The organism is Brevundimonas sp. GN22 (assembly GCF_054824005.1).
This window is the reverse complement of the sequence record NZ_JSYD01000012.1, coordinates 1-50,549: the sequence shown is the minus strand read 5'-3', so window position 1 is coordinate 50,549 and position 50,549 is coordinate 1. Positions and strand designations below refer to the sequence as shown.

At 61.4% G+C, this 50,549-nt stretch carries 54 protein-coding genes; 30 read left to right on the top strand and 24 right to left on the bottom strand.

Features of this window, described 5'->3' with window-relative positions:
* The 3 genes from OB03_RS02150 to OB03_RS02140 form a co-directional block, all read right to left on the bottom strand.
* Positions 1–255, bottom strand: a 255-nt coding sequence (locus OB03_RS02150; protein ID WP_461343084.1) for a hypothetical protein, incomplete at its 3' end; no start/stop codon positions are given.
* A gap of 148 nt (positions 256–403) precedes the next feature.
* Positions 404–1,036 (bottom strand): hypothetical protein, encoded by a 633-nt coding sequence (locus OB03_RS02145; protein ID WP_242913980.1) that lies wholly within the window; start codon positions 1,034–1,036, stop codon positions 404–406.
* A gap of 261 nt (positions 1,037–1,297) precedes the next feature.
* On the bottom strand, positions 1,298–3,451 hold the full coding sequence (locus tag OB03_RS02140; RefSeq protein ID WP_461343083.1) for a malate synthase G: 2,154 nt from the start codon (positions 3,449–3,451) through the stop codon (positions 1,298–1,300).
* A 107-nt stretch (positions 3,452–3,558) separates the two neighbouring features.
* Here OB03_RS02140 and OB03_RS02135 point away from each other — a divergent pair, with 107 nt between their 5' ends.
* Both OB03_RS02135 and OB03_RS02130 read left to right on the top strand, forming a co-directional pair.
* Positions 3,559–4,449: a LysR family transcriptional regulator gene (locus tag OB03_RS02135; protein WP_461343082.1), complete on the top strand. Its 891-nt coding sequence runs from the start codon at positions 3,559–3,561 to the stop codon at positions 4,447–4,449.
* Between the two features lie 72 nt (positions 4,450–4,521).
* Positions 4,522–4,815 (top strand): hypothetical protein, encoded by a 294-nt coding sequence (locus OB03_RS02130; protein ID WP_461343081.1) that lies wholly within the window; start codon positions 4,522–4,524, stop codon positions 4,813–4,815.
* A 38-nt stretch (positions 4,816–4,853) separates the two neighbouring features.
* On the opposite strand, the gene OB03_RS02125 is transcribed toward OB03_RS02130, so the two are convergent.
* A complete protein-coding gene (locus tag OB03_RS02125; RefSeq protein ID WP_461343080.1) occupies positions 4,854–7,289 on the bottom strand; it encodes a S9 family peptidase in 2,436 nt (811 codons plus the stop codon).
* A 174-nt stretch (positions 7,290–7,463) separates the two neighbouring features.
* Between OB03_RS02125 and OB03_RS02120 the strand changes: the two genes are divergently transcribed.
* Positions 7,464–8,165, top strand: coding sequence for a CoA transferase subunit A (locus OB03_RS02120; protein WP_461343079.1), 702 nt, complete (start codon positions 7,464–7,466; stop codon positions 8,163–8,165).
* A 5-nt stretch (positions 8,166–8,170) separates the two neighbouring features.
* Positions 8,171–8,821, top strand: a complete 651-nt coding sequence (locus OB03_RS02115; RefSeq protein WP_242913975.1) for a 3-oxoacid CoA-transferase subunit B — start codon at positions 8,171–8,173, stop codon at positions 8,819–8,821.
* 64 nt (positions 8,822–8,885) lie between these two features.
* On the opposite strand, the gene OB03_RS02110 is transcribed toward OB03_RS02115, so the two are convergent.
* The 6 genes from OB03_RS02110 to flgK all read right to left on the bottom strand — a co-directional run bounded on the left by OB03_RS02110 (position 8,886) and on the right by flgK (position 15,573).
* Positions 8,886–9,521 (bottom strand): ABC-type transport auxiliary lipoprotein family protein, encoded by a 636-nt coding sequence (locus OB03_RS02110; protein WP_461343078.1) that lies wholly within the window; start codon positions 9,519–9,521, stop codon positions 8,886–8,888.
* Positions 9,518–10,456, bottom strand: a complete 939-nt coding sequence (locus tag OB03_RS02105; protein WP_242913973.1) for an MlaD family protein — start codon at positions 10,454–10,456, stop codon at positions 9,518–9,520. The genes OB03_RS02110 and OB03_RS02105 overlap by 4 nt, the downstream gene beginning before the upstream one ends.
* A 17-nt stretch (positions 10,457–10,473) precedes the next feature.
* Complete coding sequence (locus tag OB03_RS02100; protein WP_461343077.1) at positions 10,474–11,277, bottom strand: ABC transporter ATP-binding protein; 804 nt, start codon at positions 11,275–11,277, stop codon at positions 10,474–10,476.
* A complete protein-coding gene (locus OB03_RS02095; RefSeq protein ID WP_461343076.1) occupies positions 11,274–12,395 on the bottom strand; it encodes an MlaE family ABC transporter permease in 1,122 nt (373 codons plus the stop codon). Before OB03_RS02095 ends, OB03_RS02100 begins: the two co-directional genes overlap by 4 nt.
* Positions 12,396–12,547: 152 nt before the next feature.
* Positions 12,548–13,465: a flagellin gene (locus OB03_RS02090; protein WP_242913970.1), complete on the bottom strand. Its 918-nt coding sequence runs from the start codon at positions 13,463–13,465 to the stop codon at positions 12,548–12,550.
* Positions 13,462–15,573, bottom strand: a complete 2,112-nt coding sequence (gene flgK, locus OB03_RS02085) for a flagellar hook-associated protein FlgK (protein WP_242913969.1) — start codon at positions 15,571–15,573, stop codon at positions 13,462–13,464. The genes OB03_RS02090 and flgK overlap by 4 nt, the downstream gene beginning before the upstream one ends.
* 423 nt (positions 15,574–15,996) lie before the next feature.
* Here flgK and OB03_RS02080 point away from each other — a divergent pair, with 423 nt between their 5' ends.
* The 5 genes from OB03_RS02080 to mnmA all read left to right on the top strand — a co-directional run bounded on the left by OB03_RS02080 (position 15,997) and on the right by mnmA (position 21,462).
* Entirely contained in the window at positions 15,997–17,466 is a 1,470-nt protein-coding gene (locus OB03_RS02080; protein ID WP_461343075.1) for a flagellar hook-length control protein FliK, read from the top strand.
* Positions 17,467–17,470: 4 nt separating this feature from the next.
* Positions 17,471–18,229 carry a flagellar hook assembly protein FlgD gene (locus OB03_RS02075; RefSeq protein WP_461343074.1) on the top strand — a complete coding sequence of 253 codons (759 nt, stop codon included), beginning with the start codon at positions 17,471–17,473 and terminating at the stop codon, positions 18,227–18,229.
* Between the two features lie 12 nt (positions 18,230–18,241).
* Positions 18,242–19,636 carry a flagellar hook protein FlgE gene (locus OB03_RS02070; protein WP_242913966.1) on the top strand — a complete coding sequence of 465 codons (1,395 nt, stop codon included), beginning with the start codon at positions 18,242–18,244 and terminating at the stop codon, positions 19,634–19,636.
* 191 nt (positions 19,637–19,827) lie between these two features.
* Positions 19,828–20,112: a CtrA inhibitor SciP gene (sciP, locus tag OB03_RS02065; protein WP_242913965.1), complete on the top strand. Its 285-nt coding sequence runs from the start codon at positions 19,828–19,830 to the stop codon at positions 20,110–20,112.
* Between the two features lie 111 nt (positions 20,113–20,223).
* Positions 20,224–21,462 (top strand): tRNA 2-thiouridine(34) synthase MnmA, encoded by a 1,239-nt coding sequence (gene mnmA, locus OB03_RS02060; protein WP_461343073.1) that lies wholly within the window; start codon positions 20,224–20,226, stop codon positions 21,460–21,462.
* A 52-nt stretch (positions 21,463–21,514) separates the two neighbouring features.
* Here the strand turns inward: mnmA and OB03_RS02055 are convergent, their stop codons facing one another.
* Positions 21,515–23,344 carry a diguanylate cyclase gene (locus OB03_RS02055; protein WP_461343072.1) on the bottom strand — a complete coding sequence of 610 codons (1,830 nt, stop codon included), beginning with the start codon at positions 23,342–23,344 and terminating at the stop codon, positions 21,515–21,517.
* Between the two features lie 151 nt (positions 23,345–23,495).
* On the opposite strand from OB03_RS02055, the gene OB03_RS02050 reads away from it, so the two are divergent.
* A complete protein-coding gene (locus OB03_RS02050) occupies positions 23,496–24,188 on the top strand; it encodes a hypothetical protein (RefSeq protein ID WP_461343071.1) in 693 nt (230 codons plus the stop codon).
* Positions 24,189–24,280: 92 nt separating this feature from the next.
* Positions 24,281–24,976, top strand: coding sequence for a DOPA 4,5-dioxygenase family protein (locus tag OB03_RS02045; RefSeq protein ID WP_461343070.1), 696 nt, complete (start codon positions 24,281–24,283; stop codon positions 24,974–24,976).
* Between the two features lie 28 nt (positions 24,977–25,004).
* Here OB03_RS02045 and OB03_RS02040 read toward each other — a convergent pair whose 3' ends face one another.
* A complete protein-coding gene (locus OB03_RS02040) occupies positions 25,005–25,496 on the bottom strand; it encodes a winged helix-turn-helix transcriptional regulator (protein WP_242913960.1) in 492 nt (163 codons plus the stop codon).
* 108 nt (positions 25,497–25,604) lie between these two features.
* Here OB03_RS02040 and OB03_RS02035 point away from each other — a divergent pair, with 108 nt between their 5' ends.
* The 3 genes from OB03_RS02035 to eco all read left to right on the top strand — a co-directional run bounded on the left by OB03_RS02035 (position 25,605) and on the right by eco (position 28,288).
* Positions 25,605–26,465: an acyl-CoA thioesterase gene (locus OB03_RS02035; RefSeq protein WP_461343069.1), complete on the top strand. Its 861-nt coding sequence runs from the start codon at positions 25,605–25,607 to the stop codon at positions 26,463–26,465.
* An 84-nt stretch (positions 26,466–26,549) separates the two neighbouring features.
* On the top strand, positions 26,550–27,737 hold the full coding sequence (locus OB03_RS02030; RefSeq protein ID WP_461343068.1) for a thiolase family protein: 1,188 nt from the start codon (positions 26,550–26,552) through the stop codon (positions 27,735–27,737).
* A 47-nt stretch (positions 27,738–27,784) separates the two neighbouring features.
* Positions 27,785–28,288, top strand: coding sequence for a serine protease inhibitor ecotin (gene eco / locus OB03_RS02025; protein ID WP_461343067.1), 504 nt, complete (start codon positions 27,785–27,787; stop codon positions 28,286–28,288).
* Between the two features lie 206 nt (positions 28,289–28,494).
* Here eco and OB03_RS02020 read toward each other — a convergent pair whose 3' ends face one another.
* The 3 genes from OB03_RS02020 to thiE all read right to left on the bottom strand — a co-directional run bounded on the left by OB03_RS02020 (position 28,495) and on the right by thiE (position 31,715).
* Entirely contained in the window at positions 28,495–29,199 is a 705-nt protein-coding gene (locus tag OB03_RS02020; RefSeq protein ID WP_461343066.1) for a hypothetical protein, read from the bottom strand.
* 44 nt (positions 29,200–29,243) lie between these two features.
* Positions 29,244–30,971: an ATP-binding protein gene (locus tag OB03_RS02015; protein WP_461343065.1), complete on the bottom strand. Its 1,728-nt coding sequence runs from the start codon at positions 30,969–30,971 to the stop codon at positions 29,244–29,246.
* 84 nt (positions 30,972–31,055) lie between these two features.
* The gene (gene thiE / locus OB03_RS02010; protein ID WP_242913954.1) at positions 31,056–31,715 is read right to left on the bottom strand and encodes a thiamine phosphate synthase; all 660 of its coding nucleotides are present in this window, start codon (positions 31,713–31,715) and stop codon (positions 31,056–31,058) included.
* A gap of 136 nt (positions 31,716–31,851) precedes the next feature.
* Between thiE and OB03_RS02005 the strand changes: the two genes are divergently transcribed.
* The 6 genes from OB03_RS02005 (at position 31,852) to OB03_RS01980 (ending at position 36,083) form a co-directional block, all read left to right on the top strand.
* Entirely contained in the window at positions 31,852–32,037 is a 186-nt protein-coding gene (locus OB03_RS02005) for a (2Fe-2S)-binding protein (protein WP_242913953.1), read from the top strand.
* A gap of 172 nt (positions 32,038–32,209) precedes the next feature.
* Positions 32,210–32,698 carry a bacterioferritin gene (gene bfr, locus OB03_RS02000; protein ID WP_242913952.1) on the top strand — a complete coding sequence of 163 codons (489 nt, stop codon included), beginning with the start codon at positions 32,210–32,212 and terminating at the stop codon, positions 32,696–32,698.
* A gap of 74 nt (positions 32,699–32,772) precedes the next feature.
* Complete coding sequence (locus OB03_RS01995; protein WP_461343064.1) at positions 32,773–33,267, top strand: tryptophan-rich sensory protein; 495 nt, start codon at positions 32,773–32,775, stop codon at positions 33,265–33,267.
* A gap of 132 nt (positions 33,268–33,399) precedes the next feature.
* Positions 33,400–33,966, top strand: coding sequence for an elongation factor P (efp, locus tag OB03_RS01990; protein ID WP_461343063.1), 567 nt, complete (start codon positions 33,400–33,402; stop codon positions 33,964–33,966).
* A gap of 134 nt (positions 33,967–34,100) precedes the next feature.
* Positions 34,101–34,907: an inositol monophosphatase family protein gene (locus OB03_RS01985; RefSeq protein WP_461343062.1), complete on the top strand. Its 807-nt coding sequence runs from the start codon at positions 34,101–34,103 to the stop codon at positions 34,905–34,907.
* Between the two features lie 186 nt (positions 34,908–35,093).
* Positions 35,094–36,083 (top strand): glycerophosphodiester phosphodiesterase family protein, encoded by a 990-nt coding sequence (locus OB03_RS01980; protein WP_461343085.1) that lies wholly within the window; start codon positions 35,094–35,096, stop codon positions 36,081–36,083.
* On the opposite strand, the gene OB03_RS01975 is transcribed toward OB03_RS01980, so the two are convergent.
* Positions 36,071–37,915: an ABC transporter transmembrane domain-containing protein gene (locus OB03_RS01975; RefSeq protein WP_461343061.1), complete on the bottom strand. Its 1,845-nt coding sequence runs from the start codon at positions 37,913–37,915 to the stop codon at positions 36,071–36,073. The genes OB03_RS01980 and OB03_RS01975 overlap by 13 nt on opposite strands.
* Positions 37,916–38,049: 134 nt before the next feature.
* On the opposite strand from OB03_RS01975, the gene rpmE reads away from it, so the two are divergent.
* Both rpmE and OB03_RS01965 read left to right on the top strand, forming a co-directional pair.
* The gene (gene rpmE, locus OB03_RS01970; RefSeq protein ID WP_242913947.1) at positions 38,050–38,274 is read left to right on the top strand and encodes a 50S ribosomal protein L31; all 225 of its coding nucleotides are present in this window, start codon (positions 38,050–38,052) and stop codon (positions 38,272–38,274) included.
* Between the two features lie 148 nt (positions 38,275–38,422).
* Positions 38,423–39,976: a L,D-transpeptidase family protein gene (locus OB03_RS01965; protein WP_242913946.1), complete on the top strand. Its 1,554-nt coding sequence runs from the start codon at positions 38,423–38,425 to the stop codon at positions 39,974–39,976.
* Positions 39,977–40,058: 82 nt separating this feature from the next.
* Here the strand turns inward: OB03_RS01965 and rcdA are convergent, their stop codons facing one another.
* Both rcdA and OB03_RS01955 read right to left on the bottom strand, forming a co-directional pair.
* Positions 40,059–40,562 carry a protease adaptor protein RcdA gene (gene rcdA / locus OB03_RS01960; RefSeq protein ID WP_248286936.1) on the bottom strand — a complete coding sequence of 168 codons (504 nt, stop codon included), beginning with the start codon at positions 40,560–40,562 and terminating at the stop codon, positions 40,059–40,061.
* Between the two features lie 118 nt (positions 40,563–40,680).
* A complete protein-coding gene (locus tag OB03_RS01955) occupies positions 40,681–40,881 on the bottom strand; it encodes a DUF1192 domain-containing protein (protein WP_242913945.1) in 201 nt (66 codons plus the stop codon).
* Positions 40,882–40,997: 116 nt separating this feature from the next.
* Between OB03_RS01955 and OB03_RS01950 the strand changes: the two genes are divergently transcribed.
* Entirely contained in the window at positions 40,998–41,969 is a 972-nt protein-coding gene (locus OB03_RS01950; protein ID WP_461343060.1) for an NAD(P)H-quinone oxidoreductase, read from the top strand.
* Between the two features lie 80 nt (positions 41,970–42,049).
* On the opposite strand, the gene OB03_RS01945 is transcribed toward OB03_RS01950, so the two are convergent.
* A complete protein-coding gene (locus tag OB03_RS01945; RefSeq protein WP_461343059.1) occupies positions 42,050–42,679 on the bottom strand; it encodes a beta/gamma crystallin-related protein in 630 nt (209 codons plus the stop codon).
* A 210-nt stretch (positions 42,680–42,889) separates the two neighbouring features.
* Here OB03_RS01945 and OB03_RS01940 point away from each other — a divergent pair, with 210 nt between their 5' ends.
* Positions 42,890–43,558, top strand: a complete 669-nt coding sequence (locus OB03_RS01940) for a DUF1013 domain-containing protein (protein WP_242913942.1) — start codon at positions 42,890–42,892, stop codon at positions 43,556–43,558.
* A gap of 70 nt (positions 43,559–43,628) precedes the next feature.
* Here OB03_RS01940 and OB03_RS01935 read toward each other — a convergent pair whose 3' ends face one another.
* Positions 43,629–43,802 (bottom strand): YdcH family protein, encoded by a 174-nt coding sequence (locus OB03_RS01935; RefSeq protein ID WP_242913941.1) that lies wholly within the window; start codon positions 43,800–43,802, stop codon positions 43,629–43,631.
* Positions 43,803–43,974: 172 nt separating this feature from the next.
* Here OB03_RS01935 and OB03_RS01930 point away from each other — a divergent pair, with 172 nt between their 5' ends.
* The 3 genes from OB03_RS01930 to OB03_RS01920 are packed head-to-tail and all read left to right on the top strand — an operon-like array spanning position 43,975 to position 45,281.
* Positions 43,975–44,556: a UbiX family flavin prenyltransferase gene (locus OB03_RS01930; RefSeq protein ID WP_242914074.1), complete on the top strand. Its 582-nt coding sequence runs from the start codon at positions 43,975–43,977 to the stop codon at positions 44,554–44,556.
* Positions 44,553–45,017 (top strand): TIGR02444 family protein, encoded by a 465-nt coding sequence (locus OB03_RS01925; RefSeq protein ID WP_461343058.1) that lies wholly within the window; start codon positions 44,553–44,555, stop codon positions 45,015–45,017. Before OB03_RS01930 ends, OB03_RS01925 begins: the two co-directional genes overlap by 4 nt.
* Before the next feature lie 39 nt (positions 45,018–45,056).
* Positions 45,057–45,281 (top strand): YdcH family protein, encoded by a 225-nt coding sequence (locus OB03_RS01920; protein WP_242913939.1) that lies wholly within the window; start codon positions 45,057–45,059, stop codon positions 45,279–45,281.
* Between the two features lie 6 nt (positions 45,282–45,287).
* On the opposite strand, the gene OB03_RS01915 is transcribed toward OB03_RS01920, so the two are convergent.
* Positions 45,288–45,761 (bottom strand): Lrp/AsnC ligand binding domain-containing protein, encoded by a 474-nt coding sequence (locus OB03_RS01915; RefSeq protein WP_461343057.1) that lies wholly within the window; start codon positions 45,759–45,761, stop codon positions 45,288–45,290.
* A 70-nt stretch (positions 45,762–45,831) separates the two neighbouring features.
* Positions 45,832–46,416: a GGDEF domain-containing protein gene (locus OB03_RS01910; protein ID WP_461343056.1), complete on the bottom strand. Its 585-nt coding sequence runs from the start codon at positions 46,414–46,416 to the stop codon at positions 45,832–45,834.
* Positions 46,417–46,543: 127 nt separating this feature from the next.
* On the opposite strand from OB03_RS01910, the gene purE reads away from it, so the two are divergent.
* Positions 46,544–47,035 (top strand): 5-(carboxyamino)imidazole ribonucleotide mutase, encoded by a 492-nt coding sequence (gene purE, locus OB03_RS01905; protein ID WP_461343055.1) that lies wholly within the window; start codon positions 46,544–46,546, stop codon positions 47,033–47,035.
* 5 nt (positions 47,036–47,040) lie between these two features.
* Positions 47,041–48,126, top strand: a complete 1,086-nt coding sequence (locus tag OB03_RS01900; RefSeq protein ID WP_461343054.1) for a 5-(carboxyamino)imidazole ribonucleotide synthase — start codon at positions 47,041–47,043, stop codon at positions 48,124–48,126.
* A 34-nt stretch (positions 48,127–48,160) separates the two neighbouring features.
* Here OB03_RS01900 and OB03_RS01895 read toward each other — a convergent pair whose 3' ends face one another.
* Positions 48,161–48,862 carry a COQ9 family protein gene (locus tag OB03_RS01895; protein ID WP_461343053.1) on the bottom strand — a complete coding sequence of 234 codons (702 nt, stop codon included), beginning with the start codon at positions 48,860–48,862 and terminating at the stop codon, positions 48,161–48,163.
* Between the two features lie 192 nt (positions 48,863–49,054).
* Between OB03_RS01895 and rpsU the strand changes: the two genes are divergently transcribed.
* On the top strand, positions 49,055–49,288 hold the full coding sequence (gene rpsU, locus OB03_RS01890) for a 30S ribosomal protein S21 (protein ID WP_087139870.1): 234 nt from the start codon (positions 49,055–49,057) through the stop codon (positions 49,286–49,288).
* A 156-nt stretch (positions 49,289–49,444) separates the two neighbouring features.
* On the opposite strand, the gene OB03_RS01885 is transcribed toward rpsU, so the two are convergent.
* Positions 49,445–50,549 (bottom strand): ABC transporter permease (locus OB03_RS01885; protein ID WP_461343052.1); only part of this gene is annotated, 1,105 nt, incomplete at its 5' end.

Here is a 50,549-nt window from a genome sequence, read left to right as displayed (position 1 = left end):
GTCCGAACCCGAAGCCGAACCGTTGTTGCCAGCCGAGGCACCGACAGCGTGCCAAGCCGAGAAGGTCTGGCTGATGCCGCCGAGACCGCCGCCGGCATTGCCGAGGTTCCCCAAGCCAAGCAGACCGCCGCCCACGTTAACGTGGTTGTTCGTGCCCGGGACCGAGAACTGACCTTGGTTGATGGTGCCAGCGTTTGCAGCCGAACCAACCAGAGCGATAGCGGCTGCACCAGCCAGGATATGCGAGATTTTCATTTTCAAGTTTCCTGTTGTTTTAAAGCAGATCAAGCAAAAATCTTGATCGGATCGGTAAAACTAAACTGTTTGATTCATACATTTACGAACCGGATACAAAAACCGAATTCACCTTTATTGATGAAACCGGAATGTATGCTCCCAAGATTTACATTCTTGGAGCAATAGTCAGGACGATCGTCTCTGAATACTGACCAGCCAAAAGGCCGTGACCTTCAGATACGCCCGTCTGAAACTTGAGGAGAGCACCACCCTTGGCGATTGCATTATCGCTGCTGAGGGTGACGCCGTTGCGCAGATCCAGAGATTGATAGCGGCCCGAAACAACACGCTCGGCCGGATCAAGAACCGGAACATCAATGCTGAGACCGTAGGACAGAGCACCCGAGAATCCGCCCTGCCCGTTCGGCAGGGTCGTGTGGCTGAGCGCGCCATTGCGGGCCTTGATCGCCAGATCGAACGGCACATTGCACTCAATACCAAGCAAAGCCGTGGCTTGTTTGGGAACGCTGAGATCACCGAAGTCGATTTCGCGACCTTCGCCCAGCTGGCAGCGCGACGAGATACGACCGACGACGCTAACGTCGAAGCCGGTGTTCGACACAACATCGCCCATCGGCATGGTCGGCAAGGTGGGGTCGGGACCGATAATGACCGGACCGCGGGAGTGGGCCGACGCCGAACCGAACGCACCACAGGCGACAGCGAACGCCATCAGACCAGCTAAGCCGGTGCGCCCTTTCTCGCGGCGCGTGTTTTTAAGCGTGACGCATTCGCTCATAAGAACGTCCCCCTCCGCGACTTCATGCGGCAGGACCGATCCCCCTCGGACCGGTCACAGGCTAACCTTCCAAAACCCGTGCCATCCCGTTTTGATACGAATAAGCCCTGATTTGGGCCGAAAATCGGGAGAACGTGGTTAAGCAAAGTTAACAAACAAGCCGTTTATGGCTCGTTTGCGACATTTGCAAGCGTTTGTATCAAAAAGAGACACCCCAAACTTATGGGGTGTCTCGAAATATAGTGTTCTAAAATGCGACGCTTAAGCTTGTTTTGCCTTACGACGGTAGGCCGTGAGCAAGTGTTCGGTGTAACCGTTGGGCTGCTCGCGTCCTTTGTAAATTAATGCAACCGATGCGTGCCAGGCATGGTCATCATAGGTTGGTGCCAAGGGGCGATAGTACGGATCGCCTGCGTTCTGGCGGTCCACCACCACCGCCATTCGTTTGAGCACGGCCATCACCTGTTCGTCATTGGTGAAGCCGTGGTGCAGCCAGTTGGCAATGTGCTGGCTGGAGATACGCAAGGTGGCACGATCTTCCATCAATCCCACGTCGTGAATGTCCGGCACCTTTGAACATCCGACGCCCTGATCGATCCATCGCACGACATAGCCCAGTATGCCCTGACAGTTGTTTTCCAGTTCGCGAACCACTTCGTCCGGTTCCGGCACCTCGGTCGCTAACGGCAGGGTCAACAGAGGCTCCAGCCCCGTCGAGGCGCGGTGGGCCAAGTCGCGCTGCACCGACCAGACATCCACCGCATGATAGTGCAGTGCGTGCAGGGTGGCAGCCGTCGGTGACGGGACCCATGCAGTCGATGCCCCTGCCTTGGGGTGTCCCGCCTTGGTGGAAAGCATATCGCCCATGCGGTCGGGAGCCGCCCACATGCCCTTACCGATCTGCCCACGGCCGGACAGTCCTGCCGTCAGCCCGATATCGACATTGCGGTCCTCATACGCCTTGATCCAAGCCGTGCCCTTCACGGCCTCCTTCCGAACGACGGGCCCCGCCTCCATCATGGAGTGGATTTCATCGCCCGTACGATCCAGGAAGCCGGTATTGATGAAGACCACACGATCGTGCGCCGCCGCGATACAGTTGCGCAGATTGACACTGGTGCGACGCTCTTCATCCATAATGCCCATTTTCAGGGTCAGTGGCGGCAGTCCCAATCCGCTCTCGACCGCGCCGAACAGGGCGCTGGCGAAGGCAACCTCTTCGGAGCCATGCATCTTGGGACGCACCACATAGACCGATCCCTCGCGGCTGTTACGCTGCGAGACAGTGCGCTCAAGGTCGTGCAGCGCGATCAGGCCAGTCACGGCAATGTCGAGGATATTCTCGGGAATCTCGCGCCCCTCGGCGTCCAGGACGGCATCCGTAGTCAGATGCAGGCCGACGTTGCGCTTCAACAGAACACTGCGCCCCTTAAGGGTGAACGACGTGCCGTCCGGTGCTGAATAGGTCCGGTCAGGGTTCATTGTCCGGTCCATGGACTGACCGTCCTTGCTGAACCGCGCTGACAGATCACCCCGCATCAGTCCCAGCCAGTTGGCGTAAACCAGCACCTTGTCCTCTGCATCCACCGCAGCGACGCTGTCTTCCGCATCGCAAATAGCCGTCAACGCCGCCTCGACGATAACATCCGCAACGCCCGCAGGGTCGCTGGCACCGATGCGATGATCACGATCTATGCTGATCTCGAAGTGTAGGCCGTTGTGGCGCAACAGGATCGCCGAAGGGGACGCGGCATCGCCGCCGAAACCCACGAAGGCGGTTTCGTCAGCCAGTTTCGTCACAGTGCCGTCAGCCAGAGCCACAACGAGTTTGCCATTTTCGACGCGATAGGCGGCGGCATCGGCGTGACTGCCCGCGCTCAGGGGCGCAGCCCTGTCCAGAAATTGGCGCGCTTTGGCGATGACCTTGCCACCACGCTCCTGATCATAGCCGCCCGCCTTGGGCAGATCGCCCAGCGCATCGGTGCCGTAAAATGCGTCGTACAGGCTGCCCCAGCGCGCGTTCGCGGCGTTGAGCAGATAGCGGGCATTGGTCAGCGGCACGACCAACTGTGGTCCCGCCATCGTCGCCAGTTCGGCATCAACACCGGTGGTCGTGACGACGCAATCGGCCACTTCAGGTTCGATATAACCAATCTCGCGCAGGAACGCCTGATACTCGCGCTGGTCCGGCTGACCCGGTCGCGCACGATGCCAACCATCCAGTCGCGACTGCAGCTGATCGCGCTTGGCCAATAGCTCGCGGTTCTCGCCCGCAAACTTGTCCACCAGACCCTGCATCACCGACCAGAAGGTCTCGGGAGCGACGCCCGTGCCCGGTGCCGCTTGTTCGCGAATGAAGGCCTCAAGCTGCGGAGCCACACTGAGCGTGCCATAGCGGATCATCGGTTGGGTCATCGGAAGGCTCCTGAATGCAATGCCCTACCCTAACCGTGCATATCTTCGCTATCCATGGCGAAGAATGACGCTTATCTTTGCATAAATTGCAAAGATGGAACGGACCCATGCTGGCTGAATATGAAATCTTCGTCCGTGCTATCGAGGAAGGCAGCCTTTCGGCGGCCGCGCGCAGGCTGGATTTGTCACCTGCGGTTGGCTCTCGACGGCTGGCGCGTCTGGAGGACCGGCTGGGAGTGCGCTTGATCGAGCGCACCTCGCGGCGCCTGGCTCCTACCGAAGCGGGCCGGCTTGTCTATGAGCGGGCGCTACAACTGCTGGACGGGGTCGAAGATCTGGAAGCGTCTGTGTCGCGACGGACCACCCAGGCGCGTGGACTGCTGCGCGTGACCGCCCCCACTTCGTTCGGGCGCAGGCGGCTGGCTCCCTATCTGCAGCCCTTTCTGGAAGACAACCCGCGCCTGACGCTGGAGCTGAACCTCACCGATGCCTTTGTGGACCTGATGGCAGAGGACGTGGATGTGGCGGTGCGTATCGGGGCCTATGACGACGCTAATCCCGCCATGCACAAGCTGGCACCCAACCGCCGCGTTCTGTGCGCCAGCCCCGACTATATTATGCGCCACGGCGCGCCGGACACGCTGGAAGCGCTGCGCGATCACGCTCAACTGGCTGCCGAGAACCAGTCGCTTTGGAGGCTGGAAGGCCCGGATGGGCCCACCACCTTCCGCGCCCGCAGCCGCGTGAGGACCAACTCGTCCGAAGTCGCTCGTGAAATGGTCCTGTCTGGTGCCGGTATCGCGCTGCGTTCGACATGGGATGTGGGCGAGGAGCTTAAAGACAGGCGGCTGCAGATCGTTTTGCCGCAATATAGTGGCGCATCCGATGTCGCGATCTTTGCCCTGACAGCGGGGCGAGCGCGGGCGGAAACGCGGGTGCAATCGTTTATCCGCTTCGTATCGGCGCTCTACGGAGAGGTTCCGGACTGGGATCGCTGATCGACAGTGGGGAACTGCGAATGAGTGCTGAGGGTTGGTTTCAGACTACAACTGAAGCCAAAGGAAGCCCCTATGCAGCCGGTAGAACCCGACCGTCACGACAAGGCCGCTGACGCCGTACACGAAGGACGTCCTGTTGATGCGGGCTATGTACGCGGTGGTGGCAAAGGCAAATCCATCGTCCCCATCCTCGTCATCTCGACGCTAGGGGCCGCGGCGGCGCTGTTCGCCTGTTTTATTCTCTATAGTGTCAACGGCGGCCATGTGGACCGTTCGGTGCCCGAAAAAGCCGCTGACAGCGCCGTATTCGAAGGCGATCAACCGACACAGGCCCTGCCCGCTCCTGCACCCACCCCGACGCGCTAAAGAAAAAGGCGGGAAGTTCATTCCCGCCTTTCCCGTTCTTACTGTTCAGCCTGAGGCTTCATCCAGCGATCAAGCCAGCTGGCCATCTCGTGCAGGGTGTGACCCACGCTTTCGCGGGCGCGGTAGCCATGGTCTTCCAGCGGCAGGACAACGTAACGCGCAGTCGCGCCATTGCCCTTAAGCGCCGCATAGAAGCGCTCCGACTGGATCGGGAAGGTGCCCGAGTTCGAGTCCGCCTCACCGTGGATCAACAGGATCGGCTCATTGATCTTGTTGGCATAGGTGAAGGGCGACATCGCATTATAGGTTTCGGTCGCTTCCCAATAGTTGCGCTGCTCGGCCTGGAAGCCGAACGGCGTCAGGGTGCGGTTATAGGCACCCGAACGCGCGATACCGGTCTTGAACAAATCGGTGTGCGCCAACAGGTTTGCCGTCATGAACGCGCCGTAGGAGTGACCGCCCACAGCGATACGCTCGCGGTCGGCAACGCCCAGTTCCACCACCGCATTCACCGCCGCTTCGGCGCTGTCCGACAGTTGTTGGATATAGGTGTCATTCGGCTCGGCACCGTCCACACCGATGATCGGCATGGTCGGGTTGTCGAGGATGGCATAACCCTGCGTTAGCAGGAACAGGTGGCTGCTGCCCGACGGGCGCACGAAGCGGTTGTCGCTGTCCACGACCTGACCAGCCACGGCCGCATCGGTGAACTCTGCCGGATAGGCCCACATCAGCAGCGGCAGCGGCCCGTCACGATCCTTGTCATAGCCAGCCGGCAGATACAGCGTGCCCGAAAGTTGGACACCGTCCTTGCGGGTATAGGTGATCAGGCGGCTGGTAACGTCGGCCAGTTGCGGAGCCGGATCGGGGAAGTTGGTCAGCGGCGTGACGTTTCCATCCAGATTGCGGATACGCAGGTTGGTCGGCTGGGTCTTGGTCTGGTGGCTGGTCAGAAGACGACGGCCGTCCTCGTCCAGAATACCGACGAGCGTTTCGTACTCGCCCTGCGCCGAACGCCACAGACGCGCGGTCGCGCCGCTGTTCAGGTCCATCACGTCAAGGAACGGATAGGCCCCTTCACGGGTCGCGCCTGCACCGGTGACGAACACCTTCTGTCCGTCGGCGGTAAAGCGGATCAGGCTGCGGCCACGACCGTTTGGTTCGACGATAACGGAGCCCGGATCATTGTAGCGGTCCTGGTAGTTGCGCTGCACCAGCACACGCTGTTGCTGCGGGTTGGACGGATTGACCAGCAGACGGGTTTCCTGACGGTTCTGGAACCAGCGGCTGTTAACGATGGCCACATCGTCACGCCCCCACTGGGTGCCCGCGTAGCGCGACTTCAGATCGGCCAACACCACTGCGGCATCATTGAACGGTGCACGCAGCATGAAGACGCGGTCGCGCACTTCCGAAGCATTGCGCGGGTCGCCGCCGTCTTGGGCTTCGGCCCAGACGAGGGTCGCATCGGCATCGGCACGCCAGCTAACGGCGCGCGGACCGGTTGCGACAGCATCGAATGCGGTCGGGATGTTGTCACGCAGCGGCAGATCGGACACCTGGTGCACCGCACGACCGTTCAGGTCGGTCACAACCGTTTCGCTCGGGAACAGGCTGGTCGGCACAATATAGGAGTACGGCTTCTTCACGCGCGTCTGCAGCACGTAGCGGCCATCCGGCGACAGCGATGCGCCGATGTAGACACCCGCCTGCCCCACAGTACGCAGTCGGCCGTCCAGATTTACGAAGGCCGGTTGGGCGGTGAAATAGTAGTCGAACAGGGCTTCGTCCATCGGGTCCTTGAGCAGGTCCTGATAGGTACGGACAGGAGCCACGCGGCCGCCCGTCTCGTCCACGACCGGACCCGTCGGAGGGCGGTCGGTTACCGGTGCCGGACCGCGATCGGTCGGCACTGTCAGAACCAGCAGACCATTGCTGTCAGGCTGCCAGTCGAAACCGCTGGTGGCGGTCGCATTTACGATGCCGCGCGTCAGGCGCTTGGCCTTGGCATCGGCCACCGTGGCAACCCACATCTCCAGACCGCTTTCAGCGTTGACGAGGAAGGCGACCTTCTGGCCGTCCGGCGACCAGGTTGCCGAAGTCAGGCGGGCGTTGACCGGAAGTCCCGAGACAGGACGGGCTTCACCGCCCTCGACAGGCTGGAAGCTGAGGCCCTTCACCCAGCTCATCTGGGAATTGGCGCGACCGTTATTGCGCGGATTGATGCGATAACCGCCCAGACGCAGCATCGGCTCGGACAGCTCCTGAATTGACGGCAGGTTGCTGCGCTCGGTCAGCAACAGAGTCTTACGGTCAGGGCTGACGCTCACACCCGGTGTGGGGGCCGCATCAAGGATCTGTGCAATCGGTGCAGGCGGTTGTTGGTAGGTCGGGCTGTCGGCAAAGGCCACCATCGGTGCCCCGCTGGCCAGCAACAAAGCCGCACAGGCTACCGAGAAGTTTCGCAAACGCATGAACGCCCTCCAGATGCGATGACTTAATGTGAACGTGTTTGAGAGGCGTTGCCGTTCACGTCAACCGACAGCCGGATATTGTACCGATGTGTCCGCGATCTTGCCGCACGCCGTTTCGCCCTTTATGGGAAGGTAAGACCGCGATATTCATCAGACGGTGAAAAAGGGAGAGCCATGGGAAAGATCTTCGCTGACGTGAAGTCCGCGCTGGGGGGACTGACGTTCAACGGCATGACCGTCATGTCCGGTGGCTTCGGACTGTGCGGCATCCCCGAGAACCTGATTGCCGGTCTGCGTGAGAGCGGCGTCAAAGGCCTGACAGTCATTTCCAACAATGCGGGCGTGGACGGCTTCGGCCTCGGCCAGCTTCTGGAAACCCGCCAGATCAAGAAGATGATCTCGTCCTATGTGGGCGAGAACAAAGAGTTCGAGCGCCAGTATCTGGCTGGCGAGCTGGAGCTGGAGTTCAACCCGCAAGGCACGCTGGCCGAGCGCATTCGCGCCGGCGGTGCCGGCATTCCGGCCTTCTTCACCGCAACCGGCGTCGGCACGCTGGTCGCTGAAGGCAAGGAAGAGCGCACCTTTGACGGTCGCCGCTACATCATGGAAACCGGTCTTGTCGCAGACCTCGCCATCATCAAGGCGTGGAAGGCCGACGAGCGCGGCAACCTTGTGTTCCGCAAGACCGCCCGCAACTTCAACCCGATGATGGCCACCGCCGGTAAGGTCACCGTCGTCGAGGTCGAGGAAATCGTGCCGGTCGGCTCCATTGATCCCGACCACATCCACACTCCGGGCGTCTATGTTGACCGCCTGATCCAGACCGTTTCGGAAAAGCGCATCGAACAGCGCACCGTCCGCCAGAAGGGGGCATAAAGACTATGGCTCGTACTCGCGAACAACTGGCCGAACGCGCCGCGCAAGAACTGCAAGACGGCTTCTATGTGAACCTAGGCATCGGCATCCCGACGCTGGTGGCCAACTACATCCCCGAGGGCATGGTGGTGACCCTGCAATCGGAAAACGGCATGCTGGGCATGGGCCCTTTTCCCTATGAGGGCGAAGAAGACCCCGACCTGATCAATGCTGGCAAGCAGACCATCACGGAAATCCCTGAAAGCGCCTATTTCAGCAGCGCCGACAGCTTTGCTATGATCCGTGGCGGCCACATCAACCTGTCCATCCTCGGAGCCATGGAAGTGGCCCAGAACGGCGACATCGCCAACTGGATGATCCCGGGCAAGCTGGTCAAAGGCATGGGCGGCGCGATGGACCTGGTGGCGGGCGTTAAGCGCGTCGTCGTGGTCATGGAGCACGCCAACAAGCACGGCCAGTCCAAGGTCCTCAAGGCCTGCACCCTGCCGCTCACCGGCACGGGCGTGGTCAGCCGCATCATCACCGATCTGGCGACCTTTGACGTCAAGCCGGACGGTTCGGGTCTGGAACTGATTGAATTGGCCGACGGCGTCACTCTGGACGAAGTCGCCTCCAAGACCGAGGCCGAGTACACGGTCGCCGCTGGTCTGGCCTAAGAGCCTATTCCAAAGCCGATAAAGAAAGAGCCGGAAGTCTTCACTTCCGGCTCTTAGCTTTTTATCAGTCGTCGGAAGGCGGCGCTGAGGCCACTTCGGTAACCGTCCACTCTACGATCTGACGGATGGTGTCCGCGGTTGCGGCATTATAGGCCGCCACAATAGAACCGACCCGATTGGCATCCGCTGGCTGGACGACGTCGAAACGGGCATCCTTCAGGATCGAGCGGTCGCCGCGACGCAGCAGTTGGACCGACACGCCCACCTTCACCTCGGGCACAGCGCCGGGCGCGGAATAGACCGTCTCGAAACGGCGTACATCGACCGACAGGCTCAAGCCGTCCCGCGTCAGAGGCCCGCTCGTCACCCGCAGACAAGGCGCGCCCGAAGCAAAGCCTTCCTGCAGAGCCTCCTCAAACAGGGTCAAAGCTTGTCCCACCCAGCGCGCACCACCGATATAGGCGGTCTCGTTGCCCGTCGCGGTCAGCAGTTGGTCGCCCCGCGCGGCGGTATTGAACTCCATCCGGCGCAGGTTCACCCCGGTTCGCGAGCAGTTCGGCACGCTGCCCTGATCCACCGAGCCGAAAGCGGGAACGGTCCCGAAGCGGTAGGTCTGGATTGGATCGGGCGATTTCAGGACCGCGCAGGCCGACAGGGTCAGGCCCGCAGCCACCACAGCAACAGACGACAGACGGATCATGGCTGAACCTCGACTTCCTTGGCCGGAGCACGGCCGATAAATTCACGCGGGCTGCGGCGGACATTCTCGATCAGGTCTTCGAGCGAGCGCGTGGCCTGATTCAACTGACGTACAGCGTCGTTGATCTGCGGCACTGTCGTCGTACCGAACTCGCCTAGAGGCGCCTCAAGACCCGTCGCCGAGCGGTTGATAGAGGCGATAGCCGCGCGGGCCTCATCCGAAGCCGTCTTGATGTTGGCAATGGCCTCGGCACCGTCGGTGTTGATGATCTGGCGCGTGTCGCTGGCCAGCAGGCCATATTCGGTTACCGCAGCATTCGCTTTCTGCAGCGTTTGTTCCAGCTCCATCAGGATACCCTTGCGGGCATTCAGTTCCGCCGTCATCGCCTCGACGTTGCGGACGCTGGACGAGAAGGAACGGATGTTGTCATCGGACAGCACACGGTTGATGCGGTTCAGCGCGTCCACCGTTTGCGCCAGCACCGTACCCGAACCGGTCAGCAGTTCCGCCAGCGGGCTGGCCTGTGACTGGATTACAGGCACTTCGTGCTCGTTGAACTTGGTCTTGAGCAACGGCGTGTTCGGATCGCCAGCGGTGATCTGAATGTAGTTCAGGCCGGTGATACCTTGCGGCTCCAGCTGCGCGCGGCTGGATACACGCACCGGCGTGGTACCGTTCAGACGAACGCGCGCCACCACCTGATCGCCCTTCACAGGGTTCAGGTTCAGGTCCGTCACCTCGCCGACGCGGATGCCGTTGAAGTGGACCTCACCACCTTCCGACAGACCGCGTACAGGGCCATAGAATACGATGTCATAGACGTCGTAGTCCTTGTTGAACTGCAGGCGTGCCAGCCAGATCGTGAACACGGCCAGTGCAACAAGCAGGGCCACCGTCACAATGCCAACCGCAGCGTAATGAGCGTCTCTTTCCATCTCGTTCCGGCTTTCCTTTAATCGGCACTTCGTCCGGCGGCTCGCCCGCGAGGGCCAAGGAAGTATTCCTTGATCCACGGATGATCCGACTTTTCCAACTCTTCGACGGGAGCCTTGGCCACCACGTGCTTGTCCGCCAGAACGGCGACCTGATCGCAGATGGTGTAGAGGCTGTCGAGGTCGTGGGTAATCATAAAGACCGTAAGGCCAAGGTCCCGCGACAGTTCCAGAATGAGCTCGTCGAAAGCGGCAGCGCCGATAGGATCGAGGCCCGCCGTCGGCTCGTCGAGGAACAGAAGCTCCGGATCCAGCGCCAGTGCGCGGGCCAGAGCCACGCGCTTGATCATGCCGCCCGACAGTTCGGCAGGCTTCAGGTACAGCGCCTCGGGCTTGAGGCCCACCATGGCAACCTTCATCTCGGTCAGTTCGCGGATAACATCGCGCGAAAGCTGGGTGTGCTCCAACATCGGCGCGGAGACGTTCTCCATGACGTTCAACGCCGAAAACAGCGCCCCGCGCTGGAACAGAATGCCGGTGCGCTGCTCGACCTCGGCCGCCTCGGCCTTGGTCATGCTGCTCCGCTCGTAGCCGAACAAGCGCACTTCCCCGCCCTCGGGCTCTTTGAGGCCGATGATCGAGTTCAGCAGCACGGTCTTGCCCGTACCGGAGCCGCCGACCACGCCGACAATCTCGCCCTTGTTGACTGTCAGGTCGAGGTCCTGATGGATGACGCGATCCCCGAACTGGCTCAGGAGGCCGCGCACCTCAATGACAGGCGGCTCGTCAGTACGCGGGGCGTCTTGGGGGATAAGGTCGGTCATATGCCCAACTCGATAAAGATCAGGGCGAAGACGGCATCCAGAAGGATGATGGCGAAGATGGCCTGAACCACAGCCGCCGTCACGCGATAGCCAAGGCTCTCGACATCACCGGCCACAGCCATGCCCTGACGGCAGCCGATAGCGGCAACCACCAGCGCGAACACAGGGGCTTTCACCAGACCCACCATCATGTGCTTGGCCATATAGCCATCCTCCAGCAGGCGCTGGAAGAAGAAGGCCGGACCAAGGTTCAACTGGCTCCACGAAACCAGGATGCCGCCGAGCAGCCCGCCCATCATGGCCACAAACGTCAGCAGCGGAAGCATGATCAAAAGCGCAGCCAGTCGCGGGATCACCAGCGCCTGGAACGGATCAACGCCCATGACCTGCATGGCATCGACTTCCTGGTTCATCTTCATCGAGCCGATTTCAGCGGCAAACGAAGAGGCCGACCGGCCAGCGAGCAGCACAGCCGTGATGACCACTGCAAACTCGCGGAAGACGGCCACACCGATCAGCTGGACCGAGAACACCCCTGCCCCGAACTGGGTCAGAAGGTCCACGCCGATGAAGGCGACAACGGCACCGATGAAGAAGTTGGTGACGGCAACAATCGGGATGGCGTCCAGCCCTGCCCGTTCCATCTGCGACACCCAGGCCGCCCAGCGGATGCGCTTGGGGTGTTTCAGGGCCGACGCGGACGCGAGGATCAATCTGCCAAGGAAGGCAAAAGATCCCATCATTTCGGTGACGAAGTCATAGACGCCGCGCCCGACCTTGCTGAACCCGCGGATAACCGCAGGGGGCCGGGTCGGCGGAGGCATGGTCATGTCTTCGAGGCGGGCAACGGTGCGGTAGATGCTGCCTGCTTGCGGGTTCGCCTCCCATGCGGACGCGTCGGTCGTGACCTTTGCGGCTTGAAGCAGGGCCAGCGCACCGGCTGTATCGAACCGTTCCAGACCGCTCAGGTCCAGTCTCGACACACCGCGCCCACCCAGCTCCTCGGTCAGAGAACGCGAGACGTGACCTAGCCCCGTAGCAGACCACGGACCCAGCAGGGACAGTACGACCTGACCCTCATTATCTTCTATCCGATAGCCAGCCGTGCCCGTCGTCATAAACCATCCATTACCGGCGACACCCGTCGCCGACATTCGCAATAATCACGTCGGTTAAGCTGTGTAACGCTGGTGATGTCAACAAAGGATGACTACGCCGGACACGCTCGCCCAAAAGTAGAACGGCGGCCCCGTGGCCGCCGTTCCATGGATCAGAGATAATCCAGTAGCGAGACTTGCCTCAACTGGCTGACGACCTGGGCCGATGCCTGCAAGGCGACCTGCGCGAGTTCGAGATCGGTGATCGCCTTTGCCATGTCCGCATCGGTCTTATCGGACAGCATAATCTCCAGCGTGTCGGACTTTACCGAGTTGGAGGTGATGATGTCCTCCACACGCTTTTGATAGATGCCGTTGAGGCCCTGCTCATTGATGACGTTCTTTGCCGCGCCTTCGAAGCGCTGCATCAGCGTGGTCAGGGCGGTGTTCATCGCTCCGTCGATCGGGCCTTTGAGCGGGGTGGTGCCGTCCATCGCTTTCAGGTCGCTGAAAATCTGGAACAGTTCGCTTCCCAATTCACTGGCCAGGAAGCCGGTGTCCATCACCACATTGTCGTCCAGACGGCTGGCCTGACGCAGATAGCCATTGGCGAAGGCGTCATCGACCGTGGCCACAGCCCCCAGTTCGTCCAGATTCGCGACCGCCGAGGGCTTTGTGTTGGAAATGCCGCCAGAGAACAGAAACTGGCCCTGATGTTCGGTGTTGAGCGCGTCCGAGATGGTCTGGAATTGAATTTTCAATTCCTCCATCAGACCGTCCATCCGGCCCGAGGCAATCGCGTTGGCAATGGCTAGACGCGATGCTGTCGCGGCATCGGCGATCTGACCCATGGCGAGATCCTGAGCGCTCAGGCGGTCAGCCACGGCCTTGTTGGTGTCGATGTGCGACATCACCCGCATCTGGGTGGATTTCAGCGCATTGACCGTCGCGGCCTCGCGTCCAAAGCCAACCAGATCAGTGGCATTCTTGCCGGTGGAGAAACGGTTCTGGGCCTCACTGGTCCGCTTCTGGGCCGTCATCAGGTTCAGAAGGGCGGACTGGTTATTGCCGTAAGTCGTGACGCGGCTCATCGGACCATCCCAATCAGAGTGTCATACATTTCGGACGCAGCCTGGATCAGGCGTGCCGAGGCGTTGAAGGCTTGCTGGAATGTGGTCATGAGGACCAGTTCCTCTTCCAGATTTACGCCTTCGAAGGAGTCGCGACGGGCCGAGGCGGTCGAATACAGCGCGCTGGCACCGCTGGCGGCGCTTTCGCGGAGATTTGCTTTGGCACCGATGGAGCCAGCCATGTCGGAGGCGAAACGGCTCAGCGTCGACATTGCACCGGACACGCCACCAGCCGTACCGAACTTGGTGGTCACACTGCCTGCCTGTGACAGCAGACGTGCGCCTGAACCGTCCGCTGCGCTAATCGCAGGGGTGCCCGCCGGAACGCCGAGGTTCAACTGGCTGAGGGCCAGCTTCGTCGGATCGGACTGGATATCTGCGCGAACCGACAACACACCGGTGCGTGCGCCGCGCGCACCGCCCAGACCGAACAGTTGGCTCATGGAAACGCCAGAAGGGCTCTGCGCGGTGCGGTCGTTAAGGACCGACAACTGCGCCGGAGGCGTCCCGCGTCCCGTAAAGATCATCTCGCCGGTCGAGCTGAGGCTGAAGGTGCCATGACGGGCCACGCCGGTGATCGGATCGTTCAACGCCGTCAGCAGGTCTGACATGGACCCACCCGCAGGCACGGTGAACTCGATGTCGCGGATTTTTACCCCGTCGGCATTGGCAAAACGGAACGTCAGTTGCTGTCCTGCCGGGAAGCCGTGCGCCGAGGCCGTGGTCATTCCGGTCTCGTAGGAGATCGGCGCCGTGCTCGACACCAGATCATTCAGACCGAAGTAATGAGAAAAGCCCTTGCCCGTTTTATTGCTGGGTGTGGTCGAATCATCGGCAATGGCAATCCCGTTGCCGCCTGAGGCTTCCAGTTTCAGCGCCCCGCTAGCAAAGCTGGCGTTCACGCCCGGCAACTGGGCGTTCAGCACGGTCACGAACGTCGCCGGTGTCGCCGCCATACCATTGATAGAGATGGACGCGCCATTGAACACAATCGTCGCCGTGTTCTGGACGACGCCATTTGGGTTGAGCAGCGCGATATTGGTTTGGCCGGTAAATCCGTTCAGCGCCGTTTCAAGGGTCTGACCGGTGTTGCGGCCCTGCATGACCGACGGTGCGGGCACCGACGATGAGGCGTTGTGCGCACGGTTCAACTCGTCAGCCAGCTTGGACGTCAGTTCTGCCAGCTGTTCGGCGGCCTGCGGCGCATCGATATCGCGTAGCTGCACAAGTCCCTTGAGTTCGCCGCTGACCAGACCTTCGGTCAGGGAGCGCGCCGACCCACTGGGTTCGTGGACGACGATGTCGCCGAAGTTGGTTTGGGCGCTGATCGCCCCCGCGCGCTGATACTCCAGCGTCGCCGGCTCGTTGCCGACCAGCAGCAAGCCCGCGCCAGTACGAACCTCGGTCGCGCCGTTATTCTGCGGCGACAGGCGGATATCCATATAGGAGGATAGTTGGTCGATCAGTTGGGCCTGTGCGTTCTGGGCCCCCGTTGCATCGGCACCTGTCACGGTGGCGCGGGTAATCTCGCGGTTCAGCTTGCTGATCTGGTCCAGCAGGCCATTGATCGAGTCGACAGAGCTTTTGATCTTGCCGTCGGCGTCCTCGCGCACAGCCTGTATTTGGCCGGCGATATCCGCTGCTTGCTCGAACAGCGACTGCGACTTCCAGATCGCTGTCTGGCGCGCAGCGGCCGAGCTGGGCATTTCTGCCGACGCCGCAAATGCCGCAAAGACGCTGTCGATGCCGCTAAAGAAGCTGCTGTCGCCGCCCGGATCGCCGAACAACGACTGGATACGGTCGAACAGTTCGTAGCGCACAGTCTCGCGGGCCGCGTCCGCAGAGGTGCTGAGGGTCGAAGCTTGCAGGAAGCGGTCGGTCGCCAGACGCACGCGGGCAATATCGACGCCGGTCCCCATGCCCTGCGTCGTCAGCGACTGCTGGTCGGCAATCTTGCGCACATATCCAGGCGTGTTGATGTTGGTGACGTTGTCCGACACCACACGCAACTGGCTCTGGGCCGTGTTCATGCCAGAAGTCGCGATGTTCATAATCAAGCCAAGCGACATCAGCGGCCTCCTTTACCGGCAAAACCCGGCAAGCCTTGCAGGCAGCCGCGCAATTCTTGCCCGGTTGTTGCGTGAGCGAAATCGCCCAAAATATTGAATTCATTAGACATTGGCATTCAGCCCCTGTTCTCTCGAGGAGCTACGGCGCAATTGACGGGCCAGTTTGATCCTAGTGTCCGCTCTCACCATTAGTGCCTGCCGACCTCGGCAAAAAAGATCAGGCACGGCAAGTTCGGTTGGGGCCACAAAGGGCCTATCCACAAGACTTCAACCTCCTGTTTTCCAGAAAAATCAGCAACTTGAGCCAAGTGGCACGATATGGCCCGCCGCTTGCGACGTTGGTCCCGAATGTTCCGGCGCAGAAGACGCCACTCCACTCCAACATCGCGCTGGGCAATGTCCGCATCTGCACTCCTGTCTGTCATGACTGGCGTCGTTCCTAACGGAGCGGCGACTTCGGCTGCGACCGACACCGGCGCATCGCTGGACGCCTCTGTAGGGGGCGAGTTCGCCTCCCTGCTCGATCAGACCGGCATGGAGATGGAAAAGGTCGAAACTGACGAAGTTTCCGATACTTCCGAGGACGTCGTGAACCCGATGGCCATGCTGCCTGTCATGGCACTTGCGCCCTCACCCAATCAGATGGTCATCGACCTGCCCCTGACCGAAGATGCAGCGAGCGCGCTCCTGGCACCGTCGACAGAGGCTGCGTCCGAGACCGTTATTGCAGAGCCTGCCGCTAAGGCCTCGGCCGCTGAGTTCGCGCCTGTCGCAACCGATACCCAGGCGGCAGAAGCTGCCGGGGATGCGCGGGTCGCTTCGGACAACGCAGCCCAGACAAATGGGTCTGCTCCAAACGCTGCGGCACCGGATGCCATCGAGAGCGCAGCGCCGGCCGAAGTACCTGTTGCAGAAGACCTGGCTCCGGCATCAGATCGCCCCGACCTGCCCTCGCAGACCGCTCAGACGGAACTGGCTCCGAAGGCCACGCGTGGCACACCCGAACCGGCACCCCGCGCCGAACTCGCGCAACTCGCCCTTCAAGACGACGGTTTGGAGACTGCTCCCGCCGAAGAGATCGCGGTCGAGACAGCTGTTGCTGCAGCAGAGCGCGTTGCCGCACGCGCGGCTGCGGATGCTGCCCCTCCGGTCGCTGTTCTTCCCGCAGAGCCCGTGCGCAAATACACCGCTGGCTCACGCCTGACGGTGGATACTGTCGAAGACGCGCCCATCGAGGCGGCTCCGACCGGCGAAGTCGAGCCCAAGGTTTCAGCCGAAAACGCTGATGCGCCGGCAGCCGAAGCCAAGGACGCGGGTGGCAAGCTTGCCGTGACCGCCGCCGCAGGGTTCGCCACCGCAGAGCCCGAGGTTGTCGACGCTGCCCCGCAACGGTCCGAGCAGATTGAGGCCGCGACCCAGCAGACCGTCGAGCCCAAGGGCACCCAGCTTTCGCACGCCACCATCCGCACGACGGCAGAGCTGGCCGCAGCCATGATCACCCGCCTCGGCCATCGCACGACGCGCTTTGACATGGTCCTGACGCCCGAAACGCTGGGCAATGTGGAAGTGTCCATCGAGGTCGGCAATGACGGCCAGATGTCAGCAAGGCTGGCTTTTGAAAACCCGCAAGCCGCCAACGAACTGCGCGCCCGTGCCGATGAACTGCGCCGCCAACTGGCCGACGCAGGTTTCGACGTTTCCGAGAAATCCCTCGAGTTCACCGACCGCGAGAGCGATCCGCGCGGTGGCTTCAACCAATTCATGTCCGACAGCCGTTCGGGTCGCCGCGCCTTTGTGGGTGCCGCCCGTCTGGCCGAACTGGCCGACACCCCCGTCGCGCCCGGCTGGACACCGCTTAACCACGCCCGCACGGGTGTGGACATGAAGGTCTGACCCGATGGTAGACGCCGTATCAACAGTCGCCGCCGCTGACAGCAAGATTAACGCTGGCAGCGTCAAGCTGTTCGACAATTTCGAAACCTTCCTGACCCTGTTGACCGCACAGCTGCGCAATCAGGATCCGCTGTCGCCTCTGGATTCCAACGAGTTCACCGCCCAGCTGACCCAGATGGCAGGCGTCGAGCAGCAACTGCTGACCAACGACCTGCTCAAGGGCATGATCGCGGCCCAAAACGGAAACGCCCTGTCAAACGCTGCCGCCTATATCGGCAAGGATGCTACGGCGATCTGGAACACCTCGCGCCTCGAAGACGGCAAGGCTAGCTGGTCCTACGAATTGGCCCAGAACGCCTCCAGCGTTTCGCTCGAAGTGCTCGACGCCAACGGCAAGGTCGTCTGGCGTGGCGACGGTGCCAAGACCGGCGGCGTTCATGACCTGAACTGGGACGGCAAGACCACCGGCGGCGGCCAACTGGATGACGGCGGCGTCTATTCGCTGCGGGTCACGGCCAAGGATGCTGCCGGGGTAGCCATCGACGCCCAGACCCTGATCCGTGGGCGGGTCTCGTCCGTCGAAATGTACAACGGCGTCCCCTACGTCACCATCGGCAACTCCATCATGCCGCTGGAAAACCTGATTTCACTCGAGGAGCGGGCAGCGAGCACAGCGCCGTCGCCTGCCGATGCCGAAGAAGACGATCCGTCCCTGCTCGGCACCCTCGCCAATGCCCTCAACCCTCTTTCGTATTTGTCCTAAGGAAACCCGATCATGAGCATCAATGGCGCCATGTTGGCCGGGGTCTCCGGTCTGGCCTCGAACGCCGCGGCCTTGTCCTCGATCTCGCAGAACATCTCCAACGTGAATACCGTTGGCTACAAGCGTGTGGCCACCGAGTTCTCCACCGTCGTAAACACCCAGTCGGCTGGCGTGTCCTATTCGGCCGGTGGCGTTAAGGCGAACACCCGCCAGTTCATCAGCCAGGGCGGTCAGCTTCAGCGCACGACCTCGTCTACCGATCTCGCCATCGGCGGTGACGGCTTCTTCGTGGTGACGGAAAAGTCGGAAAACCTGACCCCGTCGGACGTGCGCCTGTTCACCCGCGCCGGTGCGTTCACCGTGGACAAGCTGGGCTATCTGCAGAACACGTCGGGCTTCTACCTACAGGGTTGGCCGATTGACGCCGAAGGCAATGCCAACATCGACCCGTCGGACATGAACCGACTGACCTCGATCAACGTCGGCAAGGTCGGCGGTGCCGCAGAACCCACGACCCGCGTCAGCCTGAATGCCAACCTGAAGTCGTCGACCGTTCCGCATGCGGACATCGCGACCTATGCGCCGGGTTCGATGTCCGAATATGCGCTGGATCCGACCACCGGCATCAAGCCGGACTTCGAGATCACTGTGCCGGTCTCGGATTCCAAGGGTGGTCAACGCAACATCACTGTGGCCTTCCTAAAGAGCGAAACCGCCAACACCTGGTACGCTGAAATCCGCGCCCCTGATGGCACGGCCGACGGCGGCGGTACGCCGGCAAACCTGCTGAAGTCGGGCATGGTTCTGTTCACCCAGGACGGACGTTACGACATCGACGGCATGCGTGCCCTGGGTGCGGATGCCCTGTTTGATCCGGATAACCCCGTGTTGGACCTGGCTGCCTCGGGCGGCGGCGCGCCGAAGTGGGCCGATGATCTGGGCGTTGCGGCGCAATCCATCGCATTCGACCTTAACGCTTCGGCAGGTGGTCTGACGCAGTACGACAGCACCAGCTTCGTTCAAGCAACCTACACCAACGGTACGGCCTTCGGTAACCTGACGGACATCCAGATCGACTCCAGCGGCTATGTCACCGCCGTGTTCGACAACGGTGTGATGCGCCGGATTGCACAGGTTGCACTTGCGACCTTCCCCTCGACCAACAACCTGACCGAAGTGTCGGGCAACGCCTACCGCGTGAGCCAGGCTTCGGGCACGTTCAACCTGAAAGCCCCGGGTACAGGCGGTGCAGGCCTGATCGGTGCGTCGCAGTTGGAGGCCTCGACCGTCGACCTGTCGACCGAGTTCACCAACCTGATCACCACCCAGCGCGCCTACTCGGCATCGTCGAAAATTATCACGACGGCCGACGAGATGCTGGCCGAACTCATCAACATTAAGCGGTGATTACAGCCGCGCTTAACCCGGTAACCCCGCATTAGTATTCGTAAACTCGAGGTTTCTGCGGCCGAAGCTTGGCCGCAGAATTAACCTCGATATTAGCCATTCCTTCACCACGACGCTTAAACTGGCCTTAGCGGGGGCTGGCTTAAAAGAGCGGTTCTGAGTGGTGATGGTGGTGAAAGAGGCATTAGCCCATGCTGCAAGAGCGACGCCTAAATAGTAACGGCGAACAATATGTGGTCGGCCCTACGGGGACGCCGCTGACGCTACGCGATCTGCCCCCGGCAGATACCAATCGTTGGGTCATCCGTCGCAAGGCGGAAGTGGTCGCGGCTGTGCGTGGTGGATTGATTGGTCTGGAAGACGCCCTTGCGCGCTACCGTTTGACCGCTGAAGAGTTCGCGGCCTGGCAACAGGCAATCGACAAGTGGGGTATGCAAGGCCTGCGTACGACCCGCATCCAGAGCTATCGCGACTGACCTTTCGGTCAATCCGGACAAGAGGGCCGTCTCCTTTCGGGGAGCGGCCCTTTTTCATTTCTTGCACGATGTGTCCTGCATGGCCTCGAAATCGTGCGGGTTAACGCCTACATGGCGCCCATGACCATGACCGACGACCTCACCTGCCCCATTCCCGATATCGCCCCAATGTCGCCTGCCGACATGGAAGCTGCGATCGAGAGCGTGCGACAGGCCGTCGGCCTTCCCCTTGGCGCGCGCGTGGTCGCTGCCATGTCGGGCGGTGTGGACTCCACCGTTGTCGCTGCCCTGCTGCACAAGGCAGGCTATGACGTCGTGGGCGTTACCCTCCAGCTTTACGACCACGGCGAGGCTCTGAAGAAAAAGGGAGCCTGCTGTGCCGGTCAGGATATTCACGACGCACGTCTGGCCGCCGACACTATCGGCATCCCCCATTACGTCCTCGACTACGAGAACCGTTTCAAAGATGCGGTGATCGACCAGTTTGCTGACTCCTACCTCAAGGGTCAGACGCCGGTCCCGTGCATTCGCTGCAACCAGACTGTCAAGTTCCGCGACCTGTTGGACGTGGCCAAGGATCTGGGTGCCGAAGCCATGGCCACCGGCCACTATGTGCGCCGCGCCATCGCCGGTAACCGCGCCCAGATGCGCAAGGCTATCGACCATTCGCGTGACCAGTCCTACTTCCTGTTCGCGACCACTCAGGATCAACTGGACTATCTGCGCTTCCCGCTGGCCGATCTCGAAAAGCCACAGGTGCGCGGTGTCGCCGCCTCGCTGGGCCTGCGTATCGCCGCCAAGCCGGACAGTCAGGACATCTGCTTTGTGCCGACGGGTGACTATCGCACCCTGATCGACCGTTTGCGCCCGCAAGGCCGCGAGGCAGGCGATATCGTTCACATGGATGGCCGCGTCCTGGGCAAGCACAACGGCATCACCGACTACACCATCGGTCAGCGCCGCGGCCTGAATGTCGCCGTAGGCGAGCCGCTGTTCGTGATCAAGCTGAACCCTGAACTGCGTCAGGTCATCGTCGGCCCGCGCGAAGCCCTGCTGACGGCCAGCCTGACGCTGGAAGAAATGAACTGGCTCGGTGATCAGGCGAGCGTCGAGGAGGCCGCGCAGGATGGTGCTCCCGTCCTCGCCCGCGTCCGCTCGACCCGTCAGCCCTCGCCTGCCCGTCTGTCACTCGTGGATGGCGTGGTGAAGGTCGTATTCGACGAAGGCGAAGAAGGGGTCGCCCCCGGACAGGCTTGCGTCCTGTATGATCCCGCCGACGACGAGCGTGTGTTGGGCGGCGGTTTCATCCAAGCGACCGAAGCTGTGGCCCTGCCAGAAACTGCGGCCTGATCCCTCATCGACAAATAAGAAAGGGCGGCTCCGAAATGGAGCCGCCCTTTTTCTATTCCGTAGCGCTCGCGAAGCCGACGACCTTGTTCCGGCCTTCATGCTTGGCCTGGTAAAGCGCTTCGTCAGCCGCCTTCAACAGCCGGTGCCCTTCACGATCCATGCCTTCGCGCCATTCGGCCACGCCAAACGACATGGTGATCCGGCCTAACGACGTGCCGCGCAGTTCGGGCTCTACGCCGCGAACAGCTTCGCGCACGTGCTCGACGCGGCGCAGGAGGTCTTCCTGTGACGTGCCCGGCGCGATGATCGTGAACTCCTCGCCGCCGTAGCGGCACACGATGTCACCGTCACGGAACTGCTCCATCAGCGCCTTAGCGACCTGCTGAAGAACAGCATCGCCCGCATCGTGGCCGTGCTCGTCGTTAAACCGCTTGAAGTGGTCAACGTCGCACATCACCACGCACAGCGGCGTGGCGGCACGGCTGGCGCGAGCGATTTCCAGCGTCAGCGCCTCTTCCATGTAGCGTCGGTTGAACAGCCCCGTCAGCGGATCGCGGATGGTCTGCTCCTTGAGGTCTTTCTGCAGGCGGCGGTTTACAATAGCCGAGGCGATATTCTCGGTCAGCATGCTAACGCGGAAGTGCTGTTCCTCATTAAGCGAGATATCCAGATAGAGCACGCCGATCACGTCACCCGACGCCAGCAGTGGCTCGCAATGATAGACCTCGTGCGCCTCCGGAACATGTTCGCAGCGAATGTCCTTGCCCGTGCCGCTGACCCAGTGGCTTTGCCCGCGACGCAGGGCCCAGCAGGTCTCGGGTGCAAAGCTGTCGACCATGTGCGACGAGCCGCCCCAATGCGAGACCGGCACCAGCGTGTTGCGCGAGTTGTTGAAGGAATAGAGTACCCCGGGAACCTCCGGCAGAACGCGGGGCACAAAAATGCTGATGACCTCGGCCAGTTCGGCATCCGAGCGGGTCGCCTGCATACGGTGCGACATCGCCGCCAACAGTTCGATGACGTCGTTCCGGTCTTTCAGTGCGGTCGATGAGGCGACCACGTCCTGGTGCATCTTCTGCAGGACTTCGTTGTTGCGCTTACGCTCGTCGGACACCGCTGCCAGCCGGTCAACCATGGTGTTATAGCCCGCCGCCAGCTTCAGGAACTCGCGCGATCCCATATCGCCCTCGATGCGGTCCCCGAAATCACCGGCCCCCAGACGGTCCATCGCTCCGCTCAGCACCCCGATGGGCTTACGGATACGCTGGATGATCATCATCGAAATCAGTGCGGACAGCAGGGCAATCAGCGGACCGGCAATCAGTGCCAGTGTGCGAAGACCCTCAAGGCGGCGCTCGGCGGCAGCGACACGTTCGGCCTGAAGCGTGCGTTCGGCGGAGATGAACTTTTCGGCGGCCATTTCCAGGGCAACCATCGTGTCATAGCCACGCCCCTCGATGATGCGTGCACGCGCGCTGTCGAACTCTGACTGCCGCGCCAGCTCCAGCGGCGTCCGCATCAGTTCGATACGCTCTTCCAACAACAAGCCTAATGCGCGCATGCGGTCATGCTGCTGCGAATTGTCTTTGGTCAGCTCATAAAGCTGGCTGTAGGCTCCCCGCGCTTCTTCGATTTCTCGGTCAAACGCCTGCGCGAAGCCGGGATTGTGCGTGAGAATATATCCGCGCTGCCCTGACTCAGCGCTGCGTACGGAATCCATCAACTCGTTCGTACTGCGCAGCACCTGCGAGGAATGCATCACCCAATGGAAGCTTTCCTGCGTCTGGCGCGAGGCGTCGACCATGCCCGCGACGAGCAATAGGATCGATACCACAACCACCACGCCCAACGCGGCGATTCTGGAGGTCAAGGACTTGAACATACAGGGCGCACTTTCGGGGGAATGCCAACAACAGGTCGGCACACGATACGCACGACCGGAATAAAAATACTTAAAGGCCGCGGTGCGCGGGGAACCGGCCCGACTGTCATGCCTTGCGATTGGGGCACAACCAAGAAAAGCAGGCCATAGAATGCGCAATCTGGATTTCAGCTCGTGGGAAAGCATCGCCGGGACCATACTGGGTCTGGCGCTGATCACTCTGATCGGGATGGGCATTCGCCTGTTGATGATGTTCACCATCCAGCAGAGGCGCGAACGCCAGAACCGCCAGATCAACGAGCGTCTCAAAACCCTGATTGCGGCCTATAAGGTTCTGGGTGCCGCTTTTACTGGCGACCTGTCGGTCGATCCCCGACATTTGCGGGACATCCGGCGCTCGGCTGCGGAAGCGGGTGAGACCTTCGAAGACACTAATGAACGCGCCCGCCGGGTCCGCGACACGGTCGAAGCCGCTCTGGCCGACATCATCCTGTTAGGCACCGAGGAGCAGGTAAAGCTGGCTCAGGCGGCTGCGCTGGACATGGTGGAAGGACGCGTCGTGCAGACGGCAGAACTGGTGGTCTCGCTGCGTGACTTCATTCGCAAGGCGCTGGATCTGGCACCGATCCCCGCCAGTCTGGCGATCCCGCCGCAAGGTCCGGCACGTCCCGCCGCGTCCGGAGGAAAATCCGGAGCCCGCGGAGGCGAGGCCGGTGGCGGGCGTGGTGGCGGCGGTGGTGGCGGCGGCGGCATGGGCGGAGGCATGGGCATGGGACTCGGCATGGGCGCTGGCGCGGGTGTAGGCGCAGCCGGAGCCACAGCCCTCGATAACGAGACCAGCTAACCCCTTAGCAAAGCTGCGCGTGTCTTAAGAATAACTGCGGTTATAAGGGGCGTGTGGCTTGCTACCCACCGGTACCAACCGAGGGGATGAGTATGGACCGCACCACCACCGACAGGCCTGAAAACGATAGCCAGTGGGCCGATCTGATTTCGCCCGCCCGGCGCAGTCTGTTGCTGGGAGCGGGTGCGGCGGGTGCCGCCACTCTGGCGACCGCTGCCCCCTCACAAGCCAGCGTCAAACATCTCGCTGCGGCAGGCGCTTACGATCCCCACGTTCCGCCCCCTGCTGTCGGGCAATCGCCGTGGGGAGACACCGTCAACGAAGCCACTCCGGCTCCGGTGTCGCTTCGTCCCGGCGAACAGGCGCTGCCTGAAAAGCCCCAGCCTTTCACACGCATCACCAGCTACCATGCCCACATCTATTTCGACGAGGACAACCACTATAAGGCGGAGCGCCTGCGTCAGTGGGTGATCGAGCGTTTCCATGTAGAATTGGGCAATTGGAATCTGGAGCCGCGCGGCCCCCACGTGACGCCGTCTTTCTACTTCGGATTTACCAACGACCTGCTGGCCGTAATCGTGCCGTGGCTACAGTTGAACAGCCTCGGCCTCACCATCCTGCTGCATCCGAACACCGACGACCCCCGCGCCGACCATCTGGACTATGCCATGTGGATCAATCGCACCCAGCCGGTGAACGCCTATCGGATGGCGAGCCATGTGGGGCCGGAAGAGGTTGAGAAAATCCTGCCCAACACCAACCCCAGCATCGTTCCCGAGCGCGGCTAAATCGGCAACGCTAAAAAGGTGGCGCGGCTCAAGCCGCGTCGTCTTCGGCCATCATATCGCCAACCGTCGGGCGGTTCTGTGCAAACGTCAGTTCGATCTCGCGCGGGCGGACGATTTCATTGCAGCAGCCACAAGCAATGCGGGGCTCCAGCTTATGGCCGCAGGTCTTGTGCTCCAGCAAGACGCCGGAGGGCTGGTCGTGATAGACGTGCTTTTCGCCCCACGCATGCAGCGTGATCAAGACGCCGTACAAATCCTTGCCCTTGGGCGTCAGGACGTACTCGTTGCGCGGAGGGCGCTCTGAATAGAGGCGCTGTTCCAGCACGCCGTGCTGCACCAGCATCTTCAGACGCGATGCCAGAACGTTGCGGGCAACGCCTAGGCGTTCCTGCCACTGTTCGAACCGCGTCACGCCATTGAAGGCGTCGCGGATGACCAGCATCGTCCACGGATCACCGATGACTTCGAGCGCACCGGCGACCGAACAGCTTTGGCGTGAATAGTCGGCTGTGCGTCCCATGAGGCCAAAGTGACGTGGCGGCAGGCTTTTGACAAGGGTTGCCAACTGCAACGGACCCAGTAAGTTGTTTTTTGCAACTTTGTTAGACCTCCAGCCCTCCCCCGCCCGATGACCGATACCCAGACCCAAGACCCCCAGCGCACCTTCAATATAGCGATGCAGATGCAGTCGGAGGGGCCAAACCGGCGCGTGACCGTGCATCACGAATTTTCCAACGCACCCAACAGCATCCCGGCCGAAAAGGGCTTCCCGTTCGGGGGATTGCTGGCGGCCATGTGCGCCAAAACCATGACCGAGGGATTGGAGATAGACGCGCCGCTGCAATCGCTGACGGTTCAGTATCTGGCCGCCGCAAAGTTCGGCGAAGAACTGGTGTTCGAACCGCGTCTGCTGCGCAAAGGCCGTCAGGTGTCCTACGCCAACCTGATCGCAGGCCAGGGCGAACGCCTGACCCACGCCGCCAGCGCAACCTATGGTGTCGACGGCGACTGCCCCACACCCGTCCATGAAAGGCACCGGGTACCGGTGGATGTGAACAGCCTGACCGAGTCAGAGCACATGCGCGGCCCGTTCACGCCCCGCTTTGCCAGCCAGATCGAATACCGCTTTCAGGACGGGCCTAACATCTTTGGCGGCAACAAAGACCGCGCCCGACGCGAAGGAACGTGGATGCGGTTCCGTGACGGGAAGCCGCTGGATGTCTATCGCCTTTGCTATCTGATGGACGCCCTTTATCCGCCCGCATCGACCGCCTTTCAGCATCCGGTTCTGATGACCACCGTCGATCTTCGTTACGACTTCATCGCGCCGCCCACCGCGCAGAACACGCCGGATGGCTGGGCCTATGTCGAGTTCGAACTGATCGATTTCGACCGCGACTGGACTGTGGACGACGTCACCGTATGGGGCGTGGATGGCACCGTACTTGGTATTGGACGCCAGCGCCGTCGGGTTCTGAACAGAAAATAGTGTTCAGCTGCCACCTTGCATTGCGCGAACATACGCCCCTAATCAGCCACCAACGCTGAAATCCTTTCCGGATGCTGTAAAATCATGACCGCTTCTACCGATCCCGTCGTCATCTGCTCCTACGCCCGCACGCCGATGGGCGGCTTTCAGGGCGCTCTGTCGAGCGTGAAATCCACCGCGCTGGGCAGCGCCGCCGTAAAGGCTGCGGTCGAGCGCGCCGGCGTTGCTCCGGAAAAGATCGAGCAGATCTTTATGGGCTGCGTTCTGCCCGCCGGTCTGGGTCAGGCCCCTGCCCGTCAGGCGGCTCTGGGTGCAGGTCTGCCGCTGGGCGTTGAAGCCACCACCTTGAACAAGATGTGTGGCTCGGGCCTTCAGGCTGCGGTTATGGCGCACGACGCCCTGCTTGCCAGCTCGGCCAGCGTCATCGTTGCGGGCGGCATGGAGTCGATGACCCAGACCCCGTACCTGATGAACAAGCACCGCGCAGGTGCCCGCATCGGCCACGACACGATCATCGATTCCATGATGATGGACGGTCTCGAAGATGCCTATGAAGGCAAGGCCATGGGTGTGTTCGCCGAAGGTGCCGCCGAGAAGTACGGCTTCACCCGCGAAGACATGGACGCCTACGCCATCGAAAGCCTGAACCGCGCCAAAGAAGCCATCGCTTCGGGTGCGTTCAAGAACGAGATTGTTCCGGTAGAGATCGAAACCCGCAAGGGCACCGTCACCGTCTCGGAAGATGAACAACCGGGCAAGGCCGATCCGGCCAAAATCCCGACCCTGCGTCCTGCCTTCATCAAGGATGGCCGCATCACCGCCGCCAACGCCTCGTCGATCTCTGACGGCGCTGCCGCTCTGGTGATGGCACGCGAAAGCACTGCCAAGGCACTAGGCTTGAAGATCGTCGCCCGTGTCGTTTCGCACTCGGCCCACGCCCATGAGCCGGGCCTGTTCACCACCGCCCCGGTTCCGGCGATGCAGAAGACGCTGCAAAAGGCTGGCTGGTCGGTCGAAGACGTCGATCTGTGGGAAGTGAACGAAGCCTTCGCCGTGGTCGCCATGATCGCCCAAAAGGAACTCGGCATCGATCGCGCCAAGCTGAACGTCAACGGCGGTGCCACCGCTCTGGGTCACCCGATCGGTGCCTCGGGTGCTCGCATCATGGCCACCCTGTTGGCCGCACTGGAAGCTCGCGGTCTAAAGCGCGGCGTCGCATCGCTGTGCATCGGCGGTGGCGAAGCCGTCTCAATGGCGGTGGAACTCGCCTAACTTAACAGCGTTTAGATAGCATGGATTTACAGGATAAGGCCTTAACCATGCGAAATCTTGCCCTTGCCTCCATGGCGGCGCTGGCATTGACCGCCTGTGCGACGGCTCCCGTCGTGGCACAGGCACCTGCCACCGGTCAGGTCGCCGAGAACCCTGCCGATCAGCTCAAGGCGTTTCCGGCCGCGACCGCAAGCCAGAAGCGCCACGTCCTTATCGTTCCCCCTGTCGCGAACGAGGACGAGTTGAAGGTTGAACTGTTGATCGGCAAGACGCAGCAGGTCGACTGCAACCAACACATGCTGGCTGGAGAGATCGAAACCCGCACAGCCGAGGGCTGGGGCTATGACTATTACGTCGTGCCGCGCCTTGGCCCGGGTGCATCGACTTTGATGGGCTGCCCGGCCAACTCGACGCGCGAAGCGTTTGTCACCATCCCGCAGCAGACGCTGGTTCGCTACAACTCGCGCCTCCCCGTGGTGATCTACACGCCGGAAGACGCGGAAATACGCTACCGCATCTGGCGTGCGGGCGAGGTACGCGGACTGAACTGAGACTGAGTACCTTCGATTACCCGAAGGTTCGGACGTCCCGAAGGGCGCAGGGGTTCATCCTCTGCACCTTTTTTCATGAGGCGGGTCAGGTGGGACATACCGATACCGAGGACAATCATCGCGACCTCCTATTGCGAATGATTTGCAAGATCATTCAGATCGCGATGATTCCTCAAGCGGCTTTTGTCACCTGCACGAAAGCGTGATCAGCGAGGATCGACCGACTGGCCGATCTGTTCGGCGAAGGCACCGTCGGTGCCATCGGTTGTAATCAGCCACACGTGGATATCTGCAGGCTGGGCATCATCGCGGCGGAAAAGGTGCTCGACGGCGCGCCTTACGCCCCCGTCGCTCAGGATGATGGAGGTACGGCCAGCAACGGTCGCCTGCTCTCCGTCATAAATCGGATAGTCGGATTGGGGGCCTGCATAGATCATCAGCAGCGGCTTTTCCGCGCGGCTGACCGAATAGATTTTGGCGCGAGGACCTGCGGGTCGCTCGACGATCTGGGCACCGCGCAGATCAATCCGGAACGGCAGGGTCGAAATGGCCTCGGCGTTCAGAGGGATCACACGCACAGGCGGCGGCGCAGCAGACACTTCAGCTGCAGGAGCTGCGGGAGCTGTGGTCGCCGGTGCCGCGACGGGAGCCGGTGTTTGCGCAGGAGCCTGAGCCGGAGTGGAAGATCGCGCCGGTGCCGGAGCAGCTTGTCCGGCGGGTGCAGGTTGCGCGGCCGGTGCGACGGCCGGTCGCGATTGGGGGCTCGTCGTGGCAGCCCCCGTCGGGCTTGCCGGACGCGAGTTTAATGAGCGTGTCAGTTCCTGTGCGCTCTGCGCTACAGCAGGCACAGCGGCCACCAAAGCAGCCAGTGCGACGCTCGCAGCGAGGGGGAGATGGTTTGCCTGTTTCATGACCTCAACATCTAACGATGTGAGGCCCCTCGGCAAGTGCCGACTTAGTACGCCTCGGGCAGCTCCACCCAGAAGGACGCGCCCTCGCCTGCCTCGGAATCCACACCCATCTGGCCGTTCTGCAATTCGACCAGTCGCTTGGAGAGCGCCAGCCCGATGCCATGGCCCTCAATGGCTGAACGCTCCAGCCCCAGACGGTTGAAGGGTTCGAACAACTGGGCCTTTTTCTCCGGCGTCAAACCAGGACCGCCGTCCTGTACAATCAGCCGCACATGGCCGTTGGCACTTCGCGCAGCGGCAAATCGCACGAACCCACCTGCCCGACCATATTTCACGGCATTGCTGCCAAGGTTGGACAGGATCTGGGCCAGTCGCTGTGAATCTGCCATGACCCTGAGGCCGGGTTCTACGTCCGCGACTTCCAGCGTGATGCCAGCGGCTTCCGGCATCAGGCTCAAGGTCTTGCTCACGTCGGCAAGGGCTCCGGCCAAGTCGGTGGGACGCGCTTCGATGCGCACGGCACCGGACTCTGCCTGCGATACATCCAGAAGATCATGGGACAGTGCCTCGATCTGACGCCCCGTCCGAACCATCATTTCGGCCATGTCTTTCTGCGCAGGCGTGACTTCGCCCAGATGACCGGATGCCCACATTTCAGCGATGCCGATGATACCGCCTACGGGGCTTTTGATTTCGTGGGCGACGTTGGCCAACAGACGCGATTTGGCAGCAGACGCCATCTCGGCCTTCTGGCGACCAAGGCGCGCGCGAACCGCAAGTCCGTCCCGCTCGTCCAGCAATGCAGCCACGATCAACGCAGGGGCATAACCAAACAGGATCATCACCTGAACCATGCCCAAAGCCCGGTCGACGCTGAGGTTATAGTAGGGACCATATCCCGCCATCGTCCCCTTGATGGCGATGATACTGATGATCAGTAGTCCCAAGGCCGTCCCCGCCACGCGGAACCGGACCGCGATGACAATCATGGCGGGCAGCAGCAGGAAGACCAACATCACCTGCGTCGGGCCAAAGACCAGAATGGCACCCGCAATCAGGATGCCGAATGCCAGCACGGCCTCGATGACACGTCGCACGGGATGGGCGAACAACAGGATGGAGCGCTGGAAAGCCAGACCCGTCGCCAACACCACCAAAAGGCCTATCCCGCGGCCGAGGAACCACATCCGGACCCCGCCGAAATACCCGTCCGACGCCCCGTGATTCAGAACAACTCCGCACAGGAGCGCCGAGGGCAGCACCGCGCAGAACGCAGTGACCAGGAGCTTCACCTGACCGTTCACACTGTGCACGTCCAGCTTGGGGAAAATGTGCCGCAAGATCATGAGGCAAAGCACGATCTCGAGCAGGTTCAATGCCACGAAGACGATTGCGCGATGCGGCGGATTACCGAGGATCAGCTCTCCGGCCATAAGTGCCATGAAGACCAGCGCGCCGAAGGCCAAATCATAACGCACGCCCCGACCGGCCTTCAGCCACGTCAGAACGGCGACACCACTTGTGACCCAAAGGGTCGAGATGACGCCCGGCCCCGCCGCCATGAAGCGCACGGAAATAACAACGAGCAGGCAAAGGGCACCGACCGTGCCGACCAGAGCGAACGGTCGGCGGAAGAAGGTCAGGTTGGCGGGTGCATGCCGATCATGCAGGCGGGCCAATCCCGCACCGGTCGCCAGGCGCGCGCGAGCTGCCGCTACATAGTCGGCAAGCGACGTCCGCCGAGCCTGAGATTGCTCGCCCCTCAAAGCCATATTCCCCCGTCCTGCACCTAGCGGGCAGCGTATCGACTACCGACCTTAGGTAGTGGGCCTTTAACAGGGTCTGAAGCTAAGCTTTTAGAAGGCGGTCGCCAAGGATTCGCAGAACGCTTTTATTGCAACGACTTCGCCTTCCGGATGATTCCAGACCCCGCCACTGACGGCGATGAAGTCTGCACCGGCGCGAGCGACCTCCGCAGCCGTCTCGACGGTGATACCTCCAATGGCGACGCAAGGCGTTTCCATCGTCTCCTGCCAGATGGTCAGGATTTCCAGTTCAGGGCGATGCGTTGTTTCCTTGGTATCGGTCGGGAAGAAGGCACCGAAGGCCACGTAGTCAGCGCTGGCCTCCGAAGCTTCCATCGCCAGATGCCGACTGTCGTGGCAGGTCGCGCCGATCATGCCGTTTTCCCCCAGCATACGGCGGGCGTCGGCGACCGAAGCGTCCTCCTGCCCCACATGCACACCGTCGCAGCCCGTGGCGCGGGCAAGGTCGGGACGGTCGTTGAGCAGCACCGGTACCCCATGCGCATGGCATACAGGCTTCAGCTTGGCGACGGCCTCGCGGATTTGGTCATCACTCGCCGGCTTCAGACGGATCTGCACGCACGCGACCTCGCCCGCGCCCAGCGCTGCGTCCAGACGCGCGGCAAAGGCGTCCAGATCGTCAATCGAAGACGGCGTGATGAGGTAGAGCTGACAAGCAGGACGAAGCGGGACTTGAGGTTCACGGGCCATGCCAAAGGCCCTGCCCTCATGTGGCGCTTACGTCAACATATCCGGACCTTGGTCGCAGGCTATTGAGAATGATTTGCACAGTTATAAAATCATGATATGGAGAGTCATTCTCAGCAACTGACAAGGGCCCTACGCCTTGTACGTCTGTAACTGTAATGGCATCCGCGCCCGCGACGTCCACTTTGCCATCGAGGCCGGTGCCAAGCGTCCGAAGGACATTTTCGCCTCTCAGGGCTGCAAGGCCCAGTGCGCGAAATGCGTCTGCGAAATGCGCGAGATGATTCACGAATCCGAGCACGCCTACGCCATGGCGGCCGAATAACTTCCCGCATGCATATGCGAGTGAAAAACGCTCGCATTATCAATGTGGTGAAAGTAACTCGCAAATAAACATTTGCTGTGTTTTGGTGTTATTCTGATTCTTGAACAGGCAGAGATGACTCCACGGATTGAACTGTGGTCGCCGGTATCTGCATAAGACAGAAGGCACGACCATGAAGGGCGATCCCGCAATCATCCGCACCCTCAATGCCGTTCTTACGAACGAGCTGACCGCGGTAAACCAGTACTTCCTGCACGCCCGCATGTTCGAAAGCTGGGGCCTCACCCACCTCGGCGACATCATCTACAAAGAATCCATCGGCGAGATGAAACACGCCGACCTACTGATCAAGCGGGTCCTGTTCCTGGACGGTTTGCCCAACCTGCAAGACCTGCACAAACTCAAGGTCGGCGAAGAGCCGATCGAGTGCCTGCAAGCCGATCTGCAGCTCGAGATCAACAGCCGCGCCGCAACCCGCGACGCGCTGACCGAATGCGAAGCTGCCCGCGACTACGTCAGCCGCGAAATCCTGCAGCAGATCCTGACCGACACCGAGCACCACATCGACTTCCTCGAAAACCAGCTCAAGCTGGTCGAACTGATGGGCGCGCAGAACTATCTTCAGTCGGCCATGAAAGAGATCGTCGGCGAGGGTCACTGACCCTTTTTGACGCTTATGGCGAACAAGTGTTCGGGCGGCAGGGAACATCCCTGCCGCCCTTTCATTTGGGCTGGATGGAAGATTTTGAAGACCTGATCGATACCGCCCGCGACAAGGCCGACGAGTTCCTGAACCTCGGAAACCGCGATGTGAGCCACGTGCTGACAGGGGCCTTGCTGACCGCAGGGTTCGCCTTGGCTGTGACTGTACTGGCCCGCGAGATTGCGCCGGAGCAGACGACCAAATCCTTTGGCCGCCGCGTCAAAAACGAGGTGAAGGCCGGTAACTGGCTGATGCCTGCGGTGTTCTCGGCCAATTCCCTGTCGGCGATACGGGTATGGAACTCGCCCGCCAAAAAGGGCCGGACCAGTGCGCTCGGCCTCTGGGCGCTGGCACAAACGGCCAATGCCTGGTGGTTGGCGGCCAGGCCACGCGACCGCTGGACCCAGATCGGTGCCGCCATGGTTTCCGCAGGTCTGGCAGCCGCCTTTGCCTATGAGGCCCGCAAGTTGCGCGGGGTAAACGCCGAGATCGATCCGGTTTCCGCCGCCACAAACTTGATGAAATAACGCATATCTCTAGGGGGACAGGGGCCGATCCCATTGCCCTTTTGTCCCCTTTACTCTACGGCTCGCGACGATTTGGAGCGCCCCGATCGGTTGGCGCCCGCCTGCCCATCAACGAGCCCCGAACGGTTCCTCATGAAAATCAACGCCAACACCATCAAGCCGGGTATGGTCCTGCAGCACAACGCTGGTCTGTGGGTCGTCACCAAGGTCAACCACGTCAAGCCCGGCAAGGGCGGCGCTTTCGCCAACGTGGAAGCCAAGAACCTCGAGACCGGCAACAAGCTGGCTGAACGCTTCCGCTCGGAAGACAAGGTCGAGCGCGTCACGCTGGAACAGAAGGACTTCTCCTACCTGTTCGACAACGGCGAGAGCCTGGTCTTCATGGACGACGCCACCTACGAGCAGATCGAACTGCAAAAAGACTGGGTCGGCGACGAGCGTATCCCGTACCTGCAAGAAGGTATGAAGGTGATCATCGAGATGCACGAAGAGCGTCCGATTGGTCTGGAACTGCCGGATCAGGTGGTTCTGGAAGTCGCCGAAACCGAGCCGACCGTTAAGGGTCAGACCGCTTCGTCTTCGTATAAGCCTGCCAAGGCTTCGAACGGCGTTCGCATCATGATCCCGCCTTACATGGGCGTGGGTGAAAAAATCGTCGTGGACACCGCGACGGGCGAATACGTTCGCCGCGCGGACTAAAATTCGCCGATTTCTACCTGCAAAGGTGGAATATCAACTTCAGGGGTGCGGATGGTCCGCACCCCTTTTGACTTCTCCGTCCATCCGGGGGCATGGCCCTTACGTACAGGATGCACGGACCAGGAGATCGACCAATGGCTCTAGCTTCCGCACTACTTCAGGTCATGATGGACGCCGTCCGCAAGACCGCTCGCCCGATGCTTCGCGACTTCGGTGAAGTCGCCCACCTCCAGGTATCGCGCAAGGGCCCCGGCGATTTCGTCACTGCTGCCGACGTCAAGGCAGAAGACACCCTCTTCGAACTGCTGATGAAGGCCCGTCCAGGTTACAGCTTCCTCGGCGAAGAGCGCGGTCTGATCGAAGGCACCGACAAGACCCACATGTGGATTGTCGACCCCATCGACGGCACCACCAACTTCATGCACGCCATGCCGCACTTTGCGATCACGGTTGGCCTGCAACGCACCCACCCCGATGGCACCGCCGAAATTGTTGCGGCTGTGACCTATAATCCGGTCATGAACGAGATGTTCTGGGCCGAAAAGGGCAAGGGCTGCTACCTGAACGACAGCCGCATCCGTCTGGCTGGCCGCAAGGAACTGGCTGACTCGTTGGTTTCGACCGGCCTGCCTTTCATCGGCAAGACGGGTCACGCCCAAGCCATCAAGGATATCCACGCCGTGGGCCAGCGCGTTGCCGGCATCCGCCGTCTGGGCGCTGCCTCGCTGGACTTCGCATGGGTCGCTGCCGGCCGTTACGACGCCTTCTTCGAGCGTAACCTCAAACCGTGGGACGTCGCCGCAGGTATCCTGCTGGTGACCGAAGCCGGTGGTCTGGTGACCTCCATCGAACAGGATGGCGATCCGAAGAACGGCAAGACGATTGTGGCGGGCAACCCCGACATCCACGCCAAGCTGCGCAAGGTTCTGCAAGCCGCCTAAGGTTCGCACACTCAGCAAAAATCAGGGGCGCTTCCTTTATCGGGAAGCGCCCCTTTTTCTGGCGCTTTACCGCGTAATGAAGTTTCATAGCCGCTCATGGGCATGAGCGGACGGTCAGGTTAGGTAAGCATGGCTTTGCCACGATGCTTTTTGGCCTTGTTCGATTGGAGCCACGATTTGTCCAAGGTGCCACCCGTCGTTATTGCCCACCGCGGTTGCAGCGGAGAGCGCCCCGAGCACACCCGTGCGGCTTACGAACGCGCTATCGAACAGGGTGCCGATTATATCGAACCTGATCTCGTCATGAGCCGCGACGGGTGTCTTATCGTTCGCCACGAAAACGAGATCGGCGGCACTACGGACGTGGCCGACCATTCCCGCTTTGCACACCGCCGGACACGTCGCCAGATCGACGGCCAGATGGTCGAAGGCTGGTTCACCGAGGACTTTACGCTCGCCGAGTTGAAGACCCTGCAGGCCCGGGAACGTCTGCCCGAACTTCGCCCGCAATCGTCTGCCTTCGACGATCAGGAGGCCATTCTGACGTTCGACGAGGTTGTCGCCATCGCCAAGGCTGCCAGTGCCCGCACGGGCCGCATCATCGGCGTTGCGCCCGAACTCAAACACCCCTCGCACTTTGCGGCACTGTCATTGGATATGGAGGGTGCCTTTATCGAGGCCGTACACCGCCTCGATCTGCAGGACGCGACCCGCTCGCTTATCGTTCAGTGTTTCGAGATCGGGCCTCTGGAGCGGCTTTCGCGCCTGATCCCCGCATCGTTACTGCAACTGATGGATGTCAGCGGTGGCCCCGAGGACCGGTCCGACCTGACCTATAAGGATATGGCGACGCCAGAGGGGCTGGCCGACATCTCCCGCTATGCCACCATGATCGGCGTGAACAGCAAGATGGTTGTCCCGTGGGACAATGCCGACAATGCCATTTCCCCTACCCGCCTGATCCCCGATGCACACGCGGCAGGGCTGGAAGTTGTAGTCTGGACGATGCGGGCGGAAAATCTGTTCCTGCCCAGACAGTATCGCCGTGGAGCCTCTGAGGGCACCCACGGCGATCTGGATAGCTATCTCCGCCAGATATACAGCCTCGGCGTCGATGCGGTGTTCAGTGATTATCCGGCAGCCGCCGTAGCGGCGCGGAGCAGTCAGTCGGCTTGAAACTGAAGGCGGGCCAGACGGGCATATAGGCCGTCCTTGGCCATCAGTTGGGCGTGGGTTCCCTCCTCGACGACATGGCCCTCGTCGATCACCACAATGCGGTCGGCCCGAAGCACCGTGGCCAGACGGTGTGCGATGACCAGAGTGGTGCGGGTTTCCATGGCCTGATCCAGAGCCGCCTGAACCAGACGTTCGTTCTCGGCATCAAGTGCACTGGTCGCTTCGTCGAGCAACAGGATCGGTGCATCCCGCACGAGAGCGCGCGAGATCGCCAGACGCTGACGCTGACCACCAGAAAGGCTCTTGGCACGCTCGCCCAGCGGAGTTTCAAAGCCCTGTGGCAAGGCTTCGATGAAGTTCAACGCCTGCGCCTCGCGGGCGGCAGCACGCGCTTCTTCCAGGGTCGCATCTTCGCGGCCAAAGCGGATGTTCTCCAGCGGTGAGCCCGAGAACAGCGGCGCTTCCTGCGACACCCATGCATAGCGGCTGCGCACTTCGACCGGATCGGCCTTGCGGACATCAACACCGTCAACGGTGACCACGCCCGACTGCGGATCGTAGAAGCGCAGCAGCAGACGGAAGACCGTCGACTTGCCCGCGCCCGAAGGGCCGACAAGGGCCACCGTCTCGCCCGGACGAACCGTCAGGCTAAAGCCCTTCAGAGCCGGAAGGTCGGGGCGGCCCGGATAGGCAAAGTCGATGCCGGACATCGAAATCTCGCCACGCGGCGGCGATGGCAGAAGCGCGGGCTGGGCCGGAGCCGCAATTGACGGCTCTGCACGCATCAGTTCATCGATGCGCTCCATGGCACCCGCCGCCTTCTGTACGTCACCCCAGCTTTCGCCCAGAGCGCCGACAGCACCCGCCGCGAACACCGACAAAAGCACGAACTGCAACAGCGAACCCGGCGTCATATTCCCCGCGACCACGTCCTGCGCACCCAGCCACAGCACCAGCGACACACCGCCGAACATGACGGTGATGATCATGGCCGTCATGACCGCGCGGGCCCTCATACGCAGCAGGGAGGCCGCAAAGGCATCTTCGACTGCATGGGCAAAACGACTGGTCGCATTCTGCTCGCGACCGAAGGCCTGCACCGTTTCAATGGCGTCGACGCTTTCGCCTGCAAAGCCGACGGCACCGGCGAACGTATCTTGCGACTTGACGGTCAGCTTGCGCACCTGACGGCCGAAGATGAACAGCGGCACAATCAGGATGGGCACGATCAGCAAGACCAGACCGGTCAGCTTGGGGCTGACGAAGAACAGCAGGATCGTCGCGCCGATCATCGTCAGGAAGTTGCGCAGCGCGTAGCTGACCGAGGTGGTCAGCAGGGTGTCGACCAACTGGATGTCGGTCGTCAGTCGCGAAAGCACCTCGCCGGTACGGATGTGGGCGAAGAAGACAGGATCCAGCGTCAGGATACGCCCGAACAGTCCTTGACGCAGATCGGCGATCACACGCTCGCCGGTCTTGGTGACGAAGTAATAGCGCAGCGCCGTCATCAGACCCAGCACCACTGCGTTTACGGCCAGCAGGCTGAACCAGTAATCCAACTGGCTACCACCATTGTCGAAGCCGCGGTCAATCGCTCCGCGTGCCGTCGCCGTCAGCGCCAAGGACGCCACGGTGGAGAACACCAAGAAGACCGCCGACAAGGCCGCATGTCCCTTGTGACGCGCCAGATAAGGCAGCAAACGCCCCAGCGAGCGTACATTCTTGCTACGGTCCCGCTTTCCGGAAGCTTCGGACATCTGTTCGACCAGTTGCGCCCCGACGCCGGGGCGGCCATGGGCCTGATGATCTTGGCGCGCGTCAGTATGAGTCATGAGCTTGCTCTTGCCCCGTAACGCCCCTCGGTGTAAACGCCCGACCTCGCTCTCACCCGCTCGCGCGGTGGGATTCTCAATTTTAAGCGCAGTGACGGTCGGAATCGTCGTCGCGCAGAGACGGATTAAACACGATGAAAGCCGACACGCACCCGGACTACCACTTCATCAAAGTCGTGATGACCGATGGTACCACCTATCAGACCCGTTCGACCTACGGCAAAGAAGGTGAAACCCTGAACCTCGACATCGACCCGACGTCGCACCCGGCATGGACCGGCGGCAACGGCCAGATGCTGGACCGCGGCGGCCGCGTTTCGCGCTTCAACGGCAAGTTCGGCGGCTTCCTCAAGAAGTAAGCTGTCCTTCCGTCGGACAAAATCGGGCGTCGTTCTTATCGAACGGCGCCCTTTTTGTTTGGCGGGAACATCACTAAACACCGGGCGTTCATTTTCTGACCCTAGTATTGGGCTACGGGGCAGTTGAGTCGTCTGAAACGGAACGGATATGAATCGTCGGGAACTGGGCTTTGGTGTTGCTTCGGCATCCTTGGCCTTGGGTGCGGGTAGTCAAGCTTTCGCACAAAGCGCGCCGACAGCGGCAGCGCTGCCAGAAGCCATACAGGCGCAAATCGCCCGCCTGCCTCAAAATATCCAAGCCGATGTCCGTGCCGTGTACGAACAAAACGGCGGTCGTCCCATCTGGAACGAGCAGCGTATGCGCGCCCTGCAGGAAATCGCAGGTCGTGCAGAGCGCCATGCTATTCCGGCCAGCGACTATTTCGATTTCGTGGCCTATGCCGCCGACCGTCAGTCCGCCGACGTGAAGGCGACGGCTGGTGCCCTCTCCTACGCCAAGGTTCTGGCTCATGGTCGCGTGCGGCCAGAGTCGGTCGAGGAACTGTGGGAGATGGAAAAGAACTCGGTCGATATTCCGGCCGGTTTCACTCAGGCGCTCAATAACAACAAGCTGTCGGAGTGGTTCGACGGCCTGCCCCCGCAGGACATCGGTTACACCAACCTCGCCGCTGGCTATATCCGCTATCGCCGTATTGCCCGCGATGGCGGATGGCCGGCGTTCCGCGTGGGTGCCCAGATCGAGCCGGGTGCCAGCGATCCGCGCGTACCGGGGTTGGTCAAACGTCTGGCTGCCGAAGGCGATATGAGTGCGGCAACCGCTGCTTCTCACGGGTCCTCGGCCGTTTACACCAGCGCCGTCCAGCAGGCGATGCGCAGCTTCCAGGCCCGTCATGGTCTGGGTGTGGATGGCCGTGTGGGTCCCGCGACCCAACGCTCCTTGTCGGCTTCCGCCGAGGACCGCGCCCGCCAGATCGCCCTGAACCTAGAGCGCCGTCGCTGGCTCAAGCGCGAACTTCAATCCGAGCGGATCGAAGTGAACACCGCAGCGGCCATCATGGTTTACTGGAAAGACAACCAGCCGGTGCACTCGAACCGCGTGGTTGTCGGCTCGGTGGAGAACCAGACGCCCAGTCTGGAGCGCCCGTTCGCTTCGGTCGTGGCCAACCCGCCGTGGACGGTACCCATGGGCATCGCCCGCCGCGAAATCCTGCCCAAGGGGCCGGGATATCTGGCCGCCAACGACATGTATGTGAACGATCAGGGGTGGGTCGTGCAGCGCGCAGGCCCGCGTTCGTCGCTGGGGTATGTGAAGTTCGAACTGCGCGATTCCTACGCCATCTTCCTGCACGACACGCCGAACAAGGGCGCATTCAACCTGTCGATGCGCCAGCGCAGCCACGGCTGCGTCCGCGTCCACAATGCTGTCGAGTTCGCCCGCCTGCTGTTGTCGCCAGATCCGACCAAGCTGGCGTCCTTCGACGCAGCACAGGCTGACCGTTCCACCACCCGCGTGCAGACGGGCCGCCCCATCGGTGTGCGCCTGCTCTATTGGACCGCCTTCGTTGACGGTCAGGGCCGCGTAGCCTTCCGCGAAGACTCCTATCGTCGCGACACCAAGCTGGCTCAGGCCATGGGCATCGACGTGAACCTTCCGTCGGTCGTGTCCGAAGCGCCCAAGGACAAGGACGACGACTGGGTTTAATCGCCCCGCGTTCAAACCGGGAAAAGGGCGGCGGATCATTCCGTCGCCCTTTTTCAAGCCTCTATGTCTTAGAGTTCTCAGATCAGGCGAAGGCCGCCTTCAGCATTTCGAACTGGCTGAGCACCCCGTTCACCGGAGCCTCCTCCTCGACGTTCACATACATCTTCTGGTCCAGATAATAGACGCGGTCATGCAGGCGCTCAGCCTTCAGGATGGCTTCAACCAGCGCAATCGGCAGGTCCGCCGGCAGCGGCTCGGAGTTCTGCGAACGCTCTGCCAAGCGATAGCGAGGCTGGAACGCGACATCGGCGTCCAGATTGCCCTCATTGATCGCCCGTTGGACCAGCAGCCAAGAAGCGATCTGCATCAGGCGCGTGGTCAGCTTCATGCTCTCGCTGGCGTAGACGAGGCTGGCAGAGCGGGTCAGCAGGCGCGATTCAATCCGGCCATCGCCGTCCAGATAGGCCGCCGTCTCCTCGACCAGCTCGATCCCCTCGCGGAACAAGCGCTGGAAAAGCTCCGAGCCTGTGAACTTCAGAGCCTCGGCCGAACGGTCAACCGTTTGTATATGCTGATCATTGATCAGGTTCACGTTTGCCCACCCCTATGGCGAAACCGGACAAGGTCTTTAGCCTACTGCAACGCTTGGTAACAGCACTGTTATTCCAAATCGTTGACGGCACCAATGCCGCTGCGATCACTCGTCAGAATTTGAACAGGGCATCAGCGGCATTACGCTGGGAAGATTTGGCCTCGATGGCCGCTTTAACGCGCGCGATTTCGCCTTCCAGAGCTTCGATCCGTGTCTGCAAATCCGCGACCGAAAATCCATCCAGATCCTCACGGATCAGGGCATGCAGACTGTCGCCAATGGATTGACGAGGCTCAAGATCTTCAAAGGACATACGCGCCTCCAACGACCGGAATAGAACGATGGAATGTCGGCCATCGGCTGGTCGATATTCACCTGACTGCGTACAAGACCCCTGAACGTACTATTTTGCAAGCCAAGGAGGCCGCCATGCGGGTCATCGAAATTGCAGGGGGCAAGGGTCCAGCTTCAGCCCTGACCCTCGCGGAGCGCGCGCAGCCGCATCCGGCCGCAGGCGAAATCCTGATCCGCGTAAAAGCCGCAGGCGTAAACCGGCCCGACATCGTGCAGCGTGAGGGGCGCTATCCGGCCCCGCCGGGAGCCTCGGACGTGCTGGGCCTGGAGGTCGCCGGCGAAGTGGTTGCTGTCGGCGAAGGCGTCAGCCGATGGACTGTGGGCGACAGGGTCTGCGCCCTGCTCGGCGGCGGCGGCTATGCGGAATACTCGGTGGTGGATCAGGGCAGCGCCCTGCCCATCCCCGCAGGCCTTGATTTTGAAGAGGCTGCGGTCCTGCCGGAGACTGCCTTTACCGTCTTCACCAATGTATTCGAGGGTGGCGCTCTCAAGGCGGGCGAGACCCTTCTGATCCATGGTGCCACCAGCGGCATCGGGGTCATGGCGATCCAGATGGCCAAGGCTGCGGGTGCCCGCGTTATCGCGACAAGCCGCACCAAGGCAAAGGCCGACGCCGCCAAGGCTCTGGGGGCCGATATAAGTCTGGATGCCTCGAGCCAGGACTTGGCCGAAGAGATCAAGGCTGCGGGCGGTGCCGATGTAGTGCTCGATATGGTGGGTGCGGACTATGCCGAACTGAACCTGAAGTCGCTGAACACCTTCGGGCGCTGGGTCATCATCGCCAGCCTGACAGGCACAAAGGCCCAGATCGACCTGCAACGTGTGATGATGAAGCGCCTTGTCATCACCGGTTCCACGCTGCGCAGCCGTCCAGCCGCCGAGAAGGCCCGTCTGGCGAAAGCGGTTGAACAAACCGTCTGGCCATGGGTCGAGAGCGGCCAGATCGTACCGCGCATCCACTTACGCTTTGGACTGGATCAGGCTGCACAAGCCCATGCTGAACTGGAAACGGGTGACCACGTCGGCAAGGTCGTGCTCATTCCCTGACCACAACAGGCGTCAGCCCTGAACAAGAAAAGGGGACAGGCGTGAGCCTATCCCCCTTCCTTTTAACGGGCGGTCGGTTTTTAGCGGCGACCGGCCGGACGGATCGACGAGATCGAGTCGTTCATACGCAGACGGTTCAGGTCCGAGACATCCGAGGAGATCGTTTCGCAACGACCGCGGAAGTCGGCATCCGAACAAACAACCCAAGAGCCGCTACCGCGCGGGAGGCGGATGGAGCTGATGGCGTCGTTCATGCCCGCACTGCGCAGGTTGCTTACCGCGCCGTTGAACGACTGTGACTGACCGCGATAGTTGGCGTCGCGATAGACGGTGATACCACCGCGACCGTTGTTATAGCGGTCGTCGCGACGGTCATCACGGCCATAGCGGTCGTCGCGATCATAGCGGTCGTCACGACGGTCGATGGTGCCGCGGGTATTGCCGCAAACCAGCATGCCGTTCGAGTTGGAGATGTCGAAGTTGCCGCAACGCGAGATATTCAGCGTGGTGCTACGCAGTTGGCCGCGCTCGTCACGGCATTGCGCCGTCAGAACGTTTTGCGACACGCGCGCGCTTTGGCACGACTGGGTGTAGCTACCGCGCGGTTGACCCTGGTAGCCGCGGCTTTGGGCATCGGCGGTGGACGGAGCCAGAGCCAGACCGCCCACCAGGACGGCCAAACCCGAAATGGCACTCAGCATGGCTTTCATGACGTTTCCTTCTCGTTCTAGTGCGCAAAGTTGCGCTCTCGATGCCGTATTGCACCGTTCTTTGTGAACAGACGCTGTACGCAACAGGCAGACTACGTTTTCTTTTGAACGAAATAAGCCTATAGTCAGTTCATCGCGCCCGGCCGAAAAGGTCGGGCGCCGTCGTATCCAACGCCCGGAAACGGGCCTGAACCACCGGGATATAAGCCCATGACCGAGATCCTGATGCCCAAGGCCACTGCGGTCTGGCTGGTGGAAAACACCTCGCTGACGTTCGAGCAGATTGCCGACTTCTGCGGCCTGCACCCGCTGGAAGTTCGTGGCATCGCCGATGGCGACGTGGCTCGCGACATTCGCGGCGCTGACCCGATCGTCAACGGCCAGCTCACCCGTGAAGAACTGGAAAAAGCCCAGAACGACACGGCTTACCGCATGAAGGCTGTGGTCAGCCGCCACGCCGAACTGCTGAAGCCTGCCAAGGCTCCGCCGAAATACACACCTGTGTCGCGCCGTCAGGACCGTCCGGACGCCATCATGTGGTTCGTTCGCAACCACCCGGAAGTGCCGGACGCCCAAATCGGCAAGCTGCTGGGCACCACCAAGGCCACCATCGAGTCGGTGCGTAACCGCACCCACTGGAACTCGGCCAACATCAAGCCGGTCGATCCGGTGACCCTCGGCCTCGTCGGCCAGCTGCAACTGGACGAAGTCGTCCGCAAGGCTGCTGACAAGAAGGCCAAAGAAGACGCCAAGAACGGCATCCTCCAACCGGTTGTCACCGAAACCGAAGAGCCGGTCGTCATCTTCGAAGAAGACGAACCGAACCGCTTTGGTGCCGGTGAACCGACCGCTGAATCGGTGTTCGGCTCGCGCGACTAATCGCGCTCGCGTGCATGAAAAAAGGCCCCGAAGTCTCGGCTTCGGGGCCTTTCTCATATTCAGTTTCGGATCAGTGCGGTCGACTTTCGAGGGAACTGATCTCTTCCTTAAGCCTCAGCTTCTGCTGTTTGAGTTCTCGCAATCGGGTGGCATCTGCGGCGGGCCGTCGAACCTCCTGCTGGATTGCGTCGTCCAGGTTCCGGTGCCGGTTACCCAACTCGCGAATACGCGCCTCAATGGTCATGGCTTGCGCCTCCATAGCTAAGGGACCACACAGTGAGCGCAGGGATTTCGCGAAGTGGGAATCACATTCCAGTGAAACGGCTTCGCTTCATCTCTGCCCCACGGCGTGAACCGTAGGAACCGAAAGGGTCAATGTTGTGAACTCTACCGTTGTTCAGTCGACGCCGCGCAGGATGATCGTCGGGATTTCCGGTGCATCTGGCGTGATTTACGGCGTGCGCGCGCTCGATGCGCTCAAGGAATTGGGCATCGAGAGCCATCTGGTAATGTCGCGCGCAGCGGTCCTGACCCTTTCACAAGAAACTGATCTGACGCTGGACGACGTCACCTCCAAGGCCAGCGTGGTTCACCGCATTGCCGACGTCGGGGCGACGATCGCCTCGGGCTCGTTCCGCACTCTGGGCATGTTGATCGCGCCCTGCTCGGTAAGGACCATGAGCGAGATCGCCACCGGCGTAACCTCGACCCTGCTGACCCGCGCCGCAGATGTCGTACTGAAAGAGCGCCGGACGCTGGCGCTCCTGGTGCGCGAGACGCCGCTGCATCTGGGTCACCTGCGTACCATGACCAGCCTGACCGAAATGGGCGCGATCATCACGCCGCCCCTGCCTGCCCACTACACCCGCCCGCAGTCCGTCGAAGAGATTGTCGATCAGTCTGTCGGCCGTGCACTAGACCTGTTCGGTCTGGACTGGTCGCCTGTGCGCCGGTGGGAAGGCCTGAAGGGAACCGGCGAACGGGGCGATGCCGGATGACACTGTGGGAGTGGGCGGTCAAAGCCTATGGCCGCGAAGGTGTTTCCGAAGCCTGCTTGCAGCTTCAGGACTATTTCGACCAGAACGTCTGTCTTCTGCTGTGGGCGGCGTGGTGCGCCGAGACGGGCCGCCGTCCAGACGATGACCAAGTCGAAGCCGCCTGCGATGTTGCCCGCGCATGGCAGGACACGACCATTGCGCCCCTTCGCGCCATACGTCGGACGCTGAAAAAGCCGATGCCCGATCTGGACAGCGCCGCCCGCGAAGCCGCGCGCGAGCAGGTCAAAGCAGTCGAGTTGGCCGCCGAGCGGCACCTGCTGGCCCAGCTAGAGAGCGAAGCCCCCGCAGTCACAGCCGCCCCCCGCCCGATCATTGATGGATTGGTTAGCGTAGCCAAACAGTGGGACAAAACTGTCCCCCGCCCTGCACTGACCACTTTGGCGGATCGGCTTTCAGCCTGACCCTCACTCGGGTATAAGCCTGCACGCGCGGGGACTGACATGAACGACCACGATCCGATCCAGACCGAACAAGAGAAAGAGCTGCTGAAAAAGCTGGCTCTGCTCCAGCAAGAGCACGCCGATCTGGATGCATCCATCGAGGCACTGGGCCAGATGCCTTCGCCCGATCAGCTGATGATCGCGCGTCTAAAACGCAAGAAGCTGGTCCTCAAGGAAGAGATCGTGAAAATCCGCGACCAGATCCTGCCCGACATTATCGCCTGATAACGCCTAGAGCGGCAGGACCGAGGTGTCCTTGACCTCTTCCATCACCGCATAGGTACGCGTTTCGCGAACGCCCGGCATGATCACCAGGGTGTCGGCCAGGAAGGCGCGGTATGCCGCCATATCCTTCATGCGCACCTTGACCAGATAGTCGAAGCCGCCCGCCACCATGTGGCACTCCAGCACCTCGTGAGAGCGACGGATACGGGCTGCGAACTGATCGAAAATGTCCGACGTGGTGCGGTCCAGCAGCACTTCGATAAAGATCAGCAGTTCACGCTCTGCGTATTTCGGGTCGATCAAGGCCGTATAGCCAAGGATCACACCCTTCTCGCGCAGTCGACGCACCCGCTCGAAGCACGACGACGCCGACATATTGCAGGCGGCAGCAAGGTCCTGATTGGTAATCCGGCCGTCCTGCTGCAACACGCGCAGGATGCGGCGATCGGCTTCATCAAGCTTGTATTCCGATGCGCTCATCCTCGGTCCCCTGTACGTCGTCACCACGACTTAGAGGGACAGCTTGCGGCTGACAACTGCGACTTAGCCGTTAGCGGGCCGCAAGGTCCGCCCCCTTGCGCAACCACATGGCGGCATCGGCCTCGGCCACCCAGGTCTCGGGATCGGGCTGATCGGACAATGGCTTCAGGCCAATAGAGCCGGACAGGCTGTAACGACGATCGCCCCAGATGAAGCCCCCCTCGTCCAGACGCTTGGCCAATTCATCAGCCTTGTGACGCGCAGCCTCCAGATTGGCATCAATCAGAAGGACACAGAATTCATCTCCGCCCATGCGTCCCACCGCATCCGATTCGCGCACACCCGCCAACAACAGGTTGGCCACAGCGATAAGGGCGGCGTCTCCGGCCGGATGGCCATGACAGTCGTTGATCTTTTTAAAGTCGTCCAAATCCAGATAAAGTAGCGCCGCATCAAGCTTGTGACGGCGGCAATAGGCCATCACGCGCGTCAAATTATCCAGAAAACCCCGGCGGTTAAGGGTCGGTGTCAGCACATCGTGATCGGCCAGCGCTTCGGCGCGTTCAGCTCTTGCCCGCAGGTTGCTGACCTCGTTACGCAACTGCTCGATCTGCGCGATCAGGCTCGCACGATCACTGGCTAACAGTTCGACCAATTCGGGCTCCGGCCTAACAAAGCTATTCAAGAGTGTTGGGTTTTAGACCCATCACATTAACGGTCTTGGTTGCGGACGCAACGCGCCTGCTATAAGCGGCCACTTTCTGCATGGGGAGCTATTCAGCATGACCGCCTCCACCCCGCCTGTCGCCATCATCATGGGCAGCCGTTCGGACTGGCCGACAATGAAGCTGGCCGCCGACAAGCTCGATCAGCTCGGCGTTGCGTGGGAGGCTATGGTCGTCAGCGCCCACCGCACTCCCCATCGCCTGTACGACTTCGCTACCTCGGCCAAGTCCAACGGCTATAAGGTCATCATCGCCGGTGCCGGCGGTGCGGCCCACCTGCCCGGTATGGCGGCCTCCATGACCGATCTGCCGGTGCTGGGCGTTCCGGTGCAGTCCAAGGCTCTTAAGGGCATGGATAGCCTGCTTTCCATCGTCCAGATGCCGGGCGGCGTTCCGGTTGCCACCCTCGCCATCGGCGAGGCTGGTGCCACCAATGCCGGTATTTTGGCCGCGCAAATCCTCGCCCTGTCGGACGAGGGCATTGCCCAGCGCCTCAGCGACTTCCGCGCCGCCCAGACCGAATCCGTACTCGAAACCGTCGAGGACTAAAGCGTATGACTGCCCCGATTGCCGCACTGCCCCCCGGTTCCACTATTGGCATCCTTGGCGGCGGCCAGTTGGGGCGCATGCTGGCCGAGGCCGCATCGACGCTGGGCTTTGACGTCGCGGTTCTGGAGCCGCAGGCCGATTGCCCCGCCTCGCGCGTAGCTGCCCACCATGTTCAGGCTGCGTACGATGACGTGAACGGCCTGAAAAAACTGGCCGCCCTCAGCGACGTGGTGACGACCGAGTTCGAGAACGTCCCCGCCTCCGTCGTCGCCGTGCTGGAAGCCGAGGGCGTGCGCGTGGCTCCCAACGGCCGTGCGCTGGCCACCGCTCAGGATCGCGTCACCGAAAAGACCTTCCTCAACAGCGTCGGCGCGACCACGGTCGATTTCGCCAAGGTCGATGACCTGAACGACCTGACCGTCGCCATCGAAAAGCTCGGCCTCCCTGCCCTGCTGAAAACCCGCCGCGAAGGCTATGACGGTAAGGGTCAGGTGTGGATCAAGGACGCCGCCGAAGCCGAGGCCGCGCTGGCTGCAGTCGGTAACAAGCCGTCTATCCTTGAAGTCCGCGCATCGTTCGTGCGCGAACTGTCGGTGATTGCTGCACGCGGTACGGACGGCAGCGTTTCCGTCTATCCGCTGGGCCAGAACATCCACGAGAACGGTATCCTGCGCACCACCATCGCTCCGGTCGAAGTGGATGACGCCACACAAGCCCGCGCCGTCGAAATCGCCACCTCCATTCTGAACGGTCTAGACTATGTGGGCGTGATCGGAGTCGAGCTGTTCGATCTCGGCGGCACGCTTCTGGTCAACGAGATTGCTCCGCGCGTTCACAACACCGGCCACTGGACGCAGGACGGCTGTGGCTGTGACCAGTTCGAGCAACAGATTCGTGCCATCGCAGGCTGGCCGCTGGGGTCGACCAAAGCCCATGCCAAGATCGAGATGACCAATCTGCTGGGCCACGAAATCAACGACTGGCACGCCATGGCGTCCGATCCGGACACCCACCTGCATTTCTACGGCAAGCGCGAAGCCCGCGAGGGTCGCAAGATGGCCCACATCAACAAGGTGCTGGAACGCCTCTAATCAAAAGGGCCGCTCATTTGAGCGGCCCTTTTTCTTATCCGGCCTTGGGACCGTATCGCATACGACCAAGGAAGTCGGTGATCTTGCGCATCGGCGCGTCGAAGTCCTTGCCCGCCTTCCACTTTTCGAACTGCATCACATTCTCGATGCGACGGGCGCAGAACTTGTCTGCGGCCTCCTTGCCCTCGAACAGGCGGATGGTTAGGGCCGGAGCCAGAATGCCGCTCAGGATGGTGCGTTTGGAATAATGGTTCTGGTCAGTGGCCGTATCCCCCGCCCAGCGCCACAGCTTGTCGGCGGTTTCCCACGTCAGGCTGATTCCAAGATCAGCGTTAAATGGAAGCGCGAGGAAGCCGGCGCATTTTTTCGACGCCTCGGCATCGTTGGCCGCCGCCTCCAGACGGGCCGAAAGCGCCGCCGCGATTCGTTCGCGAATCTTCAGAGTGTGCGCAGGCGTCGCCTCCAGTGCCTTCAGGGCCGCCTCATCGTGGCGACGGGACAACAAAGCGGCCAGATCGCGTGCCCCGTGGGGAATCAGAAGCTCTTGATCTCCAAGGGAAAGTCCCTCGGCTTCGCATGCCGCGCGTACAAGCTGGCTGTTCCAACCCAGACGCCCCGCGCGGGCAATTGCCGCGTCCAGAACCGCTTGTTCGGTCCGAATTGCCCAGTCCGCAGGGCCCTTGGCTGCCTGCTCTTGGCCGTTCGATGTCTCGGTGGTGTGCGAAGTATCGGTCATTCACCTACAATACCCGCAGAATGATTGGGTTTCGACCCATCACGATTGTCGGCGTTGGCTGGACAGTCCCCCAAAGATCATGTATTCCGCCGCCTTCATCCAAAGGGGCCCGTCTCTTTGGACCAGAATTTTGTTTTGTCTGCCCGTCTTCCCTTCAAAAGGACGCGGCGGGCGGCCAAAGGAGAGAGAACCCTGGTTCAGATTTTCGTTCGCGACAACAATGTCGATCAGGCCCTCAAGGCTCTGAAAAAGAAAATGCAACGTGAAGGCAGCTTCCGCGAAATGAAGCGTCACGTGCACTTTGAAAAGCCGTCGGAAAAGCGCGCCCGTCAAAAGGCAGAAGCTGTCCGTCGCGCTCGTAAGCTGGCTCGCAAGCGTGCACAACGCGAAGGCCTGCTGCCGGCACCGAAGGGTCGCGGCCGCTAATACAGCGACGCCCTTTCAATGGCTTCTAGAAAACCCGCCCCGCGATTGCGCAGGGCGGGTTTTCTTTTGCCTGCTCCCCGTCTCGGCGACAGGCATAAAAAAGGCGGGCCAGAAGCCCGCCTTTTTGCCGTCTTGGACCAATGTCCAATGCGAGCCTTACTGTCTGCGCATGGCCCCCAGGAAGGACTTCCACGACAGCTTGGCGTCGGACATAGCCCCCGCACGGAAGGCACGCCCCGACAGCCACATCATCAGGACCGCAAAAGCGAACATCACGATCAGGCTGCCGATCACCTCGATCATTGGCGGCTGGCTGGGTGCGCGGGCCGACATGATGAAGGGCGTGAAAGGCGGGATGAAGCTCAGCACCTTCAGCAGCAGTGCATCCGGCGAACGAATGGCCATCTGCATGAACAACAGCGGCACGATCAGAGCCATCATCACCGGCCCCATCAGGGTCTGTGCGTCACGCGGCGTTTCGCAGAAGGCCCCGATGGCGGCGAACAAAACCGCATACATCAGATAGCCACCCACAAGATAAAGCAGCAGGTAGAGCCACAGCCCGTTGGCCAGCATCACCGAGCCAATGTCCCGCGCCACCTCTGGAAGGGTCACAGACAGGCCAACAGTGCTGATCAGGGCCCATCCACCCATCACCGTGAGGGTCAGGACCGCCACGCCGAGAACCTTGCCTACCAGAAGCTCGGTCGCCGTTACCGACGACAGCAGGACCTCGAGGATCTTGTTCGACTTCTCCTCCATCACACCGTTCATCAGCATGGTGGCTCCCGTCAGGATCAGCGACCACATCATGAAGCCGCAGACCAGACCAATGATCATCGGCAGACGGTCGCGGAAGCTGACCTCACCGCCAGATGCCGCACGGGGAGACAGGAAGGTCACGTCCGGCCGATAGCTCTCGACCGCCTTGACCACATCGGCATCCACGCCGTTGGCTGCAAAGGTTTGCTTGCGGTTCACCTCGGCCAGAGCCGATTTGATCATACCCTCCACGTCGTTGTTGGCCGCGCGACGTGACCAGATGCGAGCCGCAGGTGCGCCGTTCTTTTCGGAGAGGATGACAACAGCCGACAGCTTGTGCTCGCCGACCGTGGCATCCCCGTCCACCCATTGGCGCGCCATGTCGTCTTTGGCCGTCCCCGCTGCGGCGGCGACCAGATCACTCGGTGCCTCGACTTCGACGACCGAACGACGGGGCTGCTTGAACGAGGCCGCGGCCCGTGGCGCGACACGCTTCAGT

What these genes read in the sequence shown, in the direction of transcription:
- OB03_RS01955 (WP_242913945.1), bottom strand. Translation starts at nt 40,881, where the DNA reads ATGTCCTTTGAAGATCTTGAGCCTCGTCAATCCATTGGCGACAGTCTG.
- OB03_RS01975 (WP_461343061.1), bottom strand. Translation starts at nt 37,915, where the DNA reads ATGACTCATACTGACGCGCGCCAAGATCATCAGGCCCATGGCCGCCCC.
- OB03_RS02035 (WP_461343069.1), top strand. Translation starts at nt 25,605, where the DNA reads ATGACCGATACCCAGACCCAAGACCCCCAGCGCACCTTCAATATAGCG.
- OB03_RS02135 (WP_461343082.1), top strand. Translation starts at nt 3,559, where the DNA reads ATGCTGGCTGAATATGAAATCTTCGTCCGTGCTATCGAGGAAGGCAGC.
- OB03_RS02090 (WP_242913970.1), bottom strand. Translation starts at nt 13,465, where the DNA reads ATGAGCCGCGTCACGACTTACGGCAATAACCAGTCCGCCCTTCTGAAC.
- bfr (WP_242913952.1), top strand. Translation starts at nt 32,210, where the DNA reads ATGAAGGGCGATCCCGCAATCATCCGCACCCTCAATGCCGTTCTTACG.
- OB03_RS02080 (WP_461343075.1), top strand. Translation starts at nt 15,997, where the DNA reads ATGACTGGCGTCGTTCCTAACGGAGCGGCGACTTCGGCTGCGACCGAC.
- OB03_RS01935 (WP_242913941.1), bottom strand. Translation starts at nt 43,802, where the DNA reads ATGACCATTGAGGCGCGTATTCGCGAGTTGGGTAACCGGCACCGGAAC.
- OB03_RS01915 (WP_461343057.1), bottom strand. Translation starts at nt 45,761, where the DNA reads ATGAGCGCATCGGAATACAAGCTTGATGAAGCCGATCGCCGCATCCTG.
- OB03_RS02020 (WP_461343066.1), bottom strand. Translation starts at nt 29,199, where the DNA reads ATGAAACAGGCAAACCATCTCCCCCTCGCTGCGAGCGTCGCACTGGCT.
- efp (WP_461343063.1), top strand. Translation starts at nt 33,400, where the DNA reads ATGAAAATCAACGCCAACACCATCAAGCCGGGTATGGTCCTGCAGCAC.
- rpmE (WP_242913947.1), top strand. Translation starts at nt 38,050, where the DNA reads ATGAAAGCCGACACGCACCCGGACTACCACTTCATCAAAGTCGTGATG.
- OB03_RS02045 (WP_461343070.1), top strand. Translation starts at nt 24,281, where the DNA reads ATGGACCGCACCACCACCGACAGGCCTGAAAACGATAGCCAGTGGGCC.
- OB03_RS02145 (WP_242913980.1), bottom strand. Translation starts at nt 1,036, where the DNA reads ATGAGCGAATGCGTCACGCTTAAAAACACGCGCCGCGAGAAAGGGCGC.
- OB03_RS01930 (WP_242914074.1), top strand. Translation starts at nt 43,975, where the DNA reads ATGATCGTCGGGATTTCCGGTGCATCTGGCGTGATTTACGGCGTGCGC.
- OB03_RS02125 (WP_461343080.1), bottom strand. Translation starts at nt 7,289, where the DNA reads ATGCGTTTGCGAAACTTCTCGGTAGCCTGTGCGGCTTTGTTGCTGGCC.
- OB03_RS02015 (WP_461343065.1), bottom strand. Translation starts at nt 30,971, where the DNA reads ATGGCTTTGAGGGGCGAGCAATCTCAGGCTCGGCGGACGTCGCTTGCC.
- OB03_RS02120 (WP_461343079.1), top strand. Translation starts at nt 7,464, where the DNA reads ATGGGAAAGATCTTCGCTGACGTGAAGTCCGCGCTGGGGGGACTGACG.
- OB03_RS02055 (WP_461343072.1), bottom strand. Translation starts at nt 23,344, where the DNA reads ATGTTCAAGTCCTTGACCTCCAGAATCGCCGCGTTGGGCGTGGTGGTT.
- OB03_RS02095 (WP_461343076.1), bottom strand. Translation starts at nt 12,395, where the DNA reads ATGACGACGGGCACGGCTGGCTATCGGATAGAAGATAATGAGGGTCAG.
- OB03_RS01995 (WP_461343064.1), top strand. Translation starts at nt 32,773, where the DNA reads ATGGAAGATTTTGAAGACCTGATCGATACCGCCCGCGACAAGGCCGAC.
- mnmA (WP_461343073.1), top strand. Translation starts at nt 20,224, where the DNA reads ATGGCGCCCATGACCATGACCGACGACCTCACCTGCCCCATTCCCGAT.
- thiE (WP_242913954.1), bottom strand. Translation starts at nt 31,715, where the DNA reads ATGGCCCGTGAACCTCAAGTCCCGCTTCGTCCTGCTTGTCAGCTCTAC.
- OB03_RS01950 (WP_461343060.1), top strand. Translation starts at nt 40,998, where the DNA reads ATGCGGGTCATCGAAATTGCAGGGGGCAAGGGTCCAGCTTCAGCCCTG.
- purE (WP_461343055.1), top strand. Translation starts at nt 46,544, where the DNA reads ATGACCGCCTCCACCCCGCCTGTCGCCATCATCATGGGCAGCCGTTCG.
- OB03_RS02130 (WP_461343081.1), top strand. Translation starts at nt 4,522, where the DNA reads ATGCAGCCGGTAGAACCCGACCGTCACGACAAGGCCGCTGACGCCGTA.
- OB03_RS02070 (WP_242913966.1), top strand. Translation starts at nt 18,242, where the DNA reads ATGAGCATCAATGGCGCCATGTTGGCCGGGGTCTCCGGTCTGGCCTCG.
- OB03_RS01925 (WP_461343058.1), top strand. Translation starts at nt 44,553, where the DNA reads ATGACACTGTGGGAGTGGGCGGTCAAAGCCTATGGCCGCGAAGGTGTT.
- OB03_RS02040 (WP_242913960.1), bottom strand. Translation starts at nt 25,496, where the DNA reads ATGGGACGCACAGCCGACTATTCACGCCAAAGCTGTTCGGTCGCCGGT.
- OB03_RS02030 (WP_461343068.1), top strand. Translation starts at nt 26,550, where the DNA reads ATGACCGCTTCTACCGATCCCGTCGTCATCTGCTCCTACGCCCGCACG.
- OB03_RS01900 (WP_461343054.1), top strand. Translation starts at nt 47,041, where the DNA reads ATGACTGCCCCGATTGCCGCACTGCCCCCCGGTTCCACTATTGGCATC.
- OB03_RS01940 (WP_242913942.1), top strand. Translation starts at nt 42,890, where the DNA reads ATGACCGAGATCCTGATGCCCAAGGCCACTGCGGTCTGGCTGGTGGAA.
- OB03_RS02075 (WP_461343074.1), top strand. Translation starts at nt 17,471, where the DNA reads ATGGTAGACGCCGTATCAACAGTCGCCGCCGCTGACAGCAAGATTAAC.
- sciP (WP_242913965.1), top strand. Translation starts at nt 19,828, where the DNA reads ATGCTGCAAGAGCGACGCCTAAATAGTAACGGCGAACAATATGTGGTC.
- eco (WP_461343067.1), top strand. Translation starts at nt 27,785, where the DNA reads ATGCGAAATCTTGCCCTTGCCTCCATGGCGGCGCTGGCATTGACCGCC.
- OB03_RS01920 (WP_242913939.1), top strand. Translation starts at nt 45,057, where the DNA reads ATGAACGACCACGATCCGATCCAGACCGAACAAGAGAAAGAGCTGCTG.
- OB03_RS02050 (WP_461343071.1), top strand. Translation starts at nt 23,496, where the DNA reads ATGCGCAATCTGGATTTCAGCTCGTGGGAAAGCATCGCCGGGACCATA.
- OB03_RS01965 (WP_242913946.1), top strand. Translation starts at nt 38,423, where the DNA reads ATGAATCGTCGGGAACTGGGCTTTGGTGTTGCTTCGGCATCCTTGGCC.
- OB03_RS02115 (WP_242913975.1), top strand. Translation starts at nt 8,171, where the DNA reads ATGGCTCGTACTCGCGAACAACTGGCCGAACGCGCCGCGCAAGAACTG.
- OB03_RS01985 (WP_461343062.1), top strand. Translation starts at nt 34,101, where the DNA reads ATGGCTCTAGCTTCCGCACTACTTCAGGTCATGATGGACGCCGTCCGC.
- OB03_RS02100 (WP_461343077.1), bottom strand. Translation starts at nt 11,277, where the DNA reads ATGACCGACCTTATCCCCCAAGACGCCCCGCGTACTGACGAGCCGCCT.
- OB03_RS02105 (WP_242913973.1), bottom strand. Translation starts at nt 10,456, where the DNA reads ATGGAAAGAGACGCTCATTACGCTGCGGTTGGCATTGTGACGGTGGCC.
- flgK (WP_242913969.1), bottom strand. Translation starts at nt 15,573, where the DNA reads ATGTCGCTTGGCTTGATTATGAACATCGCGACTTCTGGCATGAACACG.
- OB03_RS02140 (WP_461343083.1), bottom strand. Translation starts at nt 3,451, where the DNA reads ATGACCCAACCGATGATCCGCTATGGCACGCTCAGTGTGGCTCCGCAG.
- OB03_RS01895 (WP_461343053.1), bottom strand. Translation starts at nt 48,862, where the DNA reads ATGACCGATACTTCGCACACCACCGAGACATCGAACGGCCAAGAGCAG.
- OB03_RS01945 (WP_461343059.1), bottom strand. Translation starts at nt 42,679, where the DNA reads ATGAAAGCCATGCTGAGTGCCATTTCGGGTTTGGCCGTCCTGGTGGGC.
- OB03_RS02110 (WP_461343078.1), bottom strand. Translation starts at nt 9,521, where the DNA reads ATGATCCGTCTGTCGTCTGTTGCTGTGGTGGCTGCGGGCCTGACCCTG.